The 57,671-nt window shown below is 54.3% G+C and carries 54 protein-coding genes, 1 tRNA gene and 1 pseudogene (2 of these 56 cut by a window edge); 21 read left to right on the forward strand and 35 right to left on the reverse strand.

What is annotated here, in order from left to right; genetic code table 11:
• From thrC to ffh, 9 genes are all read right to left on the reverse strand, one after another.
• Window positions 1-260 carry the beginning of a threonine synthase gene (gene thrC, locus ACT3RU_RS06105; RefSeq protein WP_192527216.1) on the reverse strand. Its footprint begins 1,129 nt before the window's first position, so 260 of the gene's 1,389 nt are visible here — the first part of the coding sequence; its start codon is at window positions 258-260; its stop codon lies beyond the left edge, outside the window.
• A 6-nt stretch (window positions 261-266) separates the two neighbouring features.
• The gene (locus ACT3RU_RS06110; RefSeq protein WP_172118532.1) at window positions 267-1,583 is read right to left on the reverse strand and encodes a homoserine dehydrogenase; all 1,317 of its coding nucleotides are present in this window, start codon (window positions 1,581-1,583) and stop codon (window positions 267-269) included.
• A gap of 167 nt (window positions 1,584-1,750) precedes the next feature.
• The gene (locus ACT3RU_RS06115) at window positions 1,751-2,542 is read right to left on the reverse strand and encodes a DsbC family protein (RefSeq protein WP_192527217.1); all 792 of its coding nucleotides are present in this window, start codon (window positions 2,540-2,542) and stop codon (window positions 1,751-1,753) included.
• The gene (gene xerD / locus ACT3RU_RS06120; RefSeq protein ID WP_087110088.1) at window positions 2,517-3,398 is read right to left on the reverse strand and encodes a site-specific tyrosine recombinase XerD; all 882 of its coding nucleotides are present in this window, start codon (window positions 3,396-3,398) and stop codon (window positions 2,517-2,519) included. Before xerD ends, ACT3RU_RS06115 begins: the two co-directional genes overlap by 26 nt.
• Before the next feature lie 138 nt (window positions 3,399-3,536).
• Window positions 3,537-3,893 (reverse strand): 50S ribosomal protein L19, encoded by a 357-nt coding sequence (rplS, locus tag ACT3RU_RS06125; RefSeq protein WP_192527218.1) that lies wholly within the window; start codon window positions 3,891-3,893, stop codon window positions 3,537-3,539.
• A 172-nt stretch (window positions 3,894-4,065) separates the two neighbouring features.
• A complete protein-coding gene (trmD, locus tag ACT3RU_RS06130; protein ID WP_087110175.1) occupies window positions 4,066-4,827 on the reverse strand; it encodes a tRNA (guanosine(37)-N1)-methyltransferase TrmD in 762 nt (253 codons plus the stop codon).
• Between the two features lie 62 nt (window positions 4,828-4,889).
• On the reverse strand, window positions 4,890-5,435 hold the full coding sequence (gene rimM, locus ACT3RU_RS06135; protein WP_192527219.1) for a ribosome maturation factor RimM: 546 nt from the start codon (window positions 5,433-5,435) through the stop codon (window positions 4,890-4,892).
• A gap of 45 nt (window positions 5,436-5,480) precedes the next feature.
• Window positions 5,481-5,729 carry a 30S ribosomal protein S16 gene (gene rpsP / locus ACT3RU_RS06140; RefSeq protein WP_009724081.1) on the reverse strand — a complete coding sequence of 83 codons (249 nt, stop codon included), beginning with the start codon at window positions 5,727-5,729 and terminating at the stop codon, window positions 5,481-5,483.
• A gap of 297 nt (window positions 5,730-6,026) precedes the next feature.
• Window positions 6,027-7,454, reverse strand: coding sequence for a signal recognition particle protein (gene ffh / locus ACT3RU_RS06145; RefSeq protein WP_192527220.1), 1,428 nt, complete (start codon window positions 7,452-7,454; stop codon window positions 6,027-6,029).
• Between the two features lie 211 nt (window positions 7,455-7,665).
• On the opposite strand from ffh, the gene ACT3RU_RS06150 reads away from it, so the two are divergent.
• A complete protein-coding gene (locus ACT3RU_RS06150; protein WP_192527221.1) occupies window positions 7,666-8,463 on the forward strand; it encodes a cytochrome C assembly family protein in 798 nt (265 codons plus the stop codon).
• A gap of 87 nt (window positions 8,464-8,550) precedes the next feature.
• On the forward strand, window positions 8,551-9,831 hold the full coding sequence (locus ACT3RU_RS06155) for an HlyC/CorC family transporter (protein WP_087110112.1): 1,281 nt from the start codon (window positions 8,551-8,553) through the stop codon (window positions 9,829-9,831).
• A gap of 74 nt (window positions 9,832-9,905) precedes the next feature.
• Here ACT3RU_RS06155 and ACT3RU_RS06160 read toward each other — a convergent pair whose 3' ends face one another.
• A complete protein-coding gene (locus tag ACT3RU_RS06160) occupies window positions 9,906-10,511 on the reverse strand; it encodes a 1-acyl-sn-glycerol-3-phosphate acyltransferase (protein ID WP_225733772.1) in 606 nt (201 codons plus the stop codon).
• Window positions 10,512-10,564: 53 nt separating this feature from the next.
• The gene (locus ACT3RU_RS06165; protein WP_087110116.1) at window positions 10,565-11,179 is read right to left on the reverse strand and encodes a TetR/AcrR family transcriptional regulator; all 615 of its coding nucleotides are present in this window, start codon (window positions 11,177-11,179) and stop codon (window positions 10,565-10,567) included.
• 190 nt (window positions 11,180-11,369) lie between these two features.
• Between ACT3RU_RS06165 and ACT3RU_RS06170 the strand changes: the two genes are divergently transcribed.
• Together ACT3RU_RS06170 and ACT3RU_RS06175 are read left to right on the forward strand one after the other, a co-directional pair.
• Window positions 11,370-12,056 carry an SOS response-associated peptidase gene (locus tag ACT3RU_RS06170; RefSeq protein WP_192527223.1) on the forward strand — a complete coding sequence of 229 codons (687 nt, stop codon included), beginning with the start codon at window positions 11,370-11,372 and terminating at the stop codon, window positions 12,054-12,056.
• Window positions 12,056-14,896, forward strand: a complete 2,841-nt coding sequence (locus ACT3RU_RS06175) for an insulinase family protein (RefSeq protein WP_192527224.1) — start codon at window positions 12,056-12,058, stop codon at window positions 14,894-14,896. Before ACT3RU_RS06170 ends, ACT3RU_RS06175 begins: the two co-directional genes overlap by 1 nt.
• Window positions 14,897-14,924: 28 nt before the next feature.
• Here the strand turns inward: ACT3RU_RS06175 and sbcB are convergent, their stop codons facing one another.
• The 4 genes from sbcB to minC form a co-directional block, all read right to left on the reverse strand.
• Window positions 14,925-16,418 (reverse strand): exodeoxyribonuclease I, encoded by a 1,494-nt coding sequence (sbcB, locus tag ACT3RU_RS06180; protein ID WP_087110123.1) that lies wholly within the window; start codon window positions 16,416-16,418, stop codon window positions 14,925-14,927.
• 82 nt (window positions 16,419-16,500) lie between these two features.
• A complete protein-coding gene (minE, locus tag ACT3RU_RS06185; protein ID WP_018918334.1) occupies window positions 16,501-16,752 on the reverse strand; it encodes a cell division topological specificity factor MinE in 252 nt (83 codons plus the stop codon).
• Entirely contained in the window at window positions 16,749-17,567 is an 819-nt protein-coding gene (minD, locus tag ACT3RU_RS06190; RefSeq protein WP_087110125.1) for a septum site-determining protein MinD, read from the reverse strand. The genes minE and minD overlap by 4 nt, the downstream gene beginning before the upstream one ends.
• Window positions 17,568-17,715: 148 nt before the next feature.
• Window positions 17,716-18,465, reverse strand: a complete 750-nt coding sequence (minC, locus tag ACT3RU_RS06195; RefSeq protein ID WP_192527226.1) for a septum site-determining protein MinC — start codon at window positions 18,463-18,465, stop codon at window positions 17,716-17,718.
• Between the two features lie 183 nt (window positions 18,466-18,648).
• Here minC and ACT3RU_RS06200 point away from each other — a divergent pair, with 183 nt between their 5' ends.
• Window positions 18,649-21,465 carry a DUF349 domain-containing protein gene (locus ACT3RU_RS06200; RefSeq protein WP_192527227.1) on the forward strand — a complete coding sequence of 939 codons (2,817 nt, stop codon included), beginning with the start codon at window positions 18,649-18,651 and terminating at the stop codon, window positions 21,463-21,465.
• A 99-nt stretch (window positions 21,466-21,564) separates the two neighbouring features.
• Here the strand turns inward: ACT3RU_RS06200 and phbB are convergent, their stop codons facing one another.
• On the reverse strand, window positions 21,565-22,311 hold the full coding sequence (gene phbB / locus ACT3RU_RS06205; protein WP_192527228.1) for an acetoacetyl-CoA reductase: 747 nt from the start codon (window positions 22,309-22,311) through the stop codon (window positions 21,565-21,567).
• 275 nt (window positions 22,312-22,586) lie between these two features.
• On the opposite strand from phbB, the gene ACT3RU_RS06210 reads away from it, so the two are divergent.
• Window positions 22,587-22,663, forward strand: a tRNA-Met gene (locus ACT3RU_RS06210).
• 162 nt (window positions 22,664-22,825) lie between these two features.
• On the opposite strand, the gene ACT3RU_RS06215 is transcribed toward ACT3RU_RS06210, so the two are convergent.
• Window positions 22,826-23,050 carry a helix-turn-helix domain-containing protein gene (locus ACT3RU_RS06215; protein WP_253024429.1) on the reverse strand — a complete coding sequence of 75 codons (225 nt, stop codon included), beginning with the start codon at window positions 23,048-23,050 and terminating at the stop codon, window positions 22,826-22,828.
• A gap of 151 nt (window positions 23,051-23,201) precedes the next feature.
• Between ACT3RU_RS06215 and ACT3RU_RS06220 the strand changes: the two genes are divergently transcribed.
• The 4 genes from ACT3RU_RS06220 to ACT3RU_RS06235 all read left to right on the forward strand — a co-directional run bounded on the left by ACT3RU_RS06220 (window position 23,202) and on the right by ACT3RU_RS06235 (window position 29,384).
• On the forward strand, window positions 23,202-23,441 hold the full coding sequence (locus ACT3RU_RS06220) for a hypothetical protein (RefSeq protein WP_253024431.1): 240 nt from the start codon (window positions 23,202-23,204) through the stop codon (window positions 23,439-23,441).
• A complete protein-coding gene (locus tag ACT3RU_RS06225; RefSeq protein ID WP_253024433.1) occupies window positions 23,434-24,672 on the forward strand; it encodes a site-specific integrase in 1,239 nt (412 codons plus the stop codon). Before ACT3RU_RS06220 ends, ACT3RU_RS06225 begins: the two co-directional genes overlap by 8 nt.
• Window positions 24,659-25,612 carry a TraI domain-containing protein gene (locus ACT3RU_RS06230; protein ID WP_253024435.1) on the forward strand — a complete coding sequence of 318 codons (954 nt, stop codon included), beginning with the start codon at window positions 24,659-24,661 and terminating at the stop codon, window positions 25,610-25,612. Before ACT3RU_RS06225 ends, ACT3RU_RS06230 begins: the two co-directional genes overlap by 14 nt.
• Before the next feature lie 301 nt (window positions 25,613-25,913).
• Complete coding sequence (locus tag ACT3RU_RS06235) at window positions 25,914-29,384, forward strand: class I SAM-dependent DNA methyltransferase (RefSeq protein WP_483392565.1); 3,471 nt, start codon at window positions 25,914-25,916, stop codon at window positions 29,382-29,384.
• Window positions 29,385-29,532: 148 nt separating this feature from the next.
• Here the strand turns inward: ACT3RU_RS06235 and ACT3RU_RS06240 are convergent, their stop codons facing one another.
• The 7 genes from ACT3RU_RS06240 to ACT3RU_RS06270 all read right to left on the reverse strand — a co-directional run bounded on the left by ACT3RU_RS06240 (window position 29,533) and on the right by ACT3RU_RS06270 (window position 35,292).
• A complete protein-coding gene (locus ACT3RU_RS06240; RefSeq protein WP_483392566.1) occupies window positions 29,533-29,928 on the reverse strand; it encodes a protein-disulfide reductase DsbD N-terminal domain-containing protein in 396 nt (131 codons plus the stop codon).
• A complete protein-coding gene (gene lgt, locus ACT3RU_RS06245) occupies window positions 29,925-30,737 on the reverse strand; it encodes a prolipoprotein diacylglyceryl transferase (protein WP_483392567.1) in 813 nt (270 codons plus the stop codon). Before lgt ends, ACT3RU_RS06240 begins: the two co-directional genes overlap by 4 nt.
• 64 nt (window positions 30,738-30,801) lie before the next feature.
• Entirely contained in the window at window positions 30,802-31,329 is a 528-nt protein-coding gene (locus ACT3RU_RS06250; RefSeq protein ID WP_483392568.1) for a DsbE family thiol:disulfide interchange protein, read from the reverse strand.
• A gap of 89 nt (window positions 31,330-31,418) precedes the next feature.
• Window positions 31,419-32,096: a TVP38/TMEM64 family protein gene (locus tag ACT3RU_RS06255; protein ID WP_483392569.1), complete on the reverse strand. Its 678-nt coding sequence runs from the start codon at window positions 32,094-32,096 to the stop codon at window positions 31,419-31,421.
• Window positions 32,097-32,173: 77 nt separating this feature from the next.
• Entirely contained in the window at window positions 32,174-32,296 is a 123-nt protein-coding gene (locus tag ACT3RU_RS06260; protein ID WP_483392570.1) for a hypothetical protein, read from the reverse strand.
• Window positions 32,297-32,329: 33 nt separating this feature from the next.
• On the reverse strand, window positions 32,330-34,804 hold the full coding sequence (locus ACT3RU_RS06265; RefSeq protein ID WP_483392571.1) for a heavy metal translocating P-type ATPase: 2,475 nt from the start codon (window positions 34,802-34,804) through the stop codon (window positions 32,330-32,332).
• 80 nt (window positions 34,805-34,884) lie between these two features.
• Entirely contained in the window at window positions 34,885-35,292 is a 408-nt protein-coding gene (locus tag ACT3RU_RS06270; protein ID WP_483392572.1) for a heavy metal-responsive transcriptional regulator, read from the reverse strand.
• 319 nt (window positions 35,293-35,611) lie between these two features.
• On the opposite strand from ACT3RU_RS06270, the gene ACT3RU_RS06275 reads away from it, so the two are divergent.
• On the forward strand, window positions 35,612-36,334 hold the full coding sequence (locus tag ACT3RU_RS06275) for a cytochrome c biogenesis CcdA family protein (protein ID WP_483392573.1): 723 nt from the start codon (window positions 35,612-35,614) through the stop codon (window positions 36,332-36,334).
• Between the two features lie 338 nt (window positions 36,335-36,672).
• Here the strand turns inward: ACT3RU_RS06275 and ACT3RU_RS06280 are convergent, their stop codons facing one another.
• Entirely contained in the window at window positions 36,673-37,593 is a 921-nt protein-coding gene (locus ACT3RU_RS06280; protein ID WP_483392574.1) for a bile acid:sodium symporter family protein, read from the reverse strand.
• Between the two features lie 204 nt (window positions 37,594-37,797).
• Here ACT3RU_RS06280 and ACT3RU_RS06285 point away from each other — a divergent pair, with 204 nt between their 5' ends.
• The 4 genes from ACT3RU_RS06285 (at window position 37,798) to ACT3RU_RS06300 (ending at window position 41,383) form a co-directional block, all read left to right on the forward strand.
• Entirely contained in the window at window positions 37,798-38,712 is a 915-nt protein-coding gene (locus tag ACT3RU_RS06285; protein WP_483392575.1) for a cation diffusion facilitator family transporter, read from the forward strand.
• Between the two features lie 111 nt (window positions 38,713-38,823).
• Window positions 38,824-39,501, forward strand: a complete 678-nt coding sequence (locus ACT3RU_RS06290) for a DsbA family protein (RefSeq protein ID WP_483392576.1) — start codon at window positions 38,824-38,826, stop codon at window positions 39,499-39,501.
• Window positions 39,501-40,490: a M23 family metallopeptidase gene (locus ACT3RU_RS06295; protein WP_483392577.1), complete on the forward strand. Its 990-nt coding sequence runs from the start codon at window positions 39,501-39,503 to the stop codon at window positions 40,488-40,490. Before ACT3RU_RS06290 ends, ACT3RU_RS06295 begins: the two co-directional genes overlap by 1 nt.
• A gap of 110 nt (window positions 40,491-40,600) precedes the next feature.
• Entirely contained in the window at window positions 40,601-41,383 is a 783-nt protein-coding gene (locus tag ACT3RU_RS06300) for a ZIP family metal transporter (RefSeq protein ID WP_092825637.1), read from the forward strand.
• Between the two features lie 29 nt (window positions 41,384-41,412).
• Here the strand turns inward: ACT3RU_RS06300 and ACT3RU_RS06305 are convergent, their stop codons facing one another.
• Window positions 41,413-41,871 (reverse strand): MerR family transcriptional regulator, encoded by a 459-nt coding sequence (locus ACT3RU_RS06305; protein ID WP_092825635.1) that lies wholly within the window; start codon window positions 41,869-41,871, stop codon window positions 41,413-41,415.
• 86 nt (window positions 41,872-41,957) lie between these two features.
• Between ACT3RU_RS06305 and ACT3RU_RS06310 the strand changes: the two genes are divergently transcribed.
• The 4 genes from ACT3RU_RS06310 to ACT3RU_RS06325 are packed head-to-tail and all read left to right on the forward strand — an operon-like array spanning window position 41,958 to window position 47,278.
• Window positions 41,958-44,144, forward strand: coding sequence for a heavy metal translocating P-type ATPase (locus ACT3RU_RS06310; protein ID WP_483392578.1), 2,187 nt, complete (start codon window positions 41,958-41,960; stop codon window positions 44,142-44,144).
• Window positions 44,141-44,644: a signal peptidase II gene (gene lspA, locus ACT3RU_RS06315; RefSeq protein WP_085920375.1), complete on the forward strand. Its 504-nt coding sequence runs from the start codon at window positions 44,141-44,143 to the stop codon at window positions 44,642-44,644. Before ACT3RU_RS06310 ends, lspA begins: the two co-directional genes overlap by 4 nt.
• A 4-nt stretch (window positions 44,645-44,648) precedes the next feature.
• Entirely contained in the window at window positions 44,649-46,181 is a 1,533-nt protein-coding gene (gene lnt / locus ACT3RU_RS06320; protein ID WP_085920376.1) for an apolipoprotein N-acyltransferase, read from the forward strand.
• A gap of 53 nt (window positions 46,182-46,234) precedes the next feature.
• Window positions 46,235-47,278: a L,D-transpeptidase family protein gene (locus tag ACT3RU_RS06325; protein WP_483392579.1), complete on the forward strand. Its 1,044-nt coding sequence runs from the start codon at window positions 46,235-46,237 to the stop codon at window positions 47,276-47,278.
• A 403-nt stretch (window positions 47,279-47,681) separates the two neighbouring features.
• Here the strand turns inward: ACT3RU_RS06325 and ACT3RU_RS06330 are convergent, their stop codons facing one another.
• From ACT3RU_RS06330 to ACT3RU_RS06360, 7 genes are all read right to left on the reverse strand, one after another.
• Entirely contained in the window at window positions 47,682-48,245 is a 564-nt protein-coding gene (locus tag ACT3RU_RS06330) for a manganese efflux pump MntP (protein ID WP_483392580.1), read from the reverse strand.
• A 259-nt stretch (window positions 48,246-48,504) separates the two neighbouring features.
• On the reverse strand, window positions 48,505-48,873 hold the full coding sequence (locus tag ACT3RU_RS06335) for a hypothetical protein (RefSeq protein ID WP_483392581.1): 369 nt from the start codon (window positions 48,871-48,873) through the stop codon (window positions 48,505-48,507).
• 75 nt (window positions 48,874-48,948) lie between these two features.
• Window positions 48,949-50,616: a phosphoethanolamine transferase gene (locus ACT3RU_RS06340; protein ID WP_483392582.1), complete on the reverse strand. Its 1,668-nt coding sequence runs from the start codon at window positions 50,614-50,616 to the stop codon at window positions 48,949-48,951.
• Window positions 50,617-50,640: 24 nt separating this feature from the next.
• Complete coding sequence (locus ACT3RU_RS06345) at window positions 50,641-51,171, reverse strand: phosphatase PAP2 family protein (protein ID WP_483392583.1); 531 nt, start codon at window positions 51,169-51,171, stop codon at window positions 50,641-50,643.
• A gap of 137 nt (window positions 51,172-51,308) precedes the next feature.
• Window positions 51,309-51,686 (reverse strand): diacylglycerol kinase, encoded by a 378-nt coding sequence (locus ACT3RU_RS06350; RefSeq protein WP_483392584.1) that lies wholly within the window; start codon window positions 51,684-51,686, stop codon window positions 51,309-51,311.
• A 74-nt stretch (window positions 51,687-51,760) separates the two neighbouring features.
• Window positions 51,761-52,813 (reverse strand): glycosyltransferase family 9 protein, encoded by a 1,053-nt coding sequence (locus ACT3RU_RS06355; protein WP_483392585.1) that lies wholly within the window; start codon window positions 52,811-52,813, stop codon window positions 51,761-51,763.
• A 1-nt stretch (window position 52,814) separates the two neighbouring features.
• On the reverse strand, window positions 52,815-54,071 hold the full coding sequence (locus tag ACT3RU_RS06360) for an ISL3 family transposase (RefSeq protein WP_168444423.1): 1,257 nt from the start codon (window positions 54,069-54,071) through the stop codon (window positions 52,815-52,817).
• A gap of 155 nt (window positions 54,072-54,226) precedes the next feature.
• On the opposite strand from ACT3RU_RS06360, the gene ACT3RU_RS06365 reads away from it, so the two are divergent.
• On the forward strand, window positions 54,227-54,499 hold the full coding sequence (locus tag ACT3RU_RS06365; protein WP_483392586.1) for a hypothetical protein: 273 nt from the start codon (window positions 54,227-54,229) through the stop codon (window positions 54,497-54,499).
• A 102-nt stretch (window positions 54,500-54,601) separates the two neighbouring features.
• Window positions 54,602-55,734, forward strand: a protein-coding gene (locus ACT3RU_RS06370) for an IS3 family transposase (protein WP_153844041.1) whose coding sequence is annotated in 2 segments (ribosomal slippage) — window positions 54,602-54,872 and window positions 54,872-55,734 — 1,134 coding nt in all. Because the reading frame shifts where the segments join, the coding sequence is not laid out codon by codon here.
• 217 nt (window positions 55,735-55,951) lie between these two features.
• On the opposite strand, the gene ACT3RU_RS06375 is transcribed toward ACT3RU_RS06370, so the two are convergent.
• Window positions 55,952-57,205, reverse strand: a complete 1,254-nt coding sequence (locus ACT3RU_RS06375; RefSeq protein WP_483392594.1) for a phosphatase PAP2 family protein — start codon at window positions 57,203-57,205, stop codon at window positions 55,952-55,954.
• 315 nt (window positions 57,206-57,520) lie between these two features.
• A pseudogene (locus ACT3RU_RS06380) lies at window positions 57,521-57,671 on the reverse strand (DedA family protein); its annotated part runs 284 nt beyond the window's last position; the annotation flags it as partial.

A 57,671-nucleotide genomic window follows, 5' to 3' on the forward strand; every position in this document is an offset into this window, starting at 1 on the left:
GCATCGTGGCTGAAGGTGGCATACGCGTCGGTCACGATCGTGCGGAAAGTGTCGTCATCAATCTCGCCGTTCACAAACGGCTTCATGACGCGAAAGGCAATCTCGGCGTAAGAGAGCCCGGCCATATCGGCCAGCGCTTCTTTCGAGAGGGTGGGCAGTTCTTCCGGCACGTAAAGGCCGCCGTCGCTGGCCATACCGGTTAGTACGACTTCTTCAAAGGAGAGCGCGGGCGCCTGCCCACGCGTACTGATATAGCGCATAGTGGGTTACTCCCCTTCGCTCAGGCTTTCCACGCGGATGCGTGTCACCGGTCCGGCGATATCAGCCATCGCTTCGATTTCACGAATTGCTTCGTTCATCTGCTTCTCTTTGGTGCGGTGCGTCAGCAGAATAATCGGCACCAGTTCGCCTTCGGTTGCCTCTTTCTGGATCAGCGCCTCAATAGAGATGCCCTGCTCCGAAAGGATGGTGGCTACGCGCGCCAGTACACCAGGGCGGTCCACCGCCAACAGGCGCAGATAATACGCCGTAATGATATCTTCCATCGGCATAATCGGCAGTTGGCTGACATCTTCATCAATACCGCTGAACGCCAAATAGGGCACGCGATAGTGGTGGGCAGTTGTAATATCACGAGCCACATCCAACACATCAGCAACCACGGCGGAAGCCGTTGGTTCAGCACCCGCACCGGCACCGTAGTAAAGCGTAGGGCCTACCGCGTCACCCATGATGGCAATGGCATTTTTGACGCCATGCACATTGGCTAGCAAACGCTCTTTGGGGATCAACGTGGGGTGAACGCGTAGCTCAAGCCCCTGGTCGGTACGCTTGGAAATACCCAAGTGCTTAATAACGTATCCCAGGTTATCGGCCTGCTCGACATCTTCAGCGGTAATCCGTGAAATACCTTCGGTGAAGGCTCTTTCAAACTGAAGCGGCACGCCGTAGGCAATCGAGGCCAGAATGGTCAGCTTGTGCGCCGCATCGATACCTTCCACGTCAAACGTGGGGTCGGCTTCGGCGTAACCCAGTGCCTGCGCTTCGGCAAGTACGTCTTCAAAGGCTCGGCCTTCGTCACGCATGTGCGTCAGAATAAAGTTGCCGGTGCCGTTAATGATGCCGGCCACCCACTCAATGCGGTTGGCACCCAAGCCTTCACGCAGCGATTTGATAACCGGAATACCGCCTGCAACGGCGGCTTCAAAGGCGACAATAACGCCCTTTTCATGGGCGGCTTTGAAGATCTCGTTACCATGAACAGCAATCAACGCCTTGTTGGCAGTAACCACGTGTTTGCCATTGGCAATCGCAGTGAGTACCAATTCACGCGCCATGTCATAGCCGCCAATCAGCTCGACCAGCACATCAACGTTAGGGTTAGTTGCCACCTCGAAAACATCGGTGGTTGCATTAATACCGGTAATATCGCAGTCGGGGTGAATACTACGGTGAGCCACCTGCTCAATCACAATAGGACGGCCTGCACGACGTGCAATATCATCAGCGTTGCGCGTCAATACATTGAACGTGCCGCCGCCAACCGTGCCTAGCCCACAAATGCCTACTCTTACCGGTTTCAAAATACATCCCCTTTCGTGGTGGGCGCCCTTGGCGCCTGGTCTTAAATTCAGTGTCTCAGCGTCACCGCTCGTTAACGGTGCTCTCTATTGGTGGGCACCTGTTGGGCGTGCCTGTTACTATGTTTCTGTTGCTACGTTTCTGTTGCAAAGCGCCTGGCAGATCAGACTTAGATGTCGCCCAAGCCTAACATGACGGCAAGCCTTTCTGGTGGTACATAGCCTGGCACCATTTGGCCATCGGGCAGAATAATCGCGGGCGTGCCCTGTACGCCCAGCGCCATACCCAGCTCATACTGTTCAGCCACCGGGTTATCGCAATCCGAAGGACCCGATAGCGGCTGGCGCTGTTGGGCACGGGTCATCGCTTCACTACGATTATCCGAGCACCAGGCTTGCTGCATGGAGGTCGCCGCATCGCTGCCCATACCCGCCCGTGGGAATGCTAAATAGTGTACCGCAATCCCGCGCTCATTAAGCTCAGGCACGGCTTCGTGAAGACGCTCACAGTAGGGGCAAGTGGGGTCGGTAAATACTACCACGGTGGCTTTTGGCTCATCGACACCGCGATACACAACGCGCTCAGACTCGGGGATACTTGCCAGTGCCGCAACACGCTCCTGATTTTTGGACTGCTCGGTTAAATTGACCAGCCCCGTTTCGGCATTTTCGAAAAGATCACCCACCAAAAAGTGACTGCCATCGACGTTGGTGTAGAACGACTCGCCGCTTTCCAGACGCACGTGGTAAATGCCTTCCATCGGGGTCGTTGTTACGTGCTCAACCGGCATCGGCTGACCATTAACGCTCAGCGACTCACTCAGTCGTTGCGTGACGGCATCTGCCTGAGCGGCGACCGGCAAAACGCTGGCGATGGCGAGCGTGAGTAATGCCGTGCGTAAAGAAGGAGTAACCGTACGTTGACGCATTCTATCTTCAACCTCGCGGATGGTGTTCGGCATGTAAATGCTCCAAGCGGGCTTGGGCAACATGCGTATAAATTTGAGTCGTAGATAAATCGCTGTGGCCTAACAGCAGCTGTACGACCCGTAAATTGGCCCCATGATTCAATAAATGTGTCGCAAAAGCATGCCGCAGCGTATGCGGAGACAGCGGACGCGAGATCCCAGCCGTGATGGCATGTGCTTTTATGCGGTGCCAGAAGGTCTGCCGCGTCATGGCTTTATCATGGCGCCCTGGAAAAAGCGCTGGCCTGGTCGGATCGCTCATTAGCGCAGGTCTGGCCGTTTTCATATAGTGCGCAAGCCAATCTGCTGCCTCTTCCCCCATGGGCACCAGGCGGTCTTTATCCCCCTTACCACGCACACGCACTACATTTTGGCGCAAGTTCACCGCATCACCGGTTAACGACACAAGCTCCGACACGCGCAGCCCACAGGCATAAAGCAGCTCCAGCATGGTGCGGTCGCGCACGCCCAGCGGCGTATCAACATCAGGCGCCATCAGCAGGCGCTCGACCTCCGCCTCCTCCAGCGTATTGGGCAGGCCTGGCTGCACTCTGGGAAGCTTAACATCCACCAGCGGGTCGCTAGCCACATGCCCGTGCAAGCGCGCCCAGCGATAAAAACTTCTGAGGCTCGATAACAACCGGGCATTGCTTCGCAACTGATAGCCTTGCTCTCGGCGGGCATCCAGCCATACGGGAAGCCGCTGCCCCGCAGGGGACAATATATCCTCACCTTCTGCTATCAGGTAGTGCTGCCACGCGGTTAAATCGCGCCGGTAGGCGGCTAACGTATGATCACTGGCGCCTTGCTCTAACCAAAGGGCATCCAAAAAGGCATCAATGACACTCATACGTTAATCGTCTCTTACTGGGTGTATGGACACATAAACAAAACCCCGCCCCGCAAAGCGGTGACGGGGTTCTGGTATCCAGTGCGACGCATGCCCAAGACGTACGTCAAGAACAGTGCGCGCCCGAGAAAGCGTCGCTTAGGACAGCTTTTCTTTGATACGTGCTGACTTACCGCTACGCTCACGCAGGTAGTACAGCTTGGCTTGACGCACGTCACCACGACGCTTGACTTCAAGAGAGTCAACCAGCGGGCTGTAGGTCTGGAAAGTACGCTCAACGCCAACACCGTGAGAAATTTTACGTACGGTGAAAGCGGAGTTCAGGCCACGGTTACGCTTGGCAATAACAACACCTTCAAACGCCTGCAGACGCTCGCGGGTACCTTCCTTAACTTTCACTTGAACGACAATAGTGTCGCCCGGTGCAAAAGAAGGAATCTCCTTGCCCATCTGCTCGTTTTCGATCGCCTGGATCACCTTGTTCTTGCTGCTCATCTTCGTACTCCTAAATAACGGAATGGTTTGCCACGCAGTTGTGGAAGGGGCAAACCGTGATCCCGGCGCTCGAATCGAGCCACACGGGAGTCGTTATGGGTGACACAGGTACGTTGGGTATAACCCCTTCTCGTCCTGCACCGCCGCCCTGTACCAGGTAATTGAAAATAACCTACTTGGCAGACAGAGCGTGTTCCTCGATAAACTCGTTCAGCAACTGCTGTTGCTCAGCGTTAAGCTCGCGACCTTCTAGCAGGTCGGGACGGCGCTGCCATGTGCGGCCTAAAGACTGCTTCAACCGCCAGCGCTTGATCGCTGCATGATTACCGCTTAGCAGCACATCCGGCACCTGGCGCCCGTCGATACTTTCTGGACGGGTATAGTGCGGGCAGTCCAAAAGACCGTCATTAAACGAGTCTTCGATAGCGGAGTCCTGATGCCCCAATACACCGGGAACCAACCTCGCCGCTGCGTCAATCAGCACCATGGCGGGCAGCTCACCGCCGCTCAGCACATAGTCGCCAATCGACCACTCTTCATCGATGTCACTCTCCACCACACGCTCATCAATCCCTTCATAGCGCCCTGCAACCACCACAAGGGGGCCAGCAGCGGCTAATGCCTGAGCGCCTTTTTGATCAAGCTTACGCCCCTGGGGCGAAAGGTAGATCACAGTAGGCACCTGGCCAGTGGCTTGATGTGCCCGCTCGCGGGCATCGTGGATAGCGCCACGGAGTGTATCGACTTTCATCAACATACCCGGGCCGCCGCCATAAGGGCGGTCATCCACACTGCGATGGCGGTCGGTGGCGTAATCTCGCGGGTTCCAGAACTCCAGGGTAATACGTTGCTTCTCTATCGCCCGACCCACTACGCCCTGTTGGGTGAGTGCATCGAACATTTCAGGAAACAACGATACTACGCCGATCCACATGGCGGGCGTATCCATATCATTGCCAAGCACCGGTGTTCGCACATCGGCCGCTTCATCATTGATCAAAACTCAGGGTCCCAGTTAACGACCATACGGTCATCTTCAAGACTGATTTCGACAATCACATCATCAGGCAAAAACGGGAGTAACCGCTCGCGTTTGTCGATCGCGTCGTCATCGCCGCGAACCACCATGACATCGTTGGCGCCGGTTTCAAACAGGTAGCTTACCCGTCCTAACCGCTCGCCGGCTTGAGTGAAGACAGCCAAGCCTTCAAGCTCATGCCAGTAATACTCATCGGCTGACAGTGCAGGCAGTGCATCTTTTGGCAGTAAGATATCCGCTTGCGCCAGTGCTTCAGCGGCATTGCGGTCATCTACGCCCTTAATCTGCACAACAAGGCCTTTACCTTGCCGACGCCCCTGAACAATGGTCATTCGCGTCAGGGTTTCCCCTTGGCGCACCCACCATTCGGGATAATCTAAAATGCTGTCCATGGGGCTGGTGTAAGAATACACCTTGAGCCAACCCTGCACCCCGTGGGGGCTAGTCAGCTTGCCTAACACCACATGCGTGTCGTCAGTTTGGCTTGTTTCAAAACGCGTCATCGACGACCTCAACGTACAGCAGTCCAGATTCTACCGTGAACAGACTTACGCCTGTTTACGCGCTTCTTTAACCAGCTCAGCAACACGACCAGACAGCTGGGCGCCTTGGCTCTGCCAGTGAGTAACACGCTCTAGATCAACGCGCAGACGCTCTTCCTGACCACGGGCAACCGGGTTGAAGAAGCCAATACGCTCGATGAAACGGCCGTCACGGGCGTTACGCGAGTCGGTAACAGTCAGGTGGTAAAAGGGACGCTTCTTGGCGCCACCACGTGCCAAACGAATGGTAACCATACGATAACTATCCTTCGGTTGAGGTTACGAGAGTGGGAAATAGCGCAAACCGCCACCAGAACACTCATCATACTGTTTTCTTGATACGCCGCTCACTTGAAGATAAGTGGCTGCTTTGTACCATTTTTAGGCCTTCATAATCGGATGTGACGGCAATGCTTACGCATATTTTGCCAACACCCACGCATGAAGAGGCCGCATTCTACGCAAATGCGCCCTGATTGGAAAGCCTGACAGCCAGAAAACTCACAGGCCGTCAACCTTACCGACGTCGCCGCAGCGCCTAAACTAATGTGCTTAGCGCCAGGGAAGGCCTCCGGGGCCACCCATACCACCGCCACCCATGCCGCCCATTCCACCCGGGCCGCCGGGACCACCACCGCCGCCCATCATGCCGGACATACCGCGCATCATCTTCTGCATGCCGCCTTTTTTACCCGCCTTCTTCATCATCTTCTGCATCTGCTTATGCTGCTTAAGCAGTCGGTTCAGGTCAGGCACCTGAAGGCCTGCACCGGCGGCAATTCTACGCTTGCGCGAGCCATTGATGATATCTGGCGCGCGGCGCTCTTTAGGCGTCATGGAGTTGATCAGCGCTTCAAGCTTGCCCAGCTCCTTCTCAGGGCCCGGGCCCTGGGCCATTTCCGCCATTTGTCCCATGCCGGGCAATTTGCCCAAGAGGCCACCCATGCCGCCCATCTTTTTAAGCTGCTGCAACTGGTCACGGAAGTCTTCCAGATCAAAGCCATCGCCTTTTTTGACCTTGCTGGCAAGCTTGGCAGCTTTGTCTTTATCAACCGTACGTTCGGCTTCCTCTATCAGCGACAGCATGTCGCCCATGCCGAGGATGCGTGATGCAACACGATCCGGGTGGAAAGGCTCCAGGGCGTCAACTTTCTCGCCCACCCCCATAAACTTGATGGGCTTGCCGGTAATATGACGCACGGACAGCGCCGCACCGCCACGCGCATCACCATCGGCCTTGGTTAAGATAACCCCGGTCAGCGGCAGCGCATCGTGGAATGCTTTCGCGGTATTAACCGCATCCTGGCCGGTCATCGCATCGACGACAAACAGCGTTTCTTGAGGCGAGATCGCTTTATGCAGCGCCTGGATCTCCGCCATCATGGCTTCATCGATTGCCAAGCGACCCGCGGTATCTACCAGCACCACATCGTGGAACTGGATTTTGGCGTGTTTGATCGCCGCTTCGGCAATATCAACAGGCTTTTGATCAGAGCGCGAGGGGAAGAAGTCGACTTCGACCTCTTTGGCCAGCGTCTCCAACTGGTCGATGGCTGCCGGGCGATAAACGTCAGCCGACACCACCAGGACTTTTTTCTTCTCGCGTTCGCGCAGGTAGCGGGCAAGTTTGGCGACCGAGGTGGTTTTACCCGCCCCTTGCAAACCGGCCATCAACACAACGGCTGGAGAGCCTTTGAGGGTTAGGCCTTCATTGGCCTCGCCCATAATGGCTTCCATCTCCTGCTGGACGATTTTGACGAACTGCTGGCCGGGCGACAGGCTCTTGGAAACTTCCTGCCCAACCGCCCGCTCGCGCACGCGTTCGATAAAGGCCTTAACGACCGGCAGCGCTACGTCGGCTTCAAGCAGCGCTTTGCGTACTTCGCGCAGGGTATCTTTAATATTGTCGTCGGTCAGGCGCGCCTGACCTTTAATCGACTTCAACGTCTGGGAAAGACGCTCACTGAGATTCTGAAACATGGGGCCTCTCTGCCTCCGTCGCTGTCGCCGGGCGCCTACGCCCCTAGACTGATGTACATGGATTATACGCGCTCACGCCTTGAGTCTCCATGACTGTCCGCGCGGGCTAACGATGGCTGTGCGATACTGCTTTGATTGGTTATAGTAGTCGGTACACGTTAACTTAACTGTTTTTTACTGCAACGCGCGAAATGCGCGCACGGATAGCATCATGCAGGCGCTGCCTTTCGCCACGATCGCTTTTGTACTCTATGTTGCTGCTGCCACTTGGCAGGGCATGGCCCTTTTTCGCCGCGTGCCGCCCCGCCAAGGCATGGTGCGCCTGCTGGGTGCCTTGGGCCTGTTGCTCCATATCCCGGTGGTCGTCCAACTGATGGGGCAATCCCCAGGCCTTCTGCCTGGGTTTACCACCAGCGCGACGCTTTTCATGGCGGTCGCCGTTAATGTGCTGTTGATAGCGAGCCTTTTCAAGCCGGTGCTTAACGTCGGCATCGTTCTCTTTCCTTTAGCGGGTGTCGCGCTGATTACCGCCACCTGGCTCCCCAGTCACACTAGCCAAACGGGCCTGACACCCGGCATTCTGCTGCATGCCATTAGCTCTGCGCTGGCGTTTGCCATGCTCGCGATTGCAGCGATACAGGCAATTCTGGTGGGATTACAAAACCAGGCGCTACGCCATCACCATATTCGCGGCATCGTGCAGTCGCTTCCTCCTTTAACCACGATGGAACGCGTCCTGTTTGAGTTGGTCTGGGCAGGCATTTTGCTACTAACGCTCTCGATTGTGAGCGGCTTTATCTTTCTTGATAATATTTTTGCCCAGCATTTATTACATAAAACCGTTCTCTCGTTAGGTGCGTGGGTTATTTTCACAACCCTACTGATTGGCCGCTATCGTTTCGGTTGGCGCGGCATGCGCGCAGTACGTTGGACGCTGGGTGGTTGCACGCTTTTGATACTGGCCTACTTTGGCAGTAAGTTTGTGCTTGAGATACTACTCAATCGCTAAGCCCATATACACGGCTATGGCTGTCTTGACACACCTTCTTCTAGCTTCTACAAACCGTGCTTGATACAGCATAAAGGAATTTTCGACTTGAGCGACGACTTCCCCTTGGGATTACTATTCGGCCTTCTTGGCTTACTGGTACTACTATCGGCTTTTTTCTCCAGCTCTGAAACCGGCATGATGTCGATTAATCGTTATCGCCTGAGCCATCAGGCCAACAGCGGTGATCGGCGCGCCAAACGGGTCATGCGCCTGCTTACCCGCCCTGACCGCTTGATTGGCGTCATTCTAATCGGCAACAATTTCGTCAATAACCTTGCGGCATCCATTGCGACCATCATCGCCATTCACTTTTTCGGCGAAGTATCAGGCCCAGCGATTTCTACTGCCATTTTAACGATTACTATTTTAATTTTTTCCGAGGTTACTCCCAAAACCTACGCGGCGATTAAACCTGAGCGTATTGCCTACCCCAGCTCTATGGCGCTGGAGCCGCTTTTGAAGCTGCTTTATCCGCTGGTGTGGCTGGTGAATATGATCTCGAACGGCCTACTGCGCATACTGGGCGTGAAAAGCGTGGAAAATGGCGGCGACAACCTTACTCGCGACGAGCTGCGTACCGTGGTGCATGAGGCGGGCACGCTGATCCCCTACCGCCACCGGGCCATGCTGCTATCGATCCTGGACCTTGAGAATGTCACGGTCAACGACATTATGGTGCCGCGCCATGAGGTGCTGGGAATTGACCTGGACGATTCGCTGGAAGATATTCTGACCCAAATTCGCACCAGCCAGCACACCCGCTTACCGGTTTATAAAGGCGATATCAACAACATCATCGGCATGCTGCACTTGCGCAATGCCGCGCGCTTTTTATCCCGTGACGAAGTAACCAAAGCGGCGATTGTTCAGGAAGCACGCGAGCCCTACTTTATTCCTGAGTCCACACCGCTCCATACCCAACTGCTTAACTTTCAAAAGCAGAAGCGGCGTATTGGTATCGTGGTAGATGAGTATGGCGATGTCGAAGGATTGGTAACGCTTGAAGATATTCTGGAAGAGATTGTTGGCGAGTTCACCACGGACGTATCAGAAGATGAAGAGATTCATCAGCAGGACGACGGCAGCCATGTGATTGAGGGTACGGCTAACATTCGTGAAATCAATAAAATGCTGGGATGGCACTTACCAACAGATGGCCCCAAGACCCTGAACGGGTTGATTTTAGAGCATCTTGAAGCGTTCCCCGAAGGCCCCGCCAGCCTGCAAATTAACAATATCCGTATGGAAATACTGGAGATCCGCGACAACCTGATCACCTCTGCCCGCTGCTGGCAAAACGTGCGTCTTCCAAGACGCCAACCCTGACAGCACTTTGAGATTGATAGCGCTTGAGATGGCTAGCACTTGGGACGGCATATAATAGGTAGCGCTGAAGCGCGTTAGCGCGCGTCAATATCTTTATCGGCGGCCACTTTTAGCGCCCGCACCCGCGTTTCCAAATAGCTACGCAGCGTAACCCCATCCACCTCTTGCACATTAATGGGTGGACCAAAATGCAGGCTAACCGGTGCCCTAAAGCGGCTTGGCCACTTTTTAAGCGCTTTACCGTTGTAGTGTGATGTCCAGGAGCCCCACAAGCCTGCCAGCCCAGCGGGAATCACCGGCACATTATCGCGTGCCAGAATAGTTTCCAGCCCGCGCCTGAAGGTATGGATATCACCGTCTGGCGTTAACCGCCCTTCCGGAAATACCATAACGACCTCCCCTCGGCGCAGCGCCTGGCTCACTTCATCCAGCGTACGCCGCAAGGCGCCGGGGCTACGCCGTTCGGACTCAATGGGGATAGCACCGACAAGCTGAAACCACCACTTGAGCCAGGGCGAATCGAAAATTGGCTGATCCATAACAAAACGCAGTGGCCGAGGGCTACCGCCCCCCAGGACCAGAGCATCCATAAAGCTTACGTGGTTGCATACAACCAGCGCACCGCCGCGTTTGGGCAGGTGATAACGCCCATGCACATGCAAGCGGTAGCAAAGGCGCATAGCCAGATAAATCAGGCTACGCAGCACTTGGCGGACAGCATTGATCCACCATCTCACGATGCCGGCTCCCGGAGCCGAAGCCCTGCCAGCACCGTACTGACCAACTGATCCAGCAGTTCATCCACTTTCAGCTGCTGGCCTTGCCAATACCCCAAGCGTTCATTTAATCCCAGCTGTACGAGCCCATGTACGCTGCCCCATAGCGTGCGCCCCAGCCGCCGAGCTTCGAGGTCGTCAAGCGTGGGCTGGTACTCTTTGAGAGCGGATTCAACCTGGGTAAACAGCGCTTCAATTAGATGGCTTTGACGCTGATCCAGCTCCCCTTCTTGTGCCAAGGGGTAATCAAACAGCAGCTTCCAGCGGTAGCAGTCTTGCTCGGCGAAGTGCCAGTACGCATGCGCCAGCGAACGCAGCCAAGGCTCTGGCGCGTCTGCCGATAATGACGTAATGGTCTGCTTCAAACCCGCCAACGTTTCGACGTTAACGTGCTGCAATAAGTTGTTAAAGCTGCCGTAAAGTTTAAGCAGCGTACTGGGCGCGCAGCCAACCTCTCGAGCCAGGGCACGCAGTGATAAATCGTGGACTGACTGTACAGCCAACCAATCATCACAAGCTTTCATGACCTGCGCATGGAGGGCATCGGGCGCATGCTGTCTAGGACGGGCCATGGCGATCTCTTCAGGTCAACGAATAACAAGAAAGAATGCCTCACAGCGCTTTAGCGTGAGCAAGGGGTAATATAGGATACCTTATATCGAACACTGTTTTCGACACTAAAGCGCCACATTTAGCGCATTCTTGTGCATCTTTAACCTCTCCCATGACATGATTGAGTCGATTCTGCTTAAGGAGACTGGCATGACCGGACGCCTACATGTACACAATTTACCGCTCAAGCGTCTTCTGCCCTCACTCAAGGCGCCATCCGCGCTGGTGGAATCCCCCAATCTGGCACCCCGCCAGCCCGTTTCGGCTATTCGTTTAGCCCAGGGTGAGTTGCAGCTTGAGTCACTTTTTTGGGGGTTAACGCCGCCGTGGCTAACAGTGCTGGATCACGCTCCGCACTGCGCCAGAGCTGAGACACTAAGTTCAAAAGCCATGTTTCATGAAGCGTTTCAGGCTCGCCGCTGCGTTATTCCTGTCAGCGGTTTTTACGTCTGGAAAGTACTGCCGCGACACAAACAGCCTTATCTGGTCACAGAGGTTAGGCGCGCACCCTTACTGCTAGGTGCGTTATGGTGTCGCTACCATACAACGCTTACCGCGTTTACTGACTCAACAGCACTGATTAGCGTACCGGCCAACGCATGCCTGGCACCGCTTAGCGACCGACTGCCGGTGGTCATTCCCCCTCATGCGTTGACCACATGGCTTGATCCCGATAGCCCTCTGGAAACCGTAAAGACACTATTAACACCCGCACCCTTGGAACTATTGGGTGCGTTCCCAATATCCAAGCATGTCAACAATCCTGCCTATCAATCAGCCGCTTGCGCCCACCCGGTTGGGCCAATGCTGCAATGGACCGTCCCACAGGAGCCGTAATGTTACGACCGAAAAGTAGACTATTTTATTCGCGCGTTGTACTGGCAGCGGTACTCAGCACCGTATGGTTTTCTCCCGGCGTGCTGGCCGCTGGTGATGATCCGATAGAAGACATCGTAATACCGATTGCCAGCCCTTTTGACAGCCGCGACTATCGCGTGCTGACGCTTGAAAATGGTCTACAAGCGCTATTGGTAAGCGACCCTGACGCTGACAAAGCCGCTGCATCAATGAACGTCCGGGTCGGTAGCGCCCAGGATCCAGATGATCTGCAAGGGCTTGCCCATTTCCTTGAACACATGCTGTTCCTGGGTACCGAGGCGTATCCCGCTCCGGACGCTTATCAGCGCTTTATTTCTGACCATGCGGGCTCCCATAACGCCTTTACCGCTCAGCAAGATACCAACTACTTTTTTGATATCGAGCCCTCCGCCCTACCGGAAGCGCTTGATCGCTTTAGCGAATTTTTCCTGTCACCGCTGTTTAATGCCGACCATTTAGAGAGCGAGCGCAATATCGTTCATTCTGAATACATGGCAAGAATTCGCGATGAGTCCCGGCGCGAAAATGATGTGCTTAACCAACTGCTCAACCCTGGCAATGCCACCACAGGGTTTGCCGTTGGTAGCCGCGAGACGTTAGCCAGCCCGCCGGCAGGCGAAGCGACGCTACGAGAACGTGTCATCGATTTTTACCATCAGCATTACGATGCCAACGTAATGAACCTGGCCGTCGTCGCCCCTCAGCCGCTTGATACGCTGGAAGAGTGGGTGGTGGAGCGTTTCGCGGATATTCCTGACAATGGCCTGAACGTTCCTACGATTGATGCACCGCTGGTAGATACCGATACCCTGCCACGCTACGTTGAGCGTCAGTCACTGCAAGATCGCCGCCAGCTGCGTTTTTACTTCCCGATCCCAGACCCCGAAGATGAGTATCGCGCAAAACCCACTCATTTAATGTCGCATTTGTTAGGCGATGAAGGGGATGGCAGCCTTTTGGCTGTGCTGCGTAACGCAGGTTTAGCCGATGGCCTGTCCTCAGGTGTTCAGCGCGGTGATGGTCAGGATGCCCTGTTTACGGTTTCCATTAGCTTGACGCCCGCCGGTGCCGAGCGGCTTGATGATATTCAGGCTACGCTATTTGCCGCCATTGATCAGCTGCGTGACGATGGGTTGGCTGACTGGCGCTACACTGAGCTGCGCGATTTGAGCGAGCAGGCATTTCGTTTTCAACAGCACGGCGCACCTCAGCAGGAAGCTACCCGGCTCTCCATGAGTTTATCCCGCTACCCGGTAGAGGATGTGCAGTATGCCGCGTATCGCATGGACGCGCCGGACACTGAGCGTCAGCAGGCGTATCTGGATGCGTTAACGCCGGACAACATGCTGCGCTTTTACTCTGCGCCCGAGGTGGAAAGTGACGCGGTTTCGCCCTGGTTCTCGACCCAGTGGCGAGAACAACCACCTGCTCAAGAGGGTCTCGCGCTTGAGGGTTTGGCCCTGCCTGAACCCAACCCCTTTATTGCCAGCGACCTTGCCCTTATTGAAGGCCAGGACGAGCACCCAAGCCTGATGATCGACACGCCATCCTTTAAGGTTTGGCACATGCAGGACTCACGCTTTAATACGCCAAGCGTTGAGTGGCGGGTCAGTTTGCAGTATCCCGACGCCAGTTATTCGGCCGAAGAGGCCGTACTGACGCAGCTGTTGGCTGGGTGGCTAAACGACAGCTTGAATGAATCACTTTATCCCGCATGGATGGCCGGTCAGTCGTTTAGCGCCTACCCGCACGCACGTGGGATGACGCTATCATTTTCCGGTTGGCGTGATGGTCAGACACCGCTTATTGAGCAAGCCATTGATCAGCTTAAAACGGCTGAGATTAGCGAAGGCGCCTTTGACCGCGTGCAATATCAGTTGCAGAGAGAGCTGGTTAATGCGCCGCAATCATCGCTTTATGGCCAGGCAAGCCGCACGCTGGGTGAAGCACTGTTGTCCCCACGGTGGTCGACAGCCGAACTACTTGACGCCAGCCAGCGCCTTGACCAGCAGAATCTTGAGAATTTCCGTAAGCGCTTTTTGGGCGGGCTCTATATCGACGCCATGGCGATTGGCAACCTGGATGAAGCACTCGCCCAAGAGCAAGCCGAGCGGGTGCGCAGCAAACTGCGCCCACGCTTGACGCGAGAAGATATTCCAACGCTTAGCCCGCTGGCCATTGGCACGACTTCCAGCGTGCTGCAACCGCACAGCACCCGCGACGAGTCCCTGGTGCTGCGTTACTTACAAGGGCGAGACCAGAGCCCCAAAGAACAAGCAACCATTAGTGTGATTGCCCAGTGGCTGGAGACGCCCTTTTATCAACAGCTGCGCACAGAAGAACAGCTGGGCTATATTGTGAACGCGGGTTATTCACCCCTGCTTGAGGCGCCTGGCATTGCACTACTCGTTCAGTCGCCGGATGTGGACAGCGAAACGGTCGCTGCGCATATGGATGCCTTTTTAGCTGACGCTGGCGAAGCGCTTGAGCAACTCGACGATGCTGAACTCGATGCATATCGCAAAGCGGTCCATGCCAGTTTGAGCGAGCGTGATACCAGCCTTGCGGGCATGGCCAACCGTTACTGGCAGGCCACCGCGCTGGATGAGATCCGCTTTGACCGTCGTGAAGAGCTGGCCAACCTGGCACTTGAGGTTAGCGCTGCGGATATTAAAGCTGCATGGCCAGAGCTACTTGGCCACCAGCTTGATATACGCTTCAACCCGGGTGATGAGCCCAGCGATGTAACGCCTTACCGCGAAGCGCTAACGCCGTTTGCCGAGCGCGACCATCCATAAAGAAGTGCGCTGTAACTCAATGCTCCGCTCAGGCATCGAACGCCTGGGCGGGCATCATGGCCTCGACAAACATCACCAGCTCTTCAAGGATCTGCCGCTCACGCTCGCTGAGCGGCTGCTGATTGTAGCGCTCGATCTCCCGAGCAAAGGCCTTTAGCGTAAGCCCGGACATCGCCGGATCATTAATACGCATCCAGCGAAACGCCTCCCACTGCTCGCGTTCGTCACCTTCCAGCGTGTCAGGGTAGCTACGCGCCCGATAGCGAAACAGCATCTCCTCAAGGCGCGGGTCCTGAAAGGCAAACCGCTGCCCTACCAGATCCCAGGGTTCCATCTCACGCACTCGCTCCATCTGCTGGCGGTCGGCAGCGGAAAAGAAGCTGCCGGAGTAAAGCATCATGTCAGGGTCGTGGGGTGCGTCATCAAAGCTGGTCTTAAAGACCTCGGCCACTTTAGGCGTCACCCCTTGGGCGCTGCGCAAGGTTTTCCAGTGCTGGCGGCACGTTGCAATATCCAACCCAAGGCGCTCAACAATCGCGCCATACGCTCCCTTTTGCGGCCCGTCTATGTCCTTGAGCACACTCGACGGAAAGATCACCGGGCAACGGTTGATATGAATGACCTTAAGCGGAATACGTACCTCGCCTTCCGCTAGATCCTGCTGACTGACAAAGACGCGCTCGCGTATTTGCTCAGGCGAAAGGGTAAGAAGGTCGCCCGGATCAACGCTTAGATCGTAAACAATCATCCCATTAGGGTTGGTAGGGTGCTCAGCTAACGGCATTACCAGGGCGCTGCAACCCCGGCTGGCCGGGTAGCGGCGGGAAATGTGCAAAAGCGGCTTGGCATTAGGCAGGTCCAGCTGCGTGGCAACCGCGCGTTTGCCACGCAGGCCAAGCAAGTAATCAAACAGCTTAGGGTTCCGCGTTTTGAGCAGCCGCGCCAGGGCAATGGTTGCCCGAACGTCGGCCACCGCGTCATGCGCGCCTTCATGCTCAATCCCGTTGGCTTTGGTTAAGTGCTCAAGCTTAAAGCTTGGCGCGCCATCTTCACGTAGCGGCCACTCAATGCCGTCCGGGCGCAGCGCGTAAAATGCGCGTACCACATCAATTAAATCCCAGCGGGAGTTACCGTTTTGCCATTCGCGGGCGTAAGGGTCGAGCAGATTGCGATAGAACAGATGGCGAGACACTTCATCATCAAAGCGTAAGCTGTTGTATCCCGCAACACAGGTGCCCGGCTCGCTCATGTGGCGCTGCACTTCACTGGCAAACTGCGCTTCAGGCAGGCCGCGACGTCGCGCTTTTTGTGGGGTAATCCCGGTAATCAAACACGCGGCAGGATGAGGCAGGTAATCGTCCGCTGGCTTGCAGTAGAGCTCGATAGGCTCACCGATCTCGTTTAAGTCCGCATCGGTACGCAGCGCAGCAAATTGAGCGGGCCGATCTCGACGTGGATCGGCCCCGAATGTTTCATAGTCATGCCACAAAAAACTGGCAGGGGCGGCATTAGGTGGCGCCATGAACAAGCACTCCGCAAGGCAGCAAAAACCCTAGCCTAGCACACCCAGCGCCTTTATCGCCGCCTGTTGCCCTACTGTCTTGTCAGCTTTTGGGCAACGTCACATTCAGCTCAAGTACTGAGCAGTTATCTTCGCTATCCAGCGAAATCTGAATGGCGTTGTCGTCGACATGTACATAGCGACGAATAACTTCGAGCAGTTCGCGCTCAAGTAGCGGCATGTAGTCAGGCTGACCACGCTGGCTTCGCTGATGCGCCACGATGATTTGTAACCGTTCTTTAGCCACCGAGGCGGATTTCTTGCGCTCACGCTTCAAGAATTCCAAGAGTTTCATCGACGGTTACCTCCAAACATACGGCTAAGCAGACCTTTGCGCTGCACCTCATGAAAACGTAACGGAATCTCCTCACCCAGCAGACGTGAAACGGTATCCGTATACGCCTGACCTGCATCACTTGATGCATCGTGAGTGACTGGCACCCCCTGGTTCGAGGCGCGAAGCACAGCTTCGGACTCAGGAATCAGACCCAGTAAGTGAACGGCCAGAATTTCACGAATATCCTCAAGGGTAAGCATATCCCCGGTAGTCACCCGTTCAGGGTTATAGCGAGTAACGAGCAGATGCTCTTTAATCGGATCACCACCCTGCTCAGCACGTCGGGTTTTCGATGCCAAAAGGCCCAAAATACGGTCAGAATCGCGTACTGATGAGACCTCCGGATTGGTGACCACAATCGCTTCGTCGGCAAAATACATGGCAAGCTGCGCACCACGTTCAATACCTGCGGGAGAATCACAGATAATAAAGTCAAATTCTTCTCGAAGCTTTTCCAAAACCTCCGCCACCCCTTCCTGGGTTAGCGCATCTTTATCCCGGGTTTGTGAAGCGGGCAGGATATACAGATTTTCAACGCGCTTATCACGGATCAGCGCCTGGTTAAGGCCAGCTTCCCCCTGGATGACATTTACCAGGTCATACACCACACGACGCTCGCACCCCATAATCAAATCAAGATTTCGCAGTCCCACATCAAAATCAATGACCACGGTTTTTTTACCACGGAGTGCCAGACCTGTTGAGATTGCTGCAGCGCTGGTGGTTTTACCGACCCCCCCTTTACCTGAGGTCACAACAATAATTTTAGCCAAGATTCACTTCCTTCTTGAAGTCGTTCATCGCGAGCGCATGACGCTGAACGAATAACGGGAACGTCAATGTCACAAAAGCCCTACTGTAACGGATAGGCAAGGCAGCGTCGCTAAGCATTAAGCATGGATGCACGCTGCGTTGAAAGCATCAACCCAACGGCTTAATTTCAAGCTGCTCTTTTATAAAATGAACTTCTGCGGTGCGGCCCAAAAGCCGGGGATCAACATCTTCAAGGCGTTTGTAATTCCCAGCCACCGAAAGCAGCTCAGCCTCAAGCTCGCGGCAGTAAATACCGGCCTGAGTATTGCCGTGAATGCCTGCCAGCGCCCGTCCCCGCAGAGCACCGTAAATATGAATACTACCTGCTGCTAATACTTCTGCACCCGCATTGACGGCACCAATAACGATCAGATCCCCGTCCGATGCGCTGACCTGCTGGCCTGAACGAACGGTGCCGCGATAAAGTCGTGTTGCCGCACTCTTGGCTTGCGCCTCAATACGCTCGTCGTCAGAGGCATTGTTTTTTGAGGTTTCCTCTTTGCTGACGCTCTCCAGTGCGCGAGCGCGCGTCTCCTCTACAGGTGCAAACCACCCAAGTCCCAATGCCCAAGCCGACTGGCGTACCGGCTCTGAACCGCCGCGCACCGCAACGGGTAAAAGTTTGTGATCCCGGCAAACGGCGCATATTCTTTCCAAAGCCAAATGGGGTTCATCAAGCTTTTCCACGCTTAGCACAACCGGTGTATGCTGGAAGAAGGCAGGAGACTGAGACAGTTTACCGGCCAACTGCCGCCGGATATGCTCAGGGTCAGCGCTACTTAATTCCATGACGGTCATCGGCAGCATGCCGCCTTTAAAGGTAAATGCCATGTTGGCACTATCGGCGTTGAGGCTCATAGCCGAACTCCATGTCATGTTCAGGTAAAATAAAGGTAGCGCAATTTGGCGCCTTTGGGTGTGAAGAATCAATTTCTATTACACCCTGGTAAGGCAAAGCTAAGCGACAGCGCCGGTGACTGCAACCGCTGTTCAATAATGGCTAATTTTTTTCATGCTACGCACCTCTACGCAGGATGATCCATGCACGGACTGTTAAGACGCCTGTTCGCTCCTCGTTGGCAACACCCCGACCCCGAGGTACGCCGACAGGCCCTCTCTCGACTTGACCCCCACCAGGCTGAACAGCGCGAAGCGCTGCAAGCACTCGCGCATGATAGTGACAGCAGCATCCGCCTGTCGGCCCTGCTCGCGCTGGATGATGTCAATGGGCTGGTGATAGCCTACCCTGACCACAGCCAGCAAGAGGCATGGTTCAATGCCGTGAGTCAGCGGCTTAGCGGTCTTGAAGGCAGCACCGAACTGCAACAACGCCTGACCCTGGTGGAAGGGCTGGACGAGCCGCGGCTTTTAAATGTAATTGCCTTACAAGGCGACAACCTGGAGCTGCGCCTGACCGCCCTTGCCCGGCTAACCCGTGAAGGCGACCTGGTTAAGCAAGCGTGCCAAAACGGTGTCGCGGCTGTTCGTCATCGCGCCACCGAGCGCATTGAGACAGAAGAGGCCCTGAAGCGCCTGCTTAAAGACGCGCGGCGTGATCGTTATGTAACTCGCCTTGCCCGCGAAAAGCTCGGCCAGCAGCGAACCGATGCCGAATGGCTGGCCCGCCAACAGCAGCAGTTGGAGCACCTTCTTCACCAGATGGAACAGCATGCTCGCGCGCCTTGGGAGCCACTTTATGGCGGCCGCTTTCGCCATTTAGAGCGCGAATGGAAGAACCTGACGCCCCCTCCTAGCGCCGAGCAAGAGCAGCGCTTTCATCAGGCCATGCTGGGCTGCCGTAAAACGCTTCACGACCATGAAACGCAGGAGCAGGCTCGCCAGCAGAGCCTTGCCCGCCGAGAGGAAGCGGATCAGACACGTGATCAGCTGCTTGATGGGCTGGAGGAGACGCTTGAAAGTCTTCATCATGCCACCGAGCTGACCGTTCAGGATATCGACAGCCTGCGCGCCCAACGCCAGCTTTTCAGCCAACGCTGGCAAGCACTCTCGGACGTACACTCGCCCAGCGAGCCTGCAAGCCAACGCTACACGCACGTCATTATTCAATATGAGCAGTGCCTGGATGCCTGGCAGCGCTGGCAAGATGTCAGCGTCGTGCTTGAGCAAGCGCTTGCGGATAATGACCACCGCACCATGCGCCGCCTGCTTAACGAATGCGACTGGCCAAAAGCATTTACGCCGCCTGCGTTGATACAGCGCGCTCAGGCAACGCTTGCCACCGAGTCTCACACACCGGCAGCTAGCCCACACGCCTCGGTTTCATTAAGCACTTATGCAGCGGAACTCGATAGCTTTGAGCACCTGCTTGAGCGTGGCGCCTTCAAAAGCGCCAGCCATCTTCACCAGCGCTTAAAGCCGCAAATCGAAGCCCTGCAAATGGCGGAAGCCAAGCCGCTGAAGGCACGCTTAAAACAGTCCGGCGCGCGGCTGGCCGAACTACGCGATTGGCGCGGCTTTGTCGCAGGGCCCAAGCGCGAGCAGTTATGTTCAAGCATTGAAGCACTGGCCAACGACCCGCACATGGCGGAAACCGCGCTTGACCGCCACCACCGCCAGCTAGTGAAAGAGTGGAAGTCGCTGGGCGATGCCGCCGCCAACCGCGAACAGTCCGCGCGCTTTCGTGCTGCATCTGACCGAATCCACGAGCGGTTAGCTCCATGGCGCGACCAGCTTGGCCAAGAGCGTGAAGCGAACCTGCAGGCCCGCGAGCAGCTGTGTGAACAGCTTGAAACACTGCTCGCCCAGCCAGCAGAGGACGCCGACCCGGATGTACTACGTGAAATTCGCGACAAGGCACGCCATCAATGGCGCCACTACTCGCCGGTGCCTCGCGAGCGCTCTGAGGCTGTTGGTCAGCGGTTTGGGAAAATCCGCCACCAGTTGCAAACATTAATTGATCAGCGGGCCGAGCATATCGCCTCTCAAAAGCAGGCGTTTATTGAAGAAGTGCGGACGCTTCGTCACGACCAGCAACAACCCTTGGCTCAACGCATTACACAAACCAAGCAACTACAGCAGCACTGGCGTCAGTTAGGGCGCGCACCCAAAGGGGCGGAACAAACCCTTTGGAAGGCGTTCCGGCATGAGTGCGATCAGCTGTTTGCCCAGCGCGAAGCCCACAAGAGTGAGCAGGCTGCCCATCAGCAACAGCAGCTTGAAGCCATGCAAATACTTATCGATCAAATGGACAGCTGGCAACCCACTAGCGCCAATGAAACCAGCACGTTGGACGACTTTTTGAACCAGGTCAGCCAGCTTGAGCCACTGCCGCGAAACCGGCGTAGCGAAGGCATGCAGCGTCGCCTAAGCGGTATTGTGCGCGCCAAGCGCGAGCGTTTGAGTCGCCTTAAGATTGCGGATACCGTTCAGCAATGGCAACTTATTTTACCGCTCGTTAACGCGCACTTGTCCGCCGATCAGCGCTATCTGGACGGCGGTGCCGCAGAAATTATCAACGCTGACGGTATCATTAGCACGCCACTTCCCAGCGTATTTGCAGAGGCGCATCAGACGCGTAACCGTCAGCGTCAATCCACGCCACTCCCGTTGTCGCTGGACGATGAGGCAGCGCGGGCAGACGCCATTTCTCGGCTGCGGGTACATCTATCCCTGTTAACCAGCGGCAGCATCCGACAAAGCGACGAGCCTTTGCGCCTGGCGATCCAGGTAGAGCGCTTGAATGAAGGAATTCGCCAAGAGCGTAGTCGCGAAGAAGAAATTATCGATGTTTTAGCCGCGCTATTAGCGCTTGGCCCGGTATCGATGGCGCAGTGGGAAAAAGAAGCCAGGGAACTGGATAGCTTATTGCGCGACCTGGGGCATATCCCGCCCCCCTGATCGCCCCATCAATGCGACAACAACACAACGGGAGGCGATTCGCCTCCCGCTTTGCATGCTCCCTTGTGAGGAATAAGCCGTCGCGTAGGCACGGGTGGCCTAGCCCATAAATTGCCCACCGTTAATATCGATGTTGGCGCCGGTAATAAAACCAGACTCTTTATCGGCAAGGAACGTCACCAATCGACCAATTTCTTCCGGCGTACCGTAGCGTTTTACCGGAATCGTTTCGCGAATGGCTTCACGCACTGACTCCGGAATTTTCATAATCATGTCGGTGGCAATATAGCCAGGCGATACGGTATTTACCGTAATGCCTTTGGTGGCCGTTTCCTGCGCCAGCGACATGGTTAAGCCGTGCATACCGGCTTTAGCGGCAGCGTAGTTAACCTGGCCAAACTGCCCTTTACGGCCATTGATGGAGGAGATATTAATAATTCGACCATAGCCATTTTCGAGCATCATCTCGATCACGCTACGGCAAGTATTAAAGACGCTATTAAGGTTGGTATCGATGACCTGATACCACTGTTCGTAGGCCATTTTTTTCATCGTGCCGTCGCGGGTAATGCCAGCACAGTTTACCAGCACGCTAATTGGACCGTACTGTTCGTGGATCTCACGCGCAGCATCCAGGCATGCGTTATGGTCAGACAGGTCGACCCCGAGTGTTGTAATCTTCTGATAACCGGCAGCTTGCTGGGTGTCCAGCCAGGTTTTGGCTTTTTCGGGATTGTTATACCCTGCCACTACCCTATAACCCGCATCTGCCAACGAACGACAAATTGCCGTGCCGATTCCACCAGTTCCACCAGTTACCCAGGCGACGGGGGCTTGATTGGCCATTGACTACCTCCCTGATATGACAAATGGCTTGGACGCTAAGTACTGTTATGGTCCGCAAACCATTTCAAATAAGCGTCAAGCGCTTGTATCACTAACAGCACGCCACCGCTTTTATTGTTAGGCGGCCTACCGACAGTAAGCTTTTTATTGGGACCATGGGAAGCATAGCTTTACTCTTTGCATATTGCAGTACGATGAATATCAGCCTTTTGTGCTTTGTTTTCTACAAAGGGTTGACGTGGCGCAAAAAATCCGTAGAATACGCCTCACGTTGATGCGGGGTGGAGCAGTTTGGTAGCTCGTCGGGCTCATAACCCGAAGGTCATCGGTTCAAATCCGGTCCCCGCTACCAATATTTCGAGAGGCAGATCAGTAACTTACTGGTCTGCCTTTTTTGTGTTTATTCGTTGACTAGCGCCCTGTGACACATCTGTGTCGTATATGTGCCACATTCACTCCTTCCCTTTCTTTAACGATCACTTCTAACGACCTTCAGGCGACTTGCTCGCTGCCCTCAATTATTTTCATTTTTTGCACCCTCGTCTTGGTATTCCAACAGATCCCCTACTTCACATTTGAACAGGCTGCATAGTTTATCCAATGCATCTAAGTCGATCCGCTGGGCAGTTTCTTTGTAGAGCAGCGTAATTGTATTGCGGTTGAGACCTGTCTCACGCGCTACATCAACGATCTTCATCTTATGCTCGCCCATCAAGCGCGCCAGGTGACAACGAACCATCAAAACCTCCTGTGAAATCTTTTTGTCATTCTAAATGGCAAAAAACGCTTGCAAATGGTTTTTTGCTGTCTAAAATGCCATTTAGGATGGCATTCTGATAGCTGGAATGCCTTTTAGCCACGCAGAATATCACCCCTGTTAGAGGTTTTCGATGGAATCATCTTATACCTACCTCACGACCGAAGAGCTTGCTCAGCGCATCAAGTACGACTGCCGTACTATCCGCCAGCAGCTAAAAGATAGCGTCCTTATCGAGGGCACTCACTACATCAAACCTTTTGGCCGGCGGAAAATTTTATTCCTCTGGGAAGCCGTCGAAAAAGAAATGCTAAAAGCTGCCCAAGGCAATATCTCCATTCCAATGGCAAATGGAGGCTATAGCCATGGGTAAGGTTCGCCAACGTAAAGAGACGGGTAAGCTCTATCTGGATTTTTTCTACCAAGGCCTACGATTACGTGAGCAAACTGCACTGAAAGACACGCCTGCTAACAGGAAAAAGGTCGAGCAATTGCTTGCAAAGATAGAAGCAAAGATCTTGCTAGATGACCTCGACTACGCTGAGTTTTTTCCGGGCAGCAAGAATTTGCAAAAACTGGGAGCAAATGAAACGGCGAAAAACCAAAACTCTCAAACTCCCAACATCAAGGGCACACATACCCCAGTGGAAACACCACTCTTCAACGATTTTTCCGACCAATGGTTCGAAGAGAGCAAAATTCAGTGGCGTGCCTCTCACGTGCGAAATGTGAGTTCGATCCTGGATAGCTCACTGAAGCCAGCGTTTGGAAAAAAGCCGATTGGCGACATTACCAAGACGGACATCATGGCGTTCCGCGCCAAGTTAGCTAAACGTAAGGGGCGCGGCAGCACAGGGTTGGTGTCGTCCAAGACGATCAACAGTCACATGACGATTCTGCGCATGGTGCTAGATGAAGCAGCCGAGCGATTCGATTTCGAGTCACCATACAAAAATATCAAGCCGTTAAAGCTGCAAAAGACCCATATCGAGCCATTTTCGCTACACGAAGTACAACGCATCATCAATAACGTCCGCGCGGACTATCGCAACTACTACACGGTGCGCTTTTTTACTGGTATGCGAACCGGCGAAGTCGATGGGTTGAAGTGGAAACATGTTGATTTTGCCAAACGCGAAATCTTAGTACGCGAAACACTGATCAATGGCGAGACGGAATACACCAAGACCGATGGATCTCAGCGGGAAATCCCCATGTTTGGGCAGGTGTATGACGCGCTTAAAACGCAATACGCCGCGACGGGGCATTTAAGCAAATACGTGTTCTGTAATCAGTCAGGCCAGCCCCTTGATCACAATAACGTGACCAAGCGCGTGTGGTACCCCTTACTGAAGTCTCTCGGGCTAACCAAGCGGCGTCCTTACCAAACACGCCATACCGCCGCGACGCTGTTTCTGGCGTCGGGTGAAAACCCTGAATGGGTGGCCCGCATGCTGGGCCATAGCTCAACCGAGATGCTATTCAAGGTTTATTCCCGATACGTTCCCAATGCGACACGTATGGATGGCTCAGCCTTTGAGCGTTTACTTGGCAATACCACGCCCACCAAGTCCCAGAAGGAGCATCGTAATGAAACGGCTTGATAATGCACCAGCCCACCTGTCACGCACCTTCAAAGGCACTTATCGGCTTACAGGGCGTGTGGTCGAGTTTGATAATGCGAAAACGCCCTTCTTAAAGTTGCGGTTGAGCGATTGCATGGGAGATCACATAGCGATGCTCAATCTGGATAAAACTCAGGTGCCTGAGCGCATTGGCCACCTGGACTATGTCACCGCTTCCGGGGTGAAGTGTTTGTCTAATCAGTTCGTACTTGACGGGTTTCGCAAGGCGACCCGGGAAGAAGTGGCCGCGCTGGATACACTGCAATCGTTGCCGCGGGTGTATTGCCCAGTACCGGAGGTACTTGACCAGCTTGTCGCGACCGTGCAATCGCTTCAGTCGGCACATATGCGTAAGTTTTTGATGCTCGCACTGGAGCGCAAGGATCGTCTCGAAGCCTTTTTAAACGCGCCAGCCAGCGTAAATTATCACCATGCATATCCAGGAGGGCTGCTGGCGCATTCACTGGATGTCGCCAACAACGCTGTGGCTATGCTGCGCCTAAACGAGCCCAACATGCCGCGTCTGATGCAGGAAACATGTTTTGTCGCAGGGTTGTTACACGATATTGGGAAGACCTATACCTACGATTCAAAAGGCAAACCAAATGCGGCTTGGAAACTATGTAGCCATGATACGTTTACTCTGGAAGCATGTGCCTATGGGCTTGCGTATTTAGACAAGCACGAGCCGGACATTGCGATGACGCTTCGTCATATTTGGACATGTGCATCACCTGGGGCGCGCTACGGCCAACCAGCCGCGATGACGATAGCTCGTTATATTCGTGATGCTGACGGGCAAAGCGCCATGGCCGATAATCAACAGCGAGCATTTCGCACTAAATCTAGCTGGGGATTCAGCCGCCTGGGCCAGAACCTTTTTTGGCGTCCTGAAATCCCGGCTCTACAGTCACTGTAGGCTACATATGCTCATAGTCTGACACCGCCAACTGCTTAGCTTGGCGGTTTTTTCACTACGCCACCCAAATACACATTCATCCCGATGCTAGCACTCTTACCTTTGCTGCAAGATACCAATTGTGGCAATGGCTTTCTAAGCTAAGGCCTATTCTACTAATCCAGGACTGCCGAGCTAAATTCGTTTTCATGCCTAGGATGTACGTCCTATAGTACAGCTCTCTTTCTCACTCTGCTAAGCATGCTACTATCTAACCCTGCTTAACTAGATTAGATGACCACGCCTGAAAGGATGCTTGCTGATGTTCGATTCGTCCGTTGCGGTTGCCACGCCTGATGCCGTCGATCAGTTTATTGAGCGCTGGCAACACACCACCGGCACCGAAAAGGCCAATTATCAGCTATTCCTTTCAGAGCTATGTGCGCTGCTTGAGTTGCCAACGCCCGACCCCGCCAGCAAAGATAATAGTGAAAATGCCTATACCTTCGAACGCCGGGTGGATATTCAAAACCCCGATGGCAGCGAAAATCGCGGCTTTATCGACCTTTACAAGCGCGGCGCGTTTGTACTGGAAGCCAAGCAAACCGGCAAAGGGCTAGAAACCAAAGGCTGGGATAAAGCCATGCAGGCGGCTTATAACCAAGCCGACCAATATGTACGCGCCCTGCCCCCAAAAGAAGGCCGCCCAGCCTTTATTTTGGTCACAGATGTTGGGCGCACGCTGGCACTCTACTCTGAGTTTTCGCGCTCTGGCGGCACCTATGTACCCTTTCCAGACCCGCGTAATTACCGCATTAAGCTGGAAGACTTACGCCAGCCAAATATTCAGCAACGCCTTAAAGCGCTATGGGAAGCACCCGACACCCTTGACCCGAGCCAATACGCTGCTCGCGTCACTCGTGAGGTCAGCGCCAAGCTTGCAACCTTAGCGAAAACGCTAGAAGCCGATGGTTATGAAGTCGACCGCGTAGCGCACTTTTTGAAGCGCTGCCTGTTCACCATGTTCAGTGAAGACGTTGGGCTGTTGCCCAAAAACAGCTTTACCGACTTCCTCACCCGCATGAAAGAGACACCCGAACACTTTGCCGACGCCATTAGCTCGTTATGGGAAAGTATGAACAGCGGCGGCTTTAGCGGCGTACTGACGGCCAAGGTGATGCGTTTTAACGGCGGCCTGTTTAAAAACATTGACCCCATTCCGCTCACCCCCGAGCAGATTCAGCTGCTGATTGATGCCGCCAAAGCCGACTGGCGCTTTGTGGAGCCGGCCATTTTCGGCACGCTGCTGGAGCGCGCCCTGGACCCCCGCGAGCGCCACAAACTAGGTGCCCACTATACGCCCCGCGCCTATGTCGAGCGGCTGGTGATGCCCACGCTGATTGAACCGCTACGCCGGGAGTGGGCCACCGCCCAGGTGGTCGCGGAAACCCACAACCAGAAAGGCAAAACCGATAAAGCGCTAGAGAGCCTGCGCACCTTTCACCACAAGCTCTGCCAAGTACGCGTGCTTGACCCCGCCTGCGGTAGCGCCAACTTCCTGTATGTCGCGCTGGAGCACATGAAGCGTCTGGAAGGTGAAGTATTAAACCTGATTGCCGACCTCAGCGGCGGGCAAGACTCATTAGAAGCGGAAGGCTTTACCGTCTCGCCCCAACAGTTCCTCGGCATGGAAATTAACCCCCGCGCCGCCGCCATTGCTGAAATTGTGCTTTGGATCGGTTACCTGCAGTGGCACTACCGTATTCACGGCAGCCTCGATCTGCCCGAACCGATTCTCAAAGACTTCCACAATATCGAGGAGCGCGATGCGCTGATTGAATTTGACAGCCGCGAACCGCTGCTGGATGAAAACGGCCAGGAAGTCACCATCTGGGACGGCATCAGCATGAAGAAAAGCCCCGCCACCGGCGAGCTGATCCCTGATGAAACCGCCCGGACCACGGTATACCGCTACCACAATCCCAGACGCGCCGAGTGGCCGGAAGCAGATTATATCGTCGGCAACCCACCGTTTATTGGCGCCTCCACCATGCGCCGCGCACTAGGCGATGGCTACGTGGATGCCGTGCGCCAAGTATTTAAAGGCACGGTGCCGGAATCTGCCGATTTTGTGATGTACTGGTGGCATATTGCCGCTGAAGCGGCACGCAACGGCCACGCCCAGCAGTATGGCTTTATTACCACCAACAGCCTGCGCCAAACCTTTAACCGCCGCGTGCTGGAACCGCACCTGAACGATGCCAAAAAGCCGCTCTCGCTCACCTTCGCGATTCCCGACCACCCCTGGGTAGACGGCAACGACGGTGCCGCCGTGCGCATTGCCATGACCGTGGGCCGCGCAGGCGAAGCACCAGGTCGATTGCAGCAAGTAACAAGCGAAAGCAGCGAAGACGACCGCGAAGCCCGCAGCGTGGCACTAAGCCACCGCGAGGGTAAGGTATTTGCCGACTTGAGTATCGGCGCGGATGTGGCGGGGGCGGGAGCGCTAAAATCAAATAGCAGTATTAGTCAGCGTGGTTTCGAACTTGGAGGCAGAGGGTTCTCAATCACAACTGGTGATGTAAACGCTGCTGGCTTCGGAAGATATCTCAATACAAGTGTATTAAGCAGATTTCGCAATGGTAAAGACCTTAATCAGACTCCACGTGATAGATATCTAATAGATTTCTATGGATTAACAGAAAGACAAGCAAAAGCTAATTTTCCAGAGCTATACCAATGGGTTAAAGAAAGAGTAAAGCCTGAAAGAGATACAAACAGAAACAAAGCATTGCGCGAAAAATGGTGGTTGCACCGTGGGCAGCGCGAAGACCTTAGGGCAGCTCTGAGTGGGCTAGGTGATTATATTGCGACTGCTTATGTAAGTAAGCATAGATTTTTTGTCAAACTAGATAAAAGCATTTCTCCAGATGATGGGCTAATTGCCATAGCTTGCGAAAGTGATAGCGCCTTAGGTTACTTGAGTAGCAGAGTTCACACATTATGGAGCCTAGCCAGTGGCGGGCGATTAGGTGTAGGCAATGACCCCCGCTACAACAAAACCCGCTGCTTCGAAACCTTCCCCTTTCCTGAGCTGAACGACGAGCAGGCGGCGAAGATTGGCCAGCTTGCGGAGCAGATCGACGCCCACCGCAAGCGCCAGCAGGCCGAACACCCAACGCTGACGCTCACCGGCATGTACAACGTGCTGGAAAAGCTCCGCGTGGGTGAAGAACTCAACGCCAAAGAACAAACCATCAACCAGCAAGGCTTGGTCAGCACTCTGCTCGCCGACCACGACGCCTTAGACCGCGCAGTATTTAATGCCTACGGCTGGGATGACTTGGCAAAAGTACTAGTGGGCTTACCCGGTGCCACCACCCCACTGCCGGACAAGCCCGCCGCTCAAGCCCAGGCCGAGGAAGAGTTGCTAATGCGCCTAGTGGCGCTCAACAAACAGCGCGCCGCTGAAGAAGCGCAAGGCAAGGTGCGCTGGCTACGCCCCGATTACCAAGCACCGGAAGAAGCCGCCCCCACCCAAACCGAGCTGCAAAGCACCACAGCTGAGACCAGCGCCCCAGCAGCAGACAAAACCAAAGCCACCTGGCCCAAAGACCTCGCCACCCAGGTCACGGTTCTACGCGACATGCTTGCCCAAAGCCCCCACAGTGCGGAAAGCCTGGCCGCCCAGTTCAAACGCAAACCGGTGAAAGGCGTTGGTGAGGTACTATCGGCGCTGGCCGCCCTCGGCCAGGCCCAGCAAGAAGACAAACACTGGCGGCTGGTGAGGTAGCACATTTGACCTAGCGCTTTTCAATTTGGCGATCGATAGCAAATTGTCAGACGGCAACCTATCCGCTCTGCGATACAGATACTCGTTTCGCAGAGATTACTGCCAACTGACAGGTTTCTCGATGCGAGTGCTAATCATAAGCAAAAAATCACGCCACAGACAGATTGTCGGCGGCGTTGCTCTCAATGGGCGCGCTGATCACTACTTGGTCGTAAAAAACATAAATTTCACCTAGCGAGGCGTGCATCATGGGTTCGCCAGGAGGCAACGCCAGCTCACCGAAACTCACACCTGGAGAAAGACTCTCAAGCGCGAACTGATGCCGATGAAGGTAATAATTTTCGGCAGCAGTGAAGCCGATATAGATCCGATCATCGTCGCGCCAGGCGGTGGTTCGGAAGGCTTCTGTAGCCGGTAAAAAGTCACGTTGCGTCGAACGGTTAAAAGGGGAGCTTTTGTCACCAACCCCAAATATCTCTTCACGTGCCGCTACCGGTGTGACTATAAAGAGTGCCACCATTAGAAAAGCGAAGACTTGTTTCATGAGTTTAACGCCGCCTTTGGCTTATCTACTGGCTGGCGTCTGGACCAGGCAACCAGGGTAAAGCCTGCGATGAGCATCGGTAGTGTCAGCAGCTGCCCCATGGTCAACCAGCCAAAGGCAATGAATCCCAGCTGAGGGTCGGGGAGGCGTGCGAACTCCACCGTAAAGCGGAAGGCTCCGTAAAGTAGCAGGAAAAGCCCCGAGATCAGGCCCCTATGGCGCGGCCGGCGCGATAGCCACCACAGCACGGCAAACAACACGATGCCTTCCAGGGCGAACTCGTAAAGCGCCGAGGGATGGCGTGGTTCTGAGCCGAGCCCCATCATGGGAGGGAATACCATGGCCCACGGAACGTCGCTGATACGCCCCGGTAACTCGTGATTGATGAAGTTGCCGAGGCGACCCGCCCCCAGGCCGATGGGGACTAACGGAGCGATGAAGTCGGTCAGTTGTATAAAAGCCAGTTGATGTTTGCGAGCAAACAGCCAGGCAGCCACTAATACACCGGCAAGGCCGCCATGAAAACTCATGCCTCCTTCCCAGATTTTTAGTAACCAAAGAGGGTTGTCCTGCAGTTGTTCGAGCCCGTAAAACAGCGCATAGCCCAGGCGGCCGCCAATGATGATGCCGATGGCCCCATAGAAAATCAGGTCGCCCATATCATCATGGCTTAGGCCGAGTCGGTGGGCGCGACGCCGGCCCAACCACCAGGCGGCAACTAGCCCGATGACATACATCAAGCCATACCAGTGGATCTGAAGAGGGCCTATGGCGATGGCAATCGGATCGATTTGAGGATATTGCAGCATAGTCTTCCTTAAATGGTCATAACAGTTGATGTGTCTTCAGCAAAAATGCATCTTGCTAGGCTGTTTATCGCTGCCACTTCTCGATTTCTTGTATGACTCGCTCAACATCCTCGGGAGTGATGTAACCTATGTGTTTGTAACGGATAGTACCTTCGGTATCGACCACGAAGCTTTCTGGCGCGCCATAAACACCCAGCTCAAAACCTAGGTTACCCTCTGGATCGAAGATATTGACTTCAAAAGGGTTCCCAAACTCTTCAAGAAACTCGAGCCCCTTTGCCTGGGTATCTTTGTAATTGATGCCAACCAAGCGGACGCCTCGCGTGGCCAGGTCCAACAACTGCGGCATTTCATGCTTGCAGGTCGGGCACCATTCTCCCCATACGTTGACCAATGTCACCTGACCTTCAAAAAGGGATTCATCAACGCGCCGCGAAGGGTCTTCCAGCGTCGTCAGATTGAAGGTCGGAAACGGCTGAGCCAGCAGGGGTGAGTCTCGAGCGCTAGGATCCATTGATAAGCCCTGATAAAAGAAAAAGCTCAAGCCCAAAAAACCCAATAGGGGTAAAAACAGCAATATTCGCGATTTCACGTCTGCCCCTCATAATTGGTCGGAAGTAAGTTTCCGCTGCGCATTGCCAATACCTGCAATAACCGCCCCAGAGCAGCATTGATGTGCTATCAAGGCCGTCTAGACCATAGGCGTTTCGCCAGCAGCGGCAGCAGTGTGATGCCACTGATGAGAATCAGCGCGATCGTGAGGCCACGGGAGTCGGCGGTAATCAGCACTTCGCCGAACATGACGATCAGATACGCGGTGGGGATCACGCCGGCCAATGTGGCGATCAAAAAGCGCCAGAAGGACAGTGGGGTGATGCCCGCCGCATAGCTGACGGCATCAAACGAAATGAATGGTACCAATCGCGATGCAAAAACGATGAGCATCAAGCCGGTTTGAGAGCGCTCTTTTCCTAACCAATTGAGGATGGGACGAGTACGCGACCAGCGTTGCATCACCTCATAGCCGAGCAGACGAGCAATGCAGAAGGACAGCAGAGCGCCGGTTTCGGCACCGATAACGACATAAGCCGTGCCCCAAACTGGGCCGTAGATCGCACCGGCCACCATGGCAATCGGACCACTGGGAATCGGGCTCATGACAATTGCGGCAATCATCATGAAGATAATGGCCAATGGCCCCCAGACGCCCAACCCACCAACCCACTCGCGCAAGGCCTGCTTATCGGACAAGACCGACAAGGCGCCGGTCTCCATCAGGATCCAATACAGGGCCGCCAAGCCCATCAATAGAGTGAGCCCCAAAAAGAGCTTTTGCTTTACGCTAAGCTGGGTTGCCATATTCGTCCCACATCATATGCTGCCGTTTCTCCGAGCTAAGCGGAGGGTTTGTTGATCAATATTTTGCTATTTCCATTTTATTTTTTTGAAAACAGGTATTTGGCAAGCGCAGCAACACCAAGCACCAGTGCAATAATCAACAAGATTGCTATTAAGCCCATCCCCGCCATGCCCCACATGCAGCTTTCACTTCCCATCATTTTGAATTCCTCTTTAACAATACGGTGTTTGGTTTAGGCGCGATGAACAGCATCGTTTGGACGTGGTGTGGCATTGCTGGTATCCGGCATGAAACGGCGTAGCCGCAACGAGTTAGTCAGCACAAAGACACTGGAAACGCTCATGGCCGCCGCCGCCAGCATGGGGCTGAGCAATACGCCGATGAACGGATAGAGTACGCCCGCCGCTACAGGGATTAGCGCTACGTTGTAGCCATAGGCCCAGAGGAAATTGCCGATAATAGTTCGGTGGGTACGCTTGGAGAGCGCCGTGGCATTGACGATGCCTCGCAAATCGCCACTCATCAACACCACATCGCCGGACTCGATGGCGATATCGGTGCCAGTGCCGATCGCAATGCCCACGTCGGCCTGGGCCAAAGCGGGTGCATCATTGATCCCGTCCCCCACAAAAGCGACACGCTTGCCCTCCGCCTGGAGACGCCGGATCTCTGCCGCTTTCTGGTCGGGCAGCACCTCAGCGAGAACTTGGTGGATGCCAACCTGTCGGGCGATAGCATCGGCAGTGGCACGGTTATCGCCGGTGAGCATGGCCACTTCCAGCCCTTGCGCTTTGAGTGCTGCGATGGCCTCGGTAGAGCCCTCTTTAAGTGGGTCCGCCACCGCGATGACTGCAGCAAGCTGACCGTCTACCGCGGCATAGAGCGGGCTCTTGGCGTTCTCGGCTAACACCTTGGCGCGTGTTTCTGCCTGGCCGAGCTCGATTTCCAGCCGACGCATGTAACGATCAGCTCCCACATGCACCAAGTGGCCGTCGACCTCGGCTTCTATGCCGTAGCCAGGCTCGGCACTAAAGCGACTGACCGAGGGTAATTCCAACCCGTGGGCCTTGGCGCCCTGGACGATGGCCTCGGCAATGGGGTGCTCGCTTTGCGCTTCCACCGCCGCGACTAGTCGCAGAACCTCGTTTTCATGAGCGTTGATCGCTTCGAAGTCGGTCAGCTCGGGGCGTCCTTGGGTCAGAGTGCCGGTCTTGTCCAGCACCACCGTATTCATCTTGGCCAGCGTCTCAAGCGCCGCCCCTTTGCGAAATAGCACCCCCATCTCGGCCCCTTTACCGGTACTGACCATAATCGCCGTCGGGGTGGCCAGGCCCATTGCACAGGGGCAGGCAATCAGCAGCACGCTCACGGTAGTGACGAAAGCAAAGGACAACGACGGCGCCGGTCCGAAAACGAACCAGAGTGCGAAAGTAAGCGCGGCGATCGCGATGACCAGGGGTACGAACACCCCGGCAACCTTGTCGGCCAGCTGCTGAATCGGGGGCTTCTCCGCCTGGGCCGCTTCCACCATCTTGACGATCTGCGACAGCACGGTGTCGGCACCGACCCGCGTGGCGCGGAAGGTAAGTGCGCCATTCTTGTTGATAGTGCCACCGACGACTTCGCAATCCCTCTGTTTGGCGACCGGCACTGGCTCACCACTGATCATCGACTCATCAACGTAAGAGTGACCTTCCTCAACGATGCCATCGACTGGAACACGCTCCCCTGGGCGAACCAAAATACGATCGCCCGTGACGACGGCGTCGATAGGCAGCTCGACGGTTTCATCCTCGCGGATGACGCGGGCGGTTTTCGCCTGCAATTGCAGAAGCTTCTTGATTGCTTCTGAGGTGCGCCCTTTGGCAATGTGTTCGAAATAGCGACCGAGCAGAATTAGCGTCACGATCACCGCCGCCGCTTCGAAGTAGCTCACGGCGGTTCCAGTAGGGAAGAGCTCGGGCACAAGCAGGGCGGCGACCGAATAGAAATAGGCGGCGCTTGAGCCGATCATGACAAGGCTGTTCATGCCCGGATTAAAGTGCCGGAGTTCGGCGTAGCCGGCACGATAAAAGCGTGCGCCGGCATAGAACTGCACCGGTGTGGTCAACAACCACTCGATGCCCATCCAGCCGCGATGCGACATTAAACTCGTTAAAAGCGTTTCAAAAGTGGGAATCATTTTCCCCATGGCGATGATGACCACCGGAATCGTCAATATTGCCGCGAGCACGACGCGACGGCGAAGCTCGGCTCTCTCCTGGTCCTCGTTGTCCGTTGGTGGCGGCGCATCGGTATCCTGCGGTTCATAGCCTGCCTCGCGGATGGCATGCTGAATACGCGTTAACGAAACGGTTCCCGGCAGGAAACGAACGAAGGCCTTCTGGGTAGCGAGGTTAACACTTACTTCCACCATGCCGGGCAGTTTCGTTAGCGTTCGCTCTATCCGAGAGACACAAGATCCGCAACTCATGCCGATGACGGGTATGTCGATGCTTTCCACTACCGGTTGATAGCCCGCCGTTTCAATGGCGTCGAATAGGCTAGTGGTCGCGGTACCAGCTTCGACCTGGATAGCCGCCTTCTGTGTGGCGAGGTTCACTTGAGCGTTGATCACGCCTGGCAGCTGCCCGAGTGCACGCTCCACACGCCCAATACAGGAGGCACAGGACATACCACGAATTTCTATATCGACGTGTTGCGCCATAATGACGATCTCCCAGATAATTTATCGACGGCCCGACATGCGAACTTGGTTCCCGACGTTCGCAGTCGAGAGGGTGTCGATCATTCAGTCTTCTCTGCAATTGCTTCGACGATTGGGCAGCCTTCCTGCATAGGTCCTTCGCCTGCACACTCGTCCAGTGTTTTTGATAATACGGCTTCTATCCGCGAGAGATGTTCGATTTGCTCACGGATCTTGTGCAGCTTCTCCCCGGCGATGCGTTTAGCCTGCGCCCGGTCGCCGTTGGCATCCTGAAGAATCAGCAGCTCACGTATCTCGTCAAGCGTGAAGCCCCATTGCTTGGCATGTACGATAAACTGCAGCCTGTCCACGGCATCCTTGGGATAACGCCGGTAGTTGGCTTCCGTTCGCCGGGGGGCGGGCATGAGCTTTTCTTTCTCGTAATATCGGATCGCTTGGCTGGCAACCCCGCTACGTTCGGCAAGCTCGCCGATACTCAGTGTTTGCATGGCTTGTTTCTCTCTCGATACCCTTAACTGGGCTCCCTGCCGCCCTGGCGATAATGCCATAGCGACAGTCCTCATCCTGATACCACGTAATTCAATCTAACCATAACCTTGAAGCTGACTTTAGGGTCAAGCGTCTTTTCCTGCCCCAGCCGAACTTGCGGCGCGGTGTTTATTACACTGTTAAATGCTTGACCTTGAAGTGGCTGGAGGCCTTAGAATCGTCGCCGGTTCCTGGCACATATGACGTACGACAGCGCCGGGGCTGCGGATGTCATCCGCTTGAGCAGCCTGTCTTCATCACCAGGGAAGCGATCACACATTGGAATCTCTCTCTTCCATCGGCTTGGTCGGTGCCTTTATTGGCGGATTGGTCTCATTCTTTTCGCCCTGCACACTACCCCTGTTGCCGGCCTACCTATCGGTGGTCACAGGCGGAAGTGCCGGTAAACCCGACAGGCGGTTAGAGGCATTGACCCTCAGTGCCTTCTTTGTCTTCGGCTTCAGTATCGTATTCGTCCTGCTCGGGCTCGGTGCCAGTAGTTTTGGGCAACTGATGCGGGGGTATCGTCAGGAATTCAACTGGGTTGCCGGCTCGGTAGTGATCGTGCTGGGCCTGTTTATGACCGGTGTGTTCCGGTTGCCGTTTTTCCAGCGTACCCTTCAGTTCACACCCAACGTCCAGGGTGGCTCTCCGCTGACGGCAACAGTGTTCGGAATATCCTTTGCTATCGGCTGGACACCCTGTATCGGCCCTATACTGGGCGCTATTCTGATGTCCACGTCCAATTCTGCGAGTGCCCAGGCTGGAATGATTTATCTCAGCGCCTACTCGACAGGCCTAGCGCTGCCTTTTCTCGCCAGCACTTTACTGATTAACCGATTCGCTCTGCACCGGAAAAGCCTAGGAAGGTGGAGCGCCTATGCTCGCCCCGTCGCGGGCACGGTTGTGATTCTGATGGGTATCGCCATCGTCTCAGGTAGCATGACGCGGCTTTCCAGTATCATGGTCGACCTTTTTCCTTCCCTGGCGACACTGGGGTAACCTAGCCATTCGATAAAGTTCTGAGAAGTGTTGACCTACTCAAACAGTTGAAAACTCTGAACATATTAAGAGCTTCTCAGCCAAGCTCGAGAAGTTGGCTAGCATCCTCCGCTCTACATTTTGCCCAAGTAACTGCGTCTAGAACTGTCATGCAGCGGCCTGGCAAGGGATAGTCCACAACCGATTGTGCCTCTGGTCTCACCGAAAGCAGCCCGACGAACTCGTCGATAATCTTGGTTTCACGAATTTTAGGTACATCCCGAGACGAAACTCTGATCATTAAGCAGAAGCCTATGAATAGTCTCCTCTTCTGACGGAGAGCCGATACTGCCACCCCTTCAGTGGCGGGTGAGGATCTTTGCTGCGATGGGCGAAGTGATCATTTGAATCACGGCAAAAAAAGCGGCTGGAATCGCGATTTCTGATGGCAAACCGGAAGCAGCGACAAACGCTGCGGCAATGCTGAATTCTTTTTTACTGACCGTGAAAAGATAGGTAATCACCTCTTTGCGATCGGAGGTGAGTAACCGTGAGGACATACCTACCAGGTACCCAATCAAATTGAGGCACAGGGCCGCCCCCGCAATCACAAACGCATACCCACCATAGCCAATGATCGTGGCGGCATTCGGCCCGACCACGGCGAGTAGGATCAGCAGATACAAAATTGACCCTATCCCCGCATACGCTGAATCATGCCGTGCAAAGAAAGCCGAGAACTTTGTCCGCAAGCTGACCCCAATCACGGTAGGAACAAGCACGATTAGTGTTAATTCAAGAATAATTGAGCCAAGCGGCACATCTAACTGGAGGCCGGTGAGCCATAAAAACAGGAAGGGCACAATAAACGGACAAAACGCAGTGTTGACTGCGTTGAAAACAGCGGCAAGCGCCACATTGCCTTTCGCCATCAGTACCAAAAGAGGAGAGGACACATCCGTCGGCAGAGTGCCGAGCAAAGTTTGGCCAACAGCCAGCGGGCCGCTTCCAAAAAATAGACGGCCCGTTAGCCACCCGGCAATCGACATTGGCCCATAGACCAGCCCCAATGCCAACAGCTGCCGTGACGGCTTACGGAACACGATGCGCACTGCATGCGCATCGAATGTGAGGCTGATGATCAACATCAGTAATGCCAGTAATGGCCCAATCGCGAACTCAAGCATTATTCCGGTGGACGGAAAAAGTAAGCCTACCCCCGCAACGACGATTACAAACCAGACAAGGTGCGCCTCGACAAAATAAATGAATCTACTCATGGAGGTTGGACGTTACCGGATGAAGTGGATTGAGCCCCGCACCTAAAACATGATCACCTTCAGCCCAGCACACAAAGACTCGCTTGGGAGCTAGGGACGTGCTTCCCAATCCAGGGGTGCAAATAAACAATGCTCAAGGGTTGAAGCTTTAGTTGCTAGAGGTTTTATAGTGCCAAGAAGCAATAATTCGAGAGAGGGTAACAGATGGGACATCATCATGATCATCCCCACATTGATCCTGCCTCTGGCGACCGGCGCGTCAGCATCTCCATTTGGGCCAATGGGCTCTTAACCATCGCTCAAATCGTCGGTGGTATTATGGCGGGAAGCCTATCGCTGATCGCTGATGCGTTACATAACTTTTCTGACATGGCTGCGTTAGTCATTGCCTTTGCCGCTCGTAAAATCGCCAGGCGGCCCGCCGATGCGCACATGACTTTTGGCTATGGCCGGATCGAGATAGTGGCAGCACTCATCAACTACACAACCCTCATTATTGTCGGCGTCTACCTGATTTACGAAGGCGCTATGCGGATGATCGATCCTCCTGAGATAGAGGGATGGACGATCGTGATTATTGGTGGCGTCGCGCTTGTCGTCGATGCCCTAACCGCCATGCTCACGTGGTCAATGCAAAAAGGGAGTGTCAATATCCGCGCCCTTTTTCTGCATAACTTATCGGATGCGTTTGCTTCCATCGCCGTGATTATCGGTGGTTCGCTTATTTTACTGTACGACATGCGCTGGGTAGACCCCGCGATCACGATAGGGATTGCGCTATATATTCTTTACCTTGCCTTCTCTGAAATTGGTGGCCCTATCCGTACGCTAATGCTGGGATCTCCCCCGGACATCGACGGGCAGGCAGTCGTTGAGACCGTACGAGATATCGAGGGAGTCCAGGATATTCACCATGTGCATCTATGGCAGATGCAGGAAAACACGGCAGCCCTTGATTGCCACGTAGTTCTGACAGAAAACGGCTGGCAGCAGCTTGAATCCGTCAAAGCAGAGATCAAGGAGCAGATTAACACGCGCTTCAATATTGCTCATTCCAGCCTAGAGTTTGAGCATAGTGACCACGCGCATCAAAATGCCAATCTATATGGTCATGGGTGACAGACCGAGGTCGACTCACGGCTCAGGTAGCTAGCGAGCAGCTTAGTCCGTGCGATTGTCTTATTTTGCAACCCGACTTTTCTAGCCCATCGTTGAGACAGAGAGAGAAACATGTTCAAAAAAGCGTCTTTTATATTGGCCGGTACGTTAATGCTGACCGCTGCGATCGTCGCCGTATCGAAACCTGCCCTCTTTGACATGCAAGCTCAGGCAGCAAAAGAGAGTGGTGCCCAGGCCGAGGACTCCTTGGTGCGTTCACACTCCCCCATCTTGGGACGAGAAGACGCGCCGGTGACGATTGTGGAATTCTTCGATCCGGCTTGCGAAGCCTGCCGTGCTTTCTACCCCCTGACAAAAAGTATTCTGGAAACCTACCCAGAAAAAGTACGGCTTATCGTGCGTTACACTCCTTTCCACGGCGACGTATCAAACAAGGCCATTCGAGTATTAGAAGTCGCTCGTCGTCAGGGCGTCTTTGAACCGGTACTGGAGAGGCTGCTGGCTCGCCAGGAGGAATGGGCCTCGCATGGCAGTTTTGATGAATCCGCTATCCTCGATATCGCGAGCCAAGGGGGCCTTGATCGTGCCGCTGCCGAAGAGCAACTTACTTCTGCTGAGGTGCAGGCGGTGATAGACCAAGACATGGCGGATGTCAGAGCCAATCAGATTCGCCAAACACCCACTTTTTTTGTCAATGGCGAGCCATTAGACCCCTTTGGTATGCAAGAGCTGATTGATGCCGTTGAGAGTGAAGTAGCGGAGATCTCTGATGACGAGGAAGGTCAGTGATGCAGCGCTGGTGGTTATTAGGCTTAGTGGGTTTTTACCCCCTGCTAGCCCAAGCCAATTGGCAAACGCATCTTTCGTTGCCGTCATCTGAACCCACCCCCGCTAGGTCACAGGCGGCTAACGAGCAAGAAATTACCTCGCCGCTCGATAGCGTTGATACCCTAACCTTTGGGCGTGATGTCGTCATTGATACCACCCTCTACGAGGCTTTAGGAGCAGAAGGTGTCCCTACGCGTTTCGCCACTAAATTGGAAACACTGCTCAGCGAATTTATCGAATCTCCGCTGGAGTTTTCAGGCAGTGAACGTATCCAGTTAGTGTGGGAAGAAGATCGACGCCAGGACGGCACCCTCATTGGGCCACCTCGCCTAAGTTATGCGGCTTTGCCTGATCAGGCAGAGCCCTTGGAGGTCATATGGCCGGTCGCCCAAAAGGGGGACGTAGCTCTTTTCAAAAACGACAGCCTACTAGGCACGTTGCGGTTGCCCGTGCTTAGTGCCCGCTTAACGTCTCGCTTTGGGAATCGGCGACATCCTGTGTATGGAGGAGTTCGTCCTCATAATGGGATTGACTTAGCTGCACCGACGGGAACACCGGTAATCGCCACCGCACCTGGGCGCGTATCCTTTATGGGTCGCCAAGGGGGATATGGGCAGGTGATCGAGGTGGAGCACGACACAGGAGCAATGAGTCGCTACACACACCTTAGCCGATTTTCCCCACAGTTAGTGGTTGGGGATTTAGTCAACGCGGGGGAGTCGCTCGGAGAGGTAGGTTCGTCCGGGGTCGCCACGGGCCCCAACCTGCATTACGAAGTGAGAGTCAATAACCAGCCTGTTGACCCCCTTGATCAAGGTCAGCGCATCATGTTGGGCGAACAGCCGACTCAGAGTGAATATCAAGCGTCACTTTACGAGGCAAGAGATCGCTTGGAACATGCTATCGGCACGGCGTCCATTTATGACTTGATCTCGTTTAACGAGCCATAACGACCCATGCTTAACAGCTTTGCATAGATCGTTAGCAACGTGAACGTGTGCTTGCCTCTTTATGGAACCCGAGCCATTTGATCACTCAGCTATCACTACATAGGTAATATATGGAAGAGGTTTCTCTCGTCACCATGGGGGTATTGGCAAGCCTTGCGGCGGGCTTGATGACGGCTATCGGTGCGCTTCCCGTCTTGTTTACCAAAACTCCGAATCGTGGTGTTCGCGATTTAGCGTTGGGGTTCGCCGCTGGCGTCATGCTAGCGGCCTCATTCTTCTCGCTGATCATACCCTCCTTAGAAGCCTCGGAGCTGCGTTATGGAGGTAGCGTTGTGCCTGCTGCCATTGCCTGCGCAGCCATCTTGCTAGGGATTGGAACGGTCGCACTACTGAACGAGCTCTTACCTCATGAGCACTTCGAGCAGGGACGAGAAGGGCCGGAGGCTGCCTCATTACGTCGTATCTGGTTATTTATTATTGCCATTACGATACACAACCTGCCAGAAGGGCTGGCCGTTGGCGTGGCCTTCGGCGCAGGGGGAAGCGAAGGAGGCATGCCGCTGGCGATTGGCATTGGACTTCAGAATGCCCCAGAAGGACTGGCCGTAGCAGTATCACTGCTAAGCGTCGGTTATTCACGTTGGCGGTCATGGACGATTGCCGCCCTCACGGGGCTTGTTGAACCGCTGGGTGGCTTATTAGGCGCTGGGGTCGTCAGCATGTCACAAGCGCTACTTCCCTGGGGATTGGCCTTTGCGGCGGGAGCGATGTTGTATGTGATCAGTCATGAGATTATTCCCGAAACTCATCGGAGCGGGCACCAAAAAAAGGCCACGCTGGGCCTTTCCATCGGATTGGTACTCATGCTGTTTTTGGATGTCTCGCTGGGCTAACCCATTGGGAGGGGAGAGTCACGTTGATTCTAACCCAAGTCGTGAGCCCCTCCATGCGAGTTTTCAGTGACACAGAGCTGATGATCACTGATGACCTCAATAATTCGGCAGCTTTCCACTTTGCCACCGGCACACTGCGTGACCATCCGTTGAAGCTCCTCACGCAGTGCGGACAGACGTCGAAGGCGGGACTCCACTTTCTTTAGGTGATGCGTGGCGATGGCATCGACTTCTTGGCAAGACATATCAGGTTGATCTGACATGGCCAAAAGCTCTCGCACTGACTCCACCGAAAAGCCAAAGTCTCGGGCATGGCGAATGAAGGTCAAACGCCGTACTGCGTCTTCTCCATAGCGGCGTTGCCCCCCGCCGGTTCGTGTCGCATCGCGCAGCAGCCCAATACGCTCGTAATAACGAACCGTTTCAGGTTTGCAATCGGCTCGTCGTGCTAACTCACCAATGCTGATACTTTGCCCCATCATTGACATGGTAAAACTCCTTATGCAGGGCTTGAAGCTGTAGTTGCTACAAGGTTTACACTTCAAAACCATAGCCCATTGGGAGGAGAGGCACCATGAAAACATCAACGCCGACAACAGCGCCTACCACCTTGACGCTGCGTGTTGAAGGCATGGACTGCGGCGGTTGTGAGCGCAAGGTTGTGTCGGCGCTAGAGCGGCTGGAAGGCATTGAGGAAGTCACGGCAAGCTCGGTCACGGGATCGGTGAAGATTCACCACCACGATCACGGGGCCCCCTCGCGAAAAACCATTGATGGCATCCTGAACGAACTAGGCTATCAAGTGGCTTCCCATGATGGCCAAACACGCGCATCTGGTGCTTCACCCTCTTGGTGGCAAACCGCTAAAGGGCGCTTGGTCATTATCACAGGCAATCTGCTGATAGTGGCCTTCGCGCTTCGTTTGGCATGGCCTGCGCTGGGTAATATGCCTTTCATTTTGGCCACGCTGGTCGGCTTAATGCCCATTGCGCAGAGTGCCTGGGGCGCTCTCAAGATGCGCAATCCCTTTACCATCGAGATGCTGATGTGCATCGCTGCGCTTGGCGCATTGGCCATCGATGCTGCCGCTGAAGCTGCGATGGTCGTGTTCTTGTTCGCCGTAGGTGAGCTACTCGAAGGGGTAGCTGCTTCACGGGCGCGCCGCAGTATCTCAGCCTTGGCAAATTTAACACCCTCAACGGCGAGGCTGATGGACAATGGCCATCTGCGTGACGTCTCGGCGGAGTCACTTAAACCCGGTCAGCGTGTGCTGGTGCGGCCCGGTGATCGCGTTCCTTGCGATGGACGCATCCTGGTGGGCACGTCCGACCTTGACGAGTCGCCGGTAAACGGCGAGTCCATCCCCCGTTCGCGAGCGCCTGGTGATGACATTTTTGCTGGCACAGTGAATCTTGATGCCGCCCTGGAAGTGGAGGTAACACGAGGCGCTGATGACAATACGATCGCACGCGTTATTCGCCTAGTTGAAGAAGCACAGGCCGCCAAGGCACCGATAGCACGCTTCATTGATCGTTTTGCGTATTACTATATGCCCGCCGTCGTCTTACTCGCCCTCCTGATGGCGATAGTGCCACCGCTGGTATCGACCATGGCATGGTCGGAGTCGATTTACCGTGCGTTAGCATTGCTGTTAATCGCATGCCCCTGCGCGTTGGTCATTTCTACCCCAGCCGCCATCGCCGCAGGTCTCTCGGCGGGCGCTCGGCGCGGCCTACTGATCAAAGGGGGAGCCGTTCTTGAACAGTTAGGTAAGCTTCGTTTGGTGGCATTAGACAAGACGGGCACCCTGACTGCGGGTACCCCAAGAGTCACGGATGTGGAATCTTGGATCACCGAGGGAAACGATGACGATGTATTACGGCTTGCCGCCGCGATAGAGCGAGATTCCAGTCACCCTATCGCCACGGCTATCGTTGAGCATGCCCGACAGTCGGGCCTAAACCTCCCCACCGCCACCGGCAGCCGCGCTCTGGCGGGGCGCGGTATCTCAGGCCAGGTGGAGGGTCGCGAGCTGAGCTTAATAACGCCTCGTCACCTTCACGAGCAGGTCATCCTTGATGAAAGTCTCAGTGCTCGGATTGTCGCGTTAGAAGAAGCCGGCAAGAGCCTCGCTCTCCTCGTCGAAGGCGAGCGTTTGTTGGGCTTGATCGCTGTTCGCGATGAGCCACGCGAAGATGCCCTTGAAGGCCTAGCGGCGCTATCGCGTTTAGGCGTACAGGCGGTCATGCTCAGCGGTGATAATGCCCGCACCGTCGCTGCCACTGGGGGTCGCTTAGGCATTGAAGCGTACGGCGAACTGATGCCTGAAGACAAGGCAGCCTATGTTCGAGACTGGCAAGCGGCAGGCCGTGGCCCCATCGGTAAAGTAGGTGATGGCATCAACGATGCACCGGCGCTCGCGGCAGCCGATGTCGGTATCGCCATGGGGGGCGGCACGGATGTGGCGTTGGAAACCGCCGATGCAGCCTTGCTCAAGAGCCGCGTTACCGGCATCGCTGAGCTGATAGACCTCTCTCGTGCCACGCTGCGCAATGTGAAAACCAACGTTGTTCTCGCCCTTGGCTTAAAAGCCATTTTCCTAGTCACGACGGCTCTGGGTATTACCGGTATGTGGATTGCGGTGATGGCCGATACCGGTGCTACCGTTCTGGTGACGTTGAACGCCATGCGACTGCTGGGTTACCGCTTTTCGCCCAATACCGCGTTGACAGGCCTGTCTCAAGGAAAAACAACGTCATGAGAACAGCGCCAAACGATAGTCCTTCACGTCGTTGGCCATGGTTCACACTCGCTTGCGTGATGGCTCTAGCCGATCAACTTGTCAAAGAAATCGTGCATGCCCAGATGTCGTTTGGCCAAGTCATCCCGCTAACGCCGTTTTTTAACTGGGTATACACCGGTAATACAGGAGCCGCTTTTAGCTTTCTCGCGGAGGCAGGTGGTTGGCAGCGCTACCTCTTTCTTGGTTTAGCGTTGGTGGTCATCGTCGTATTGCTCGTGCAGCTATGCAAACCCCTGCCGCGCTTGGAGGCCTGTGCGTACAGTTTGATTCTTGGCGGCGCACTCGGTAATACCGTTGATCGCTTAGCGCGTGGGTACGTCGTCGACTATCTGGACGTTTACTGGGGCGAATGGCATTGGCCCGCCTTTAACATGGCCGATATCGCGTTATTGATAGGTGTAATGATATACGCAGTGGCGTTATGGCGTGAGCGTCCTGCTTTTAAGCGCACTGAGTAACGATATGGATTCGCTCGATCAAGAAAAAAAATATACGCTTTTTGCTGGGCGACTTTCACCAATAGTCGATTGCGTTGTAGCGCTCGCCGCTGGGGTATTGACCACCTTGAGTGCCGCCCCCTTTTCCCTATGGTGGCTTGGCCCAGTGGCCGTGGCACTGGTCTATTGGAAGATACAGTCGCTAACGCCCGCCATGGCCACCCTGCGTGGGTGGTGCTATGGGGTAGGCCTGTTCGGTTCTGGCACATCGTGGGTCTTCGTTGCTATTCACGATTTCGGTGGCACCGGGGCCTTGGTGGCGATGCTCCTCACCACTCTTTTTGTCAGCGCTCTGGCGCTCTTCTTTGCAATCCCCTTTGGGCTCTATCGACGCATCGCGGGGCCACGGTTAGCCTTTCTTAGCTTTGCCGGTATGTGGGTGATGAGCGAATGGCTACGCACCTGGTTGTTCACCGGCTTCCCCTGGTTATTGTTAGGCACCTCTCAGATAGATTCTCCATTAGCCCCATGGGCGCCCGTTGGTGGTGTGTACTTGCTGTCACTCATTACCGCGCTGACAGGCACGTTAGGGGTAGAGGTACTGCGTCGCCGCTGGGTTTTTCTCGTCCCAATGGCTGGCCTGTGGATCGTTCCATTCCTATTGCCCGCCCAATGGACAACCCCGGCTGGCAAGCCCATCCAGGTGGCATTGCTGCAAGGGAATCTTGATCAGCGCATTAAGTGGACTGCACAAGGGCAGCGCGAGGCGATCAGTATCTACACGGCGATGACACGGGAGCAAGCAAAGGATATCGATCTCATCGTTTGGCCCGAGGCAGCCCTTCCCATGCTTGAGCAGGAAGCACAGCGAATACTTGAGCAAGTAGCGTCAGACCTGGGGCCTGACACCGCCTTGTTAACTGGCATTTTGCAACGCGATGGTGAAGGGCGCTCTTATAACAGCGTCATAGGGCTAAATGATGTGCAAGGCGAATACCAGAAAGCGCACTTAGTACCCTTTGGCGAGTATTTGCCATTCCAAAGCCTCCTCGCTGACACCCTTGCTTTTTTCGACTTGCCAGCACCCCGCCTGACCCCTGGGTCAGACGTACAGGCTCCGTTACACGTGGCTGGAACTACCATTGGCACTGCCATCTGTTACGAGATCATTTTTGCCGACCATGTCGCCCAACAGGCGCGTAATGCCGAGCTGCTATTAACGGTTTCCAACGATACGTGGTTTGGGCGCTCCATTGGCCCACACCAACATCTTCAAATGGCGCGTCTACGTGCCCTTGAAAATGGTCGTCACCTACTTCGAGCTACCAGTAATGGCGTGACGGCCATCATCGATTCACAAGGTCACGTCACAGCCCGTGCCCCACAGTTTGAACAGGCCAGTTTAACTGGCGAGGTGACCCCGATGCAGGGCCTAACTCCTTTCGCACGCACCGGTAGCGGGCCCGCTTGGATACTCGCTGCCTTGCTGACGCTGCTCGGATTACCACTTAACTTATCTCGATCAAAAAACGACGCATTAGATGAAAAAGGAACCTAGCGATGCTCTCGGTAAATAACGCAGCAATACTTAAGAGACTCCTCCGATCGCCAATGCAGATGGGCTTCATCGTGAGTGTGATGGTTTCATCTTTGGCATGGCTCCCTGTCGCCATCGCGGCACAACCCGCCACTACCCAGGAGACGGAATGGCCCAAGGGGCACTACCCGCTACCTGAGGAAGGCAATATTATCGGCGAGGCTGACACCTTCGTCGTGAAGGATTACGACGATACCTTGATAGATATTGCCAGGCGTCACAACCTTGGCTATTTGGAGATGACCCGGGCAAATCCAGAGGTCAGCATCTGGGTACCAGGGGTGGGCACGGAAGTAACTATTCCAGGACGTTTCATTCTGCCGAATGTCGAGCGTACTGGGATCGTCATCAATATCGCCGAGCTGCGGCTTTACTACTACCCAGATGTCAAAAACGGTGAGACACCGCGCGTTGAGACCTATCCTATTGGCATTGGTCGCGAAGGCTTTGATACTCCTCTCGGTGTGACCGAGACCACCATGAATATTAAAAATCCTGCCTGGTACCCGCCTGAGTCGGTAAAACGCGAAGCGGAAGCACGCGGCGAAACCGCGCCAAGCGTTGTGCCGCCCGGCCCCGATAATCCGTTAGGAGACCATGCCATCATCCTAGGCTTCGATGGCTATTTGATTCATGGTACCAATCAGCCAGACGGGATTGGCATGCGCGCAAGCCGAGGCTGTATTCGCATGTTACCCAAAGACATCGAATCTATATTTGACCGCATTCCTCCCGGCACCCAAGTCAACATCATCAATCAGCCTATTAAAATCGGTTTGGAAGATGGACAGCCGCTGATTCAAGCATTTCCGCCACTAGGGGAAGAAGAGCACAGCATGACTGCACTGTCAGACACCATGACACGTCTCAACCAATACAATGTCGATAATATAACCATCGATTATGAGCAGCTCAGCACCGTACTGGCATCGTCCAGCGGGCTTATAACACCTCTCAATCCGAAGCAAGAGCAGGAACCACAAAGTAGCGGCATAGAAGAGGGGAGTATCGAAGACATTTATAAAGAGTTGGTTTTGCCCTCATCTCAGCGGTCGTGACATTCACACAAGGAGCCCATTGGGCGCTGACATGTCGGTTGAGAGAAGTAGTCTCCTGTCAATAAAGTGGGGAGACTCATTTCAATTCGTGCTTTTCATAAAGTATATTTTTAGATTAATCGCTTTGTCTCACTCAGCTAGGATGCCGTCCTTTTAAACCTTAAATTGATACCATGATTGGACATGTCTCATCCCAAAGTCAGCTGGTCACTATCCAGGGAGGCCCATACGTTCAAGTGCCCTAATCCTAAGAAGGAAAATTTCCCTTGCGAAGCTTCTGTGATGAAAGCCTTCAGTAAAGTAGGCATTACTCGTGGTGATTTATCAAAATAGCCCTCTTTCCCAGAGGGTTGCTACACATATTGCTTTAATACTGTCTCTGAATGAAACAGTCCAGGAAAGATCAATTTAAAAAAGCAGTATGTTCGGCTAACACTCCTAGGCCAATACCAATTAAAACGATCCCACCTATCAGCTCAGCCCAATGGCTAACGTATTTGCCAAGCTGGTGACCCAACAAGGTGCCAATTGATGCCATGACAGTAGTGGCTAAACCAATAGCTAAGCTGGTAGCGATGATATTAGCATCAATAAAAGCGAGGCTGGCACCAACGGCCATGGCATCAATACTCGTAGCAATAGCCGTTAATATCAATAACCATAGTGTTTGCTTTTCTTGGGCTATTTTGTCTTCTTTGCATAAGCCCGAATACACCATATGTAAACCAATAACCAATAAGATCGAGAACGCAGCCCAGTGATCCCAAGCCTGCACAAAGCGCTGCGATGCTACCCCGGCCAACCAGCCCAGCAGGGGTGTTATGGTCTCGATAGTACCAAATATCAGCCCAATGCTGACGGCGTGCCGAAACGAGGGTTTTTGTAGCTCAGCGCCTTTGCTGATGGAAGCAGCGAAGGCGTCTGCCGACATGGAAAAGGCCAAAATCAATATGGTGGCAAATGTCATAACATGGTGTCTCTAGCTGAAAATCAGACGCTCTAAACTAAGTCACCCAAAATTACTGCTATACTTGAGTAAATTCGTTGGGTATTAAAAGGCTCCCAACATTATCATTTCCGGCTAAATAAACAAGTCAAAACGTTAAAAATATAGTTCGTCTTATATAAGACACTTAGCATAGGCTAACCATGTTTCCTCAGTCTTTATTTTTAGCCTAGTTGCATTAATAAGTGAATTTTATTTTCAATAGTGCACATTAATTGTGTTAACCCAATAGATATAAAATTATTAAGGTTCCAACTCCTGAAGCTCCTAATGCGTCGAGCGTATCTATCAAATCATTTTCAACTACTTTCAATACACTGATAGAATAATAACGTCCAAGTAACTGTGACATACCACTTGACGTTACACTTAATATGGCGATGATGATCTCGATTCTTTCTATTCCCGTTAACCACAGCAGAGTCGCTAGTAAAGTAATTAAAACTACGCTGGCTCTAAAGGAAAGCCATTTAGCAGAATGTATAGAGGTATTGACACCGTCTACCAAGCCCCCTGCTGTTGCCATTTTTTTGGGTAGTAGCCGTCTCCAAAAACCTTGGTTGGAGTCCAATAGATGCGATAAAACCATGTGCATACACCAGGATAGTTGAGCAGAGTGGAGAGCAGCTTGACATGGAATACTTAACGATCACTTAAGCATTCATTAATTGGCTAGGCTCCGGCACGTTTGGCTAATATCTTCTGCCTGCTGATATACGGCCGTTGCTACGCCAAGCAACCCCAGCACGCTGTGAAATAAGTTATCGTGGGAAGCGGCTTGATCAGAGACTAGGCGTAAGCACTCCGTATCGAGTCCTCGCTGCTTTGAAAATGAGTTGGAAAGCCACCAAACCATAGGCACATGGGTCTGTTCATCGGGAGCAATGGCATAGGGAATGCCGTGCAAATATAGGCCTTTTTCACCCAGTGATTCACCATGATCAGAGAGATAGATCATCGCAGTTGCGTAGTCATCCTGACGCTTTAACATCTCAATCACCTGATCCAACACAGTGTCGGTATACAGAATGGCATTGTCGTAGCTGTTGGTAATGTCGTCTCTTGAGCACTTGGCTAAATCAGCGGTGGTGCAAGCGGGAACAAAACGTTCGTAGTCATCAGGGTAGCGTTGGTAATAGCTGGGGCCGTGGTTGCCTAGCTGATGCAGCACAACAACCTGATCAGCTGAGGTACCGCTAATTTGCTTGGTCAAGGCTTGAACCAGTGCTTCATCCAAGCATCGCCCATCTTGACACAAAGACGCATACTCCTCTGGCGAGAGCGCTTCTGTCGTCACTCCGTCGCAGACACCTTTACAGCCTGACTGGTTATCAAGCCAGGTGACCTCTAACCCGGCGTGGGCTAATACGTCCAGCAAGGATTCATATTGCTGAGTATACGATTTAGCGTAATCGGCACGCCCTGGTAATGAAAACATGCAGGGTAATGAGACCGCTGTGCTTGTACCGCATGAGGAAACATCTGAAAAATTGATAACGTCAGGCTGCTGGGCAAGTTTGGGTGTGGTTTGGCGTTCATAACCATTTAACCCCCAATTCGCCGCCCGTACCGTTTCGCCCACCACGATGACGAGCAGTGTGGGTTTGTCACCCGCTTGCGAACTGATACGGGCGTCCTCACCCACTGGGGAGCGCACCGTATTTGCTAAAGCGTGTTGGCTGGAAAGCGCCTGCACCATTGAAACAATATAATTACCTGGGGTCACCAAGTAGCGAAGCTCTTTATTGTTACGCATGAGTGATGACACTTCTTGATAAGATAAAAAGAGCGCTAACAGCAATATAACAGTGCTGGCAAGGCAATAAGCCAAGCGACGCAATATTGCCTTCTTCCAGGTTGAAGATGTGATGTTAACGCGCCAAATCATGACGGTAGGCAAGCCAAAAAAGATCGCCAAATGAATCAGTAAACCAGCGGTGAGAAGTTCCTGTGCCTCGTTAGCGTCCGTTTGAAGAACATTGTCTAGCATGGAGGTGTCAAAATAGGTGCCGTAGTAACTGGTAAAGTAACTGACAAAGGCGGCAATCAGAAACAGTAAGATTAATAAGGGTTTTGCCAGCGTTCGAAAAGCAAGGCTAATGAAGACCAAAAAGTTCAGGCAGGTCATCACCAAAAACATATTGGCAAAGGTTAGCCACGTTTGGATGGCAAGAGGGTCATAGCCAGCAAAGGCTTGCCGCCAAAAAGGGACATTGTAAAAAACACTGAATATGACAACGACCCATAAGACAAGCTGCTCCGTGCTTAATGTCGGGCGATAATGCCAAGCGGTGCCAACAATTTTTGAAGGCAATGATAGTAAAGGGGGCATCGAAAGGCTCTCTGTATGAAAAGATTAATGAACGCTGGCGTGTAATAAGAATCTTGAAAGAACAAAGCTTACGGTCCAACAAAACATGACGGTCCAGAGGTCGTGGGAGAGAAAGTGCGCCCCGCGGAACTGTTGAGTGATCCCAAACGTAAGGCCAAGCCCTAAACCCAGTGCAAGCCCTGCCCATCGCCAGTCGGGCCGTATGGCGGCAAAAAAGAAGTAGAGGGCTATCCACGTATAGCCTGCGCTGGCATGCCCGGCGGGAAAGCAGGCGGATGCTGGCATGGAGGAAGGCCGTGTATTGAGCAAGCCAATAAAGTCTCGTTCCCCGCCATAGCGAACTAAATCCCAAGGGCATTCCATGTTCACAAGTTGTTTAAGCGTTGCGACAAGCAGCGTAGAAAGAAGCGTTGCGGAAAAAAGATATAAAAGCGGCGTGCGATACGCTTTAAAACGAGTTACCACGGTGCTTAGTATCAAAAGGAGGAGTGTGACTAAACCCATCGCTAAGCTTAGCCATTTACCGCCTTTGTGAAGAACATCTTGGGTAATCAAGGTATCTTTCCACGCCCAGGCATTACCCTGTAAGCGATATATAACGTCAGTTATCGTAAAATCTATTTTTAAAATATTGAAGACCGACATGGCGATTATAAATAAAAGCCATGTGGATGCTACGGGTTTGAAAAAATTTAGTAGAGCAGTACGCATAGCCACACACCCATCATCATAAAAATGGTCATCATGACGGCGGCAGCCCCCATGTCTTTAGCACGCCCGCTAAGTTCGTTATGTTCTAGTCCAATACGGTCAATGGAGATTTCGATGGCGGAGTTAATGAGTTCCACTATCACTACAAGGGTGAGTGAAGAAAAAAGCAATGCTTTTTCTACAGAAGTGGCATTAACAAAAAATATAAAAGGATAGAGGACGAGGCATAGCATCACCTCTTGTCTAAAGGCAGATTCATTTATCCAGCAAGCTTTTAAACCCGATACTGCATTAATAGAAGCGCGGCAGATGCGTTTGACACCCGTGCCATTAGGTTTTGACGTCGTTGAAATAGGCAAGACAGTACTCTCGATAACGTAACAGTAGGGTCACTATAAAGGACAAAACTTAACGAACAGTTATGCGCTTTAATTCAGTAGCTAGAATACAAAGGGGCAGCGCTGGGTGGTGTTCTAACCCACTGTGTTGGTTGGTTTGTTGCCGAGGCCGATTGAACGGGAGCCGTTGCGTTTTGTCCGTCAATATTAGCGCGGATAGCGTCTATTACCGTGCTGATCTCTGGGCGCCACAGAATAGTGTCATAGTCTTCCCGTGGTACGAAGGCGAGTGATTTTTTCTGTCGTACTAGGGAAATGGTGGCGATATCGAGTGCTGCCGCTAAGTGCATAGGCCCGGAGTCTGGTGTCACGAGTAACCGAGCTCGCCCTAGAACAGCGGCAAAGTGACGGATAGACAACGGTGGGCATAAGTTGCCATATAGTGATGACATCAAACGCTGCTCAATAGGTGCTAGAAGCCTCAACTCCTCTGGCCCAAGGAAAACGACATAGCGTATTTTGCGGGCTTCCATGACATCGATGAGCATTAGCCAAAATGCCAACGGCAAACGTTTGTCTTGATGCCCGCCGACGAAGATCGCAATAAAGTCGGTATCTGCTGGGTGGTCGCCATGCAGACTGAATAGCTGTCGTATCTTCGTCATGGCCTGATAGCGTTCCTGCTCTGTTAGCCGGAGCAATGGCCGATTACGACAAGCAACACCGAGCGGTCGTGTCAAATTAACGATGGCATCGTAGGCATGTGATGACTTACCTTCCACCTCAATGTTGTACCAGCGCTGGTGACCTTTACCTGAACCCATGCTGTACCGTGCCCCTATTAACCGGGTCACTATAAAACCGCTCGTTGATCCTCCACTCACTTGTACCGCCAGGTCATAGCTTTGTGCTCGTAAACGTCGTAATAGTGTCACATACTGCCAAGGTCGAAGAATGGCGGCTCTCGACAGTAAATGAAAATGATCAACAGGACGTTGCTGCAACAGTGGCCATGTTTTATCAGTTGCTAAATAGTCGATGCGCGCGGAAGGAAAACGGTCACGAAAAGCATCGATGACAGGGGTACTGATTAGCGCGTTGCCCAGACGAAAATTGGGGCGAATTATTAAAATTTGGTTCTTCGTCACTTCATGTGGATTTGGCCTGATCGAATAGGCGGCCCGCCGGGCTGCCAATCAGGTAGATCATGGCGATGAAGTTAGCCTCGTTCCGATAGCCACGTGCGCGTGACCGAGCCGCCTGAAACAGGCCGTTCATCCCTTCCAGTCTTGCGTTCGTCAGCCCCGAGTGCCAGCGCCTGACCACTGCTTCCGCGTGCCGCTCAAGTGTCGCCAAGGCCTTTCCCATCGGCTTCAGTAGTGGCTTTTCAGAAACCGCCGCTTGCATGACCTTGAGGTAGTTCGTGATGCGCCACTGAGCCGCTCTGTGAGTTGGGGCCTTCTGGATCCAGCGTAGCTTTTCCTTGATTATCCAGGCATCGGCCGTGGCGCTCTGATCAGCTACCAACTCCTGGAGCGCCGCCAACTGTTGAGGTCTCAGATTCTCGTTGTCCAGATTTTTCAGCAGTGCCCAGCGCAGCGATTTAGGGTGTTCCTGCTCGCGGCGCTCTTTCTTGCGTACCTCGTCCAGCCGCTTGGTAAAGGTCTGCACGATATGGAACCAGTCGACCGTTACCTCGGCCTTGGGAAGATGCTCGGTGATGCCGCTAAGGAAGGCGGGCGACATGTCGCAGACTACCTCGACCACATTGTCCGTATCGCCGCCATGGGCTGTCAGGAAGGCACTAAATGCTTGGATGGCATCCTTGCCGCAGCCTGGAACAGCGAAGATCACCGGTTCCTGCTTGCGCTGCATGTCGAGGAACACTGTGACGTAGTGATGGCCGCGCCGGGACGCGGTTTCGTCCACGCCGACCGTCGCCACCTCGGACAGATCCAGTTCCCCCAGCATTCGGCCCACGTAGTGATGCACGATGCGCCATAGTCGTTTGTCGGAAATCTCCAACTGGCGGGAGACGGCCAGCACCGGCATCTCCTTGACCAGTGACATGGCCGCTTGCTCAAACAGCAGGGTGAAGTCGCTGCCCGGCCGCGCCCAGGGCACCTCTATGCGTTTGACGCCATGCTCAGGACACTTCGTGCGAGGCACGCGAGCATGCAGGTAACAGTGGTGCTGAAAGAAGTTCAGATGTCGCCAGGTTTTGTCGGCAAAATCGTGAGCTTGGCAGGCCTTACCGCACTCCGGACAGGGATAGAGACTGCCTCGCTCCGCCTCGACATAGAGATCCAGGCGGTGGGGCGACACGGAGGTATCCAGGTGCTGGTTCTTGAGGATCCAGGGCGCTTCTAGGCCCAGGCCGAGCGCCAGAATTTGGGTGCCGTCCATGTCATACCTACTGCCGTTGTGGAGACTATATTCTGGCCTAGCTCAGGGTAAGAATTCCACACTCAGCGTCGAAGAGCCTATTATCGCAGCTGGTCGCGGTGGGATTAGGCATGGCGTGCGTCTACGCCTACCGCTTATGCCAGCATGAGTGGGGCATGAGGCGCGCCAGAACCTGCGCCTTTATTGCAGCCTTGTGCTTTTCTACTGCCGTAATTGGGATGCATTACGTCGCCATGCAAACCGTCTGGTTTGTGCCAACGGCGGATGCCGTGACGCCCTCGGTATCACCAGCTTCTCAATGGATTATCTACCTGATTGGTGGCGTTGCCGTGTTGACTGCGTTGCTTGCGTTAGCCGCCACACGGGTACAGCGTCGGCTGCATGCCAGTGAGCGCCATGAATACATGACTCAGACGCGCTTGCTGTAGGAGAATAATAAAGTTGGTTACAAATTCGCCATGATGAAGTGGACCCCGAAATTTGGACAGGTGCCTAAGCTCTGATTCATCATCTCCACAAGGAGGAGAGTCATGAGCAAGAAACGCAAGCAGTACAGCGCATCATTCAAGTCTAAAGTCGCCCTGGCCGCCCTCAAAGGTGACGAGACCACCTCCGAGATTGCTGCCCGGTTCCAGATCCATCCCACCATGGTCAGCACCTGGAAGCGTGAACTGCTGGAGAACGCTCCTGAGCTCTTCGAGGGCAAGAAGAAGACCGCCAAACAGACCGACGAGCCCAGCGCTGATGAACTCTATCGCGAGATTGGCCGGCTGACGGTGGAACGTGATTTTTTGTCGCGCAAGCTCGATCAGTAAGCCGTCAGCGCCGGTTGGCGATGATCGAGCGAGCGGATCCCCACATCAGCATTTCGCGCCAATGTGAGCTGCTCAAACTGAGCCGCTCATCAGTGTATTACGTCCCTCGTGAGCCACGTCAGGAGGATCTGGAACTAATGTATCTGATTGACCAGCAGCACCTGGAAACGCCGTACTATGGCGCCCGCAAGATGCGGGTTCACTTGCAGCACCAAGGCTACCGGGTCAACCGGAAGCGGGTGCAACGGCTGATGCGCACCATGGGTATCCAGGCCGTGTATTCGCGCCCCAGAACCAGTATTCCCGGCGATGGGCACAAGATTTACCCGTACTTGCTCAAGGGGCTGGCGATCGATCGTCCCAACCAGGCGTGGGCGACTGATATTTCGTATATTCCGCTGGCTCGGGGCTTCATGTACCTGGTCGCCATCATCGACTGGTACAGCCGCAAAGTGCTGTCCTGGCGGGTCTCCAACACCATGGACACGAACTTCTGCATTGATGCCCTGGAGGAGGCTCTACAGCGCCACGGGACGCCGGAGATCTTCAATACCGATCAAGGCGCCCAATTCACTAGCGACGCTTTTACAGCGGTACTGAAGGAGCACAGCATCCGGATCAGCATGGACGGCAAGGGCTGCTACCATGACAACATCTTTGTGGAACGGCTCTGGCGCAGCGTGAAGCACGAGTGCGTCTACCTCACCGCCTTCGAGGACGGACAGCACCTGAAACAGGCGCTCAACCGCTACTTCCGGCATTACAATCAGAACCGATACCACCAAACCCTTGAGTACCAAACACCCGATGAGGTGTACTACGGACACCCCCTATCCTTGGCAGCCTGAGCCAAGGGAAACAACCGGATCAGAGCTTAAGGACACGATCAGGTTGTCCAACGGAATGGGTCCACCTCATGAAACCCCCATCATATGGACTGAAAACTTTCGGAGAGAAAAATAAAGTCGGTAACAAAAATAAAAATAATAATAAAATCAGATAAATACTATATTAAAAAAGTTGGTAACAAATTAAAATTTATAAAATATCGTGTATGCAGTCTTCTCACCCCGCCGGATCGGCTGGTGCCAGCAGCACCGGCTGGCCATCTTCCCTCCTACGTAGCGTGCCCGTTAGACTGAGACCGTGCCGAGAGGGGTAAGCAACCTCATGTACCACTGGCAAATTGATCATGCCGACAGCGCGACTAATGACTTCGGTTTCCACGCTACCGAGTAGAATCGGCATCTGCCCGCCGGTGTCGGAAAGCGTCGTGTCTGATTCCCATAGGCGCAGAACGTCGCGGCTATTACCGTTCTGTGCGGGCCGGATCATGGTCAATACAGGCAATTGGCCATCCTGTAGCCGCGGGATCACTGGTAGCGCGTCAACTGAGACTGTCGAGTCGAGATAGCGTGGCAGGGTCTGCAAGGTGAGGCCGTCGGCGCGAACCCAGCCGGCATTTCTCGCCGCTGTCTCTAAGGCAGCCGACGTTCCCGCCCATTGAAGCGCGAAGGGTTCTTCCGTTTCGCCCACCAGGTCGGTTCTACGCACCGCGAGGGATTGCCAGCCCGAGGTAAGCCAGGCATCGCGGGAAATGACCTGCACGGGTGCCGGGGGCGGCGTGTACATGGTTACGGCCTGCGGCAGGGCCTGCCATGAATGCCAGGCCCCGAACCCGAGGAAGGCGGTCAAGGCCAGCGTGATCGTTATGCCCGGCCTGGCCTTACGCAGGTCGGTGCGACGAAAGGCAAGTGCAAAGCATAGCGTAAGCCCGGTTCCTAGCAGCAGGCCGCCAACGACATCCGATGGCCAGTGGGCAGAGAGATACAAGCGCGAGGACGCGATGATACCCACGATGACAGAGAGCGACATAGCTATCACCTTGCGCCAGGGGGGCGGCAAGCCGGTCCAGGCAAACCAGATGAGAAGCCCCATCAGCGTCGCGGCACCGGTGGCGTGGCCACTCGGGAAACCGAAGACCTGGGCACCCTCGTAAAGCGCAAGCGGGCGCGGTATCGACATTGCGGCCTTGAGCAGCGTGGCGATGCCGGAGGCAATGGCGATGCTCAGCACAAACCCAAGGGCGAGGTGCCATTGCCTACGCAGCAGCAGCCAGACAGCAACCACGGCAGTGGATACGATAATGACGTTGGTGTCACCAAAGCCGGTGAGGAAGGTGACGACTTGATCCCCCGGTTCGGTACGCAGGTGGCTAAGCGCCTGGCTGATCGACCGATCAGCTGCCGCCAGCCCACTGCGTTCGGCCACCTCTTGGGCCAGCATCGCCAGAGCGGCGGCGACGAAGGCCAGCGGCATACCGACCAGGATGAGCGGTCGCAGATCGTCCGAGGGCGCGAGAAGCGATATTGCCAGAGCTCTAGCTCGGCCCGCGCCGCTTTTCCGCAACCGCCTAATGAGCCGCAAACGCAGGACATCAAGCGCTGGCCCGACCCTAGTCAGCATCAGGCGAATCAGCAACACGATAGCGAGGCCAGCTGCGAAGATGATGCCGACAAGCACCAGCAGTCGCATGCTCGCGTGCCCCACCAGGCCGAGCCCGAGGCCAGCCGCTGCGCCGGGGAGGATGTGCGCGGGAGCCCAGACGATTGCGGAAGTAACGTTTGCCGCCAGAAAACGGGCGGGGGCCATGCCCGACACTCCTGCCATGACCGGTATCACGGCGCGCACTCCCGGTGTGAAACGGGCGATCAGGATACTCTTGCCGCCATGGCGGGCGAAGAAGGCATTGCTGGTATGGATAAGGTTTGGACGTCCCTTAAGC

Source organism: Halomonas sp. TP35 (assembly GCF_052375975.1).
Classification (GTDB): Bacteria; Pseudomonadota; Gammaproteobacteria; order Pseudomonadales; family Halomonadaceae; genus Vreelandella; species Vreelandella citrativorans.

Coding starts and splice junctions, on each gene's coding strand:
- ACT3RU_RS06115 (WP_192527217.1), bottom strand. CDS start 2,542: ATGCCGAACACCATCCGCGAGGTTGAAGATAGAATGCGTCAACGTACG.
- xerD (WP_087110088.1), bottom strand. CDS start 3,398: ATGAGTGTCATTGATGCCTTTTTGGATGCCCTTTGGTTAGAGCAAGGC.
- rplS (WP_192527218.1), bottom strand. CDS start 3,893: ATGAGCAGCAAGAACAAGGTGATCCAGGCGATCGAAAACGAGCAGATG.
- trmD (WP_087110175.1), bottom strand. CDS start 4,827: ATGTGGATCGGCGTAGTATCGTTGTTTCCTGAAATGTTCGATGCACTC.
- rimM (WP_192527219.1), bottom strand. CDS start 5,435: ATGACGCGTTTTGAAACAAGCCAAACTGACGACACGCATGTGGTGTTA.
- rpsP (WP_009724081.1), bottom strand. CDS start 5,729: ATGGTTACCATTCGTTTGGCACGTGGTGGCGCCAAGAAGCGTCCCTTT.
- ffh (WP_192527220.1), bottom strand. CDS start 7,454: ATGTTTCAGAATCTCAGTGAGCGTCTTTCCCAGACGTTGAAGTCGATT.
- ACT3RU_RS06150 (WP_192527221.1), top strand. CDS start 7,666: ATGCAGGCGCTGCCTTTCGCCACGATCGCTTTTGTACTCTATGTTGCT.
- ACT3RU_RS06160 (WP_225733772.1), bottom strand. CDS start 10,511: ATGCGCCTTTGCTACCGCTTGCATGTGCATGGGCGTTATCACCTGCCC.
- ACT3RU_RS06165 (WP_087110116.1), bottom strand. CDS start 11,179: ATGGCCCGTCCTAGACAGCATGCGCCCGATGCCCTCCATGCGCAGGTC.
- ACT3RU_RS06170 (WP_192527223.1), top strand. CDS start 11,370: ATGACCGGACGCCTACATGTACACAATTTACCGCTCAAGCGTCTTCTG.
- ACT3RU_RS06175 (WP_192527224.1), top strand. CDS start 12,056: ATGTTACGACCGAAAAGTAGACTATTTTATTCGCGCGTTGTACTGGCA.
- sbcB (WP_087110123.1), bottom strand. CDS start 16,418: ATGGCGCCACCTAATGCCGCCCCTGCCAGTTTTTTGTGGCATGACTAT.
- minE (WP_018918334.1), bottom strand. CDS start 16,752: ATGAAACTCTTGGAATTCTTGAAGCGTGAGCGCAAGAAATCCGCCTCG.
- minC (WP_192527226.1), bottom strand. CDS start 18,465: ATGAGCCTCAACGCCGATAGTGCCAACATGGCATTTACCTTTAAAGGC.
- ACT3RU_RS06200 (WP_192527227.1), top strand. CDS start 18,649: ATGCACGGACTGTTAAGACGCCTGTTCGCTCCTCGTTGGCAACACCCC.
- phbB (WP_192527228.1), bottom strand. CDS start 22,311: ATGGCCAATCAAGCCCCCGTCGCCTGGGTAACTGGTGGAACTGGTGGA.
- ACT3RU_RS06215 (WP_253024429.1), bottom strand. CDS start 23,050: ATGGTTCGTTGTCACCTGGCGCGCTTGATGGGCGAGCATAAGATGAAG.
- ACT3RU_RS06220 (WP_253024431.1), top strand. CDS start 23,202: ATGGAATCATCTTATACCTACCTCACGACCGAAGAGCTTGCTCAGCGC.
- ACT3RU_RS06225 (WP_253024433.1), top strand. CDS start 23,434: ATGGGTAAGGTTCGCCAACGTAAAGAGACGGGTAAGCTCTATCTGGAT.
- ACT3RU_RS06230 (WP_253024435.1), top strand. CDS start 24,659: ATGAAACGGCTTGATAATGCACCAGCCCACCTGTCACGCACCTTCAAA.
- ACT3RU_RS06235 (WP_483392565.1), top strand. CDS start 25,914: ATGTTCGATTCGTCCGTTGCGGTTGCCACGCCTGATGCCGTCGATCAG.
- ACT3RU_RS06240 (WP_483392566.1), bottom strand. CDS start 29,928: ATGAAACAAGTCTTCGCTTTTCTAATGGTGGCACTCTTTATAGTCACA.
- lgt (WP_483392567.1), bottom strand. CDS start 30,737: ATGCTGCAATATCCTCAAATCGATCCGATTGCCATCGCCATAGGCCCT.
- ACT3RU_RS06255 (WP_483392569.1), bottom strand. CDS start 32,096: ATGGCAACCCAGCTTAGCGTAAAGCAAAAGCTCTTTTTGGGGCTCACT.
- ACT3RU_RS06260 (WP_483392570.1), bottom strand. CDS start 32,296: ATGATGGGAAGTGAAAGCTGCATGTGGGGCATGGCGGGGATGGGCTTA.
- ACT3RU_RS06265 (WP_483392571.1), bottom strand. CDS start 34,804: ATGGCGCAACACGTCGATATAGAAATTCGTGGTATGTCCTGTGCCTCC.
- ACT3RU_RS06270 (WP_483392572.1), bottom strand. CDS start 35,292: ATGCAAACACTGAGTATCGGCGAGCTTGCCGAACGTAGCGGGGTTGCC.
- ACT3RU_RS06280 (WP_483392574.1), bottom strand. CDS start 37,593: ATGAGTAGATTCATTTATTTTGTCGAGGCGCACCTTGTCTGGTTTGTA.
- ACT3RU_RS06285 (WP_483392575.1), top strand. CDS start 37,798: ATGGGACATCATCATGATCATCCCCACATTGATCCTGCCTCTGGCGAC.
- ACT3RU_RS06290 (WP_483392576.1), top strand. CDS start 38,824: ATGTTCAAAAAAGCGTCTTTTATATTGGCCGGTACGTTAATGCTGACC.
- ACT3RU_RS06295 (WP_483392577.1), top strand. CDS start 39,501: ATGCAGCGCTGGTGGTTATTAGGCTTAGTGGGTTTTTACCCCCTGCTA.
- ACT3RU_RS06300 (WP_092825637.1), top strand. CDS start 40,601: ATGGAAGAGGTTTCTCTCGTCACCATGGGGGTATTGGCAAGCCTTGCG.
- ACT3RU_RS06305 (WP_092825635.1), bottom strand. CDS start 41,871: ATGTCAATGATGGGGCAAAGTATCAGCATTGGTGAGTTAGCACGACGA.
- ACT3RU_RS06310 (WP_483392578.1), top strand. CDS start 41,958: ATGAAAACATCAACGCCGACAACAGCGCCTACCACCTTGACGCTGCGT.
- lspA (WP_085920375.1), top strand. CDS start 44,141: ATGAGAACAGCGCCAAACGATAGTCCTTCACGTCGTTGGCCATGGTTC.
- lnt (WP_085920376.1), top strand. CDS start 44,649: ATGGATTCGCTCGATCAAGAAAAAAAATATACGCTTTTTGCTGGGCGA.
- ACT3RU_RS06325 (WP_483392579.1), top strand. CDS start 46,235: ATGCAGATGGGCTTCATCGTGAGTGTGATGGTTTCATCTTTGGCATGG.
- ACT3RU_RS06330 (WP_483392580.1), bottom strand. CDS start 48,245: ATGACATTTGCCACCATATTGATTTTGGCCTTTTCCATGTCGGCAGAC.
- ACT3RU_RS06335 (WP_483392581.1), bottom strand. CDS start 48,873: ATGGTTTTATCGCATCTATTGGACTCCAACCAAGGTTTTTGGAGACGG.
- ACT3RU_RS06340 (WP_483392582.1), bottom strand. CDS start 50,616: ATGCCCCCTTTACTATCATTGCCTTCAAAAATTGTTGGCACCGCTTGG.
- ACT3RU_RS06360 (WP_168444423.1), bottom strand. CDS start 54,071: ATGGACGGCACCCAAATTCTGGCGCTCGGCCTGGGCCTAGAAGCGCCC.
- ACT3RU_RS06365 (WP_483392586.1), top strand. CDS start 54,227: ATGAGGCGCGCCAGAACCTGCGCCTTTATTGCAGCCTTGTGCTTTTCT.
- ACT3RU_RS06375 (WP_483392594.1), bottom strand. CDS start 57,205: ATGCCGCTGGCCTTCGTCGCCGCCGCTCTGGCGATGCTGGCCCAAGAG.